Source organism: Agrobacterium sp. P15N1-A (assembly GCF_044626815.1).
Taxonomy (GTDB): domain Bacteria; phylum Pseudomonadota; class Alphaproteobacteria; order Rhizobiales; family Rhizobiaceae; genus Agrobacterium; species Agrobacterium leguminum.
In genome coordinates this window covers 114,882-169,203 of sequence record NZ_JBIUPF010000009.1, presented here as the reverse complement: position 1 = coordinate 169,203, position 54,322 = coordinate 114,882, and the positions used below count along the sequence as shown (strand labels likewise).

Here is a 54,322-nt window from a genome sequence, read left to right as displayed (position 1 = left end):
AGCTCGGCGAGCGGCCCGTCTACCAGGCTCTCTGCCATATGCGCGAGATCTGTGTTTGCAGCGAGAACGTCATCGGGAAACCGTTCATAGGTTATCGAGCGACCGGCCGCTTCGCTGAAAGCGACCTCAAGTTCATGCCCGGTCAGTCGATCGCTCGCGATCTTAAGTGTTGCACCGCCAAAGCGGTACTTGTCGGCAAGCACGGCAGCGACAAACCTGCCGATGTCTTCCACGGCGGTAAGCTGAATGGAATGGTCGGGTCGGATCAGGGACACCAGCCGGCCCTCCTCCAGACCGAAGCCAGGTCGCACCAGCATTTCCATGAAAATCATCGGCCGGATTATGGTCGTAGCCATGTCGAGCTTTCGAATATGGGCTTCGATACGGGGCTTGGCGTCGAAACGCGGAACGCCTGTCAGTTCATTCCCGACGCTGGCGCCTGAGGAATAAACAAAATGGTTGATGCCGGTTTCGGCAGCGATATCCGCAATCGATATACCATGACGGACTTCGGCTTCGGCAGCCAGGCTGGCTGGCAGTACGCTAAAGACACCGTAAGCGTCTTTCATCGCTGTGCGGATTACTTTGGTCTCTTCAAATGAACCCTGCACAAGCTCGACGCCTGAATTCCGCAATTGCAGCGATGCAGCTTTGGTGGAGTCCGGAACGAGTGCGCGAACAGGCCATCCCGCCTTCACCAAGGCTTTGGCGACAGATCCTCCCTGCCTTCCGGTAGCGCCGAAAACCAGAATGGGGTGCTTGCTATTGGTCACTTGAAACCCTCGCGTTAAACAAGGACCGTCTATATATACGAATGTAATTCTGCCGGAAGACGGCACATTTTTCAGCATCAGGCACAAGGATGATACCCTTGGAAGAACAGATCGATGCCGGCCCATCGCGCGGATCAGAAAACGACAGACGCTTCAGACCCATTCCGTCAAACGGAGTCTGCAGCCTGCTGAGTGACAAATGGACTGTGCCGGTTCTTTGGCGTCTTTCTCTCGCGGAAGATCATCGGCTCCGCTTTTCGACTTTGAGAAAAGAGGTCGGTGAGATCACCCAGCGCATGCTGACGCTTACGCTGCGTAATCTCGAGCGTGAGGGATTTGTTGTGCGTCACTATTTTCCCGAAGTGCCGCCGCGTGTCGAGTACGAACTGACAGAGATCGCCCATGGAGCGTTGCGCGCCCTTGAGGGATTTAACTTCTGGGTCCACGACAATCTGGACACTATCAGAGCGCGCAGGCGCGCTTACGACCAGGCGGAGTTGTAAATCCAAGGGACCGAAATTGGCTGAGAAGGTCAGATGTCGGTCCAGTTTAGCAGCGCTGGGCTACGCGCGCTTTCCTCAGCATCCCGCCTGCTACGAGGCCCGCCTGTTCAGCTTGGTGAGATCGATTCCGAACCAAGCAGCGCTTCCCGGGGCTCGGAACCTTCCGTGTGGCCAGCCAGTTTTTGTCGGTGAAGCTAGAGGAACTGACCATGCCCAAGAAAATTTCGGCCCCCTCCAAGACGACCGACCCTAAAGAGCAGCCTGTCCGCCCTTCCGAGGACCAGGTGGAGCCCGCCGAGCCGGACGATCGCCAACATCCGCCGCGAGATACAAGAGAGACGCCGGCTCCGAACCCAAACGACAAAGGGCTTCCGAACAGGGCGCCTGAATAAGTCGGAAACCGAAGACGGACTTAAGGCGCGCGATCGGTAAGAGCGTCGGCTCCCCTCCTGCTCGACGCCATGCCCTGAATAACGTCCCAAGTTTGGGATCACCCACAGGTTTGCCCTCAATACTTGAGCAAATCAGCGCGTGAAACCTATGTGCCTGATTTAGTACATTTCATGCGGTGGCCGCTGGTTCGTTTCCCTTCAACTACAGTGGCTGGGAAATGGTGCGTCGGCGGTGCGTATCTCTTCAAGACTTTTGACCGGCTGCAAAGCAGACGAAGCGATGGCGCCGCGCAGACGTAAATCAACCCGCTACCTTTCGGAGCGATTTCTCAATCTCTCCTCCGCAATAAGCGTTGCCGTATTCCTCAAAACTTTTATTGTTCAAAGCAGCCAGCGAAGTTGTGGCTACCACTCTTCTGGAAAGACCCCAGATTGTAGGTGACGTATCCTCAATGATGCCCTGAATGACAGGGAACCGGTCAGCGACCGTAGTCCAAAGGATTGCAGTCGCTATATCTGCTACGCCAATCTTTTCTGTTCCCAGCATAAAGCCGGAACTAGCACTCAAGCCGTTTCGTGCCCCGGTATCCGCGAAAATACGGACCCATTTTTGGAGGCGTGGGACGAATTCCTCCCATTTTTCAGGTGTCCACATTTCGCGCCCGCCGTTGAGAGTCAGCTCATCAAGGACATCATTGGCATCGTTAACGATCTTGGCGCTGAGTGCGCGGCCCCCAATAGTTGTCGGCAACATATCCAGCCGCTCACCCAGATAGATGGCGATCGCCGGCATCTGGGAGATCGCAAAATTGCGCTCACGGTCAATCAGAACCGGGGGTCCCATGAAGGCAACCGGCTGCTTTTCCACCCCACAATCCATAATATCTTCAATCGCATCGACATCGTGTTCATCCCAGGAGTACCCACAATGGGCCAGAATTCCGCGGATGAACTGACCTCGAAAAGGAACTGGCCAGTAATAAAGGGCGAAGTTTTTCATGCCGTCCTCCATTGGTCATGCAAACAACGAACGGATTTGGTTGTTACCAGTTCCCCGACGTGCACTAAGAGTAAAAATGGAACTCAAGGAATGCTCTGACGCTTTGACGGCTTCAATGGCGCAGGAAGAGTTGTTTTTGGACGTAACCCTGTTCTTTACGATTTCCTCGCTAAAAACAGAACATCCATGCGGGGTAGTCATCTAACCTCCACACGAACGCTATGCTCAATCTCTTGAGGCCGCCGTTTTTCCGCAGGCTGAGTGTTCACTCCCCCACCACCACCCCCTCGCGTCGTGGGTCGGCGCTGCCGGCCAAGCCTTGGGCGGTGATTTCGACAGCATGCAGACCGGAATTCATCTCACCCGGTTTCACCTCGTAACCCAGCGCCTTCAGCGGACCGACCAGTTCTTCCGCGCTGGTGCCGGCCTCGATGTCGTAGGTGCCGAACCGGTTGATGAGATGCGGCTGGGCGACGATCGCCTCGACGGGCATGCCCCAGTCGATATAGGCGATCAGCGCCTGGGCCACATAACCGATGATCTGGCTACCGCCGGGCGAACCAATGGCGAGCAGCGGTTTTCCATCCTTCATCACGATAGTCGGGGCCATGGAGGAGCGCGGCCGTTTGCCGGGCTCGACGCGGTTGGCGACAGGGAGGCCGCCGTCATGGGTCTTGAAGGAAAAGTCCGTCAATTCGTTATTGAGCAGGAAGCCATTCGTCATCAGACGCGAGCCGAAGCCGCTTTCGATCGTCGTCGTCATCGAGACAACGTTGCCATCCTTGTCGACAATGACGAAATGGCTTGTGGAAGGCAATTCGAGTGCGGCATCCCGACCGAAAAGTAGCGCATGGTCCCATTCCGGCTCGCCGGCCTTGACGGCATCGTTGGCCAAGGCCCTGTCGCCGTCGAGAAGCTTTGCTCTGTCGCCTAGATAGGTCTTGTCCAGCATGCCCTTGATCGGTAGCGGCACGAAATCGGTGTCAGCGACGTAACGCTCGCGGTCGGCGAACGCCAGACGCTGCGCATCGCCGATAATGCGCCAACTGTCGACATTTTTCGGGCCTAGAGATCTGAGATCGAAATTCTCCGCCATGCCGAGCATCTGGCCGATGGCGATAGCGCCTGACGATGGCGGTCCCATACCGCAAACGTCAAGTGCACGATAGATAAAGCAGACCGGTTCGCGCTCGATGACGCGATAGTTGGAAAGATCGGAAAGCGACAGCACGCCGGGATTGTCGGCTGCCTCGCGCACGGTCTTGACGACCGCCTCGGCAATTTTCCCCTTGTAAAAGGCATCGGCGCCGCCTTTGGCGATCGCTGCAAGCGTCTCGGCATAGGCCGGGTTCTTCAATGGAGCACCGGCCTGCAAGGCTGCCCCGGAGGTATCAAAGAAATAGGACCGCGCCTCTGGATATTTCTTCAGCCGGTCGCCCTCGGACGCGATGAGGGAGGCAAGACGCGGCGACACCTGAAAACCCTCGGTCGCCAGCGTTTCCGCCGGCTTCAGCAGGCTTGCCCACTCCGCCTTTCCATAGCGTTTGTGAGCTTCCTCCAGAAGTCGCACCGTTCCCGGCGTGCCAACGGAACGGCCGCCGATTACTGCGTTCATGAATTTAAGCGGCTGACCCTTGTCATCCAGGAAGAGCTTTGGCGTGGCCTCCATCGGCGCCGTCTCCCGGCCGTCCAACGTTGTCAGCTTGCCGCTTTTTGCGTGGTAATAGACGAGGAAGGCGCCGCCGCCGAGACCGGAACTCTGCGGCTCAACGAGGCCCAGCACGGTCTGCACCGCCACCATCGCATCTACGGCGTTACCGCCCGCGGCGATCACGTCGCGCCCCGCCTCGGCCGCCAGCGGATTGGCTGCGGCGACCATGAAGCTCCTTGACTCGACACGTCTGGCAGTCGCAAGCCCCGTCGCTTTCTCTGGCGCCACAGTGTCGGATGCCTGCTGGGCGCAGGCGATTGCGGTGGAAAACATTAAGGCGAGAACAGCCTCACTGAGAAATCTCATTTTCATTAGCCTTATCCTCCAGAGCGGCACAATCGGTTAATGTGAGAAGGGCATCTGAGCCAGCAGCCGGGTCAAACCCGTAGTGATTCAGGCGCGGATGATTTTCCGAATTCTTCCTTCGTTCCCGCAGAGGCCCGGCGTCACCCGTATTTCAGCCTCGTCCGCGAGTATGAGTAAAGCGTTTAGGCATTTTGCCGCTTTGTTTCAGGCGGTTTATCCGATCGCAGATCACGTTGCGCGACTTGCCCTCCCTGCAGTTGGATCGGAGCCAGATGCTTTCGCTCAGTGATTCACACTTCTGCCACCAGCTTGCAAGCTATTAGCGGTTACGGCCTCACCCCGTACCCGGATGAGGCGCTATCCCTTTATCCCGCTTGCCGCGATACTGGAAATGAACAGCCTCTGCAGGCAGAGATAAAAGATCAGCACCGGAAGGGTGATGATGGTGAGATAGGCCATGACTTCGCCCCAGGGCGTGTTGAGCTGGAAAAAGTACTGCAGCCCAACCATTACAGGTCTGTATGCCTCGGACTGGGTAACGAGAAGCGGCCACAGATACTGCTGGCTATACATGACGAGAAACTTCAGGATCGCAGCCGTTGCGATCACCGGGCCGCTGAGCGGCATAACCACCTGCGCGTAAATCCGCAGCCAGCCTGCCCCGTCGATGCGCGCCGCCTCCAGTAACTCCTTCGGCAAATCCTTGAAATATTGCGCGAAGAGGAAAATTGTCAGCCCGTCTGCAATCCATGGAATGATCTGCACATGCCAGGAGTTGAGCCATCCCCAGGTGAACCCGTTGCTGCCAATCCATGGCAGGTTGTTGACTTCCAGCAGGAGCGGCACGGCAATTGTTTCAAAGGGAATGATGAGCGTGGCGAGGATGATCGAGAAGAGAACATCCTTTCCGCGCCAGTTCAAAAAGGTGAAGGCGAAGGCGGCGAGCGAGCCAAGCAGCAGCGCGAGAAACACGGTAACGCCCGTCACCACAACCGAATTGAATATGAAGGTCGCAATCGGTGCCCGGGCGAAAGCTGCCGTATAGTTTTCAAGCGAGAGATTTCCCACCGGCAGGAAGGCTCGTATCGATGTGGCGTCACGCAGCAACTGGTCGTTCGGTTTTAGCGACGAGAACCCCATGAACAACAGGGGCAAAATGAAGATCGCCGCGAAGGCAAGCATGAGCGTATAGTTACCGATGAGAAAAGCGAGGCTTTTGCGTTGTCCGGCCTGCATCATGGCTTCTCCCTTGTGAGGTATCGCTGGGTTAGCGAGATACACAGGACGAGCAGGAACAGGACGACCGAAATTGCGGAACCGGCCGCGATGTCCTGCTGGCGGTATCCTCGCTCAACCGCCTGATAGACAATGCTCTGCGTGGAATCGCGAGGCCCGCCTTTGGTCATCACGTCGATCTGCGCAAAAAGGGCAAAAGCCTGCATGGTGATGACGATGATAATCAGCACGGCCGTGTTGCGCAGCAGCGGCCAGGTTATCATGCTGAACTTCTGCCAGCGGTTCGCGCCTTCGATATCGGCAGCCTCGTATAGATCCGGAGAGATGGTTTGCAGACCGGAGAGCCATATGACCATGTGGAACCCGACGCCCTGCCAGACTGACATGATGAGGATGGCCCACAGGGCTGTATCCGTTTTGCCCAGCCAGTCGACTGGCTGGAACAGCCCGAAGCTCATATAACTCAAAAGGCTGTTCAGAAGCCCGTTATCCGCCGCGTAGATAAACCGCCAGAGCAGCGCCACCACCACCACCGACAGCACCACAGGCATGAAGTAGATCGCGCGGAAAATCGTGACGCCGGGGACCTTCTGGTTCACCAGCAGGGCAAGAAACAACGCCAGCGCCGCCTGAACCGGTGCAACGACCGCCACGAAGGCAAGCGTATTGACGAGCGCGGTCAAAAACACGACGTCGCGCGCCAGAATGACGATCTGGTTCTCACCCCAGGTGAAGCTCTTATATTCCCGCATCCCCTCCAGATGGGGATAGTCGGGATTGTTGCGGGTGAAATTGCGAATGCGCGGATAGGAGATGGCGCCATCTGCGCCCTGTTTAAGGCTCCCATCCGCCTCCCTTTCCGGCTCGAGCGTGAGCACACCAATACCCAGCAGCCGGGTGTAATTTTCAACGCCGACAAACGCGGTTGGATTGGGAGATGTCAGCCGCTGGTTGGTGAAGGAAAAACCGAGCCCCAGCAGAAAGGGCGTGATCAGGAAAAGCCCGATCAGCACCAGCGCCGGTCCAGCCATGAACCAGCCCGTCAAGCCGTCCCGGGTCAGTTTCCCCTTTGAAGAAAAGAGCGCCATCGATCACACGCCCCTATTTGGGTTGGTAACCGGAATTGCGCTCTATGTTGTTGTTTATCTCGTCGGCCGCGTTGTCCAGCGTATCGGCAACATCCGCGCCGTTGGCAATGTCGGACACGGCCTTGGAAAAGACCGGTGAGATGAAGGCGTAAGCGGGCGTCACCGGGCGCAACGTTCCCTGACGTTTCGAGAGCTCGAAGAAAACCTCGAGCGGGCCGCCCTGTTTGTAGTTCTTCGTCATCTGGGCTGCCGAAGACGTGGCCGGGATGAGGCCGATCGCATCGGAGAACTGCGCGAGATATTTGTCCTGTATGGCGAATTCGATGAAGGCGGAGGCGCCTTCGGGATGTTTGCTGGTGGCTGAGACGCCAAACTGCCAGGAGCCTGCACCGATCTTTGGACCGTTCCCGAAATCAGGGGCAGGCAGGAACAGCAGGTCGTCTCCATATTTCTCCAGAGCCTTCACCGCAACCCAGTTGCCCATCCATTGCAGGGCGTGGCGGCCTTCCAGAAAGCCGGTTTCATGGTCGGCAGGCGATTGCGATGTTCCGGGTGCGAGTTTTTTCTGGAACAGGGACTGCCACCATTCTCCGAACTTGATGGCGTTGTCTCCGTTGAGGGCGTTCTCGGCGGTTTGATAATTTTCCTTGTCGATCAAACTGCCGCCGAAGCTTTCCAGAAACGGGCTGAAGGCATAGCTGTACCATTCGGTTTTATCGGCCATGCCGAGGTCGATCGCATATTCGAATTTGCCGCTGGCCGCGAGCTTTTCGAGCACTGCATTAAATTCCTCGCCGCCCCATGGCTGGTCCAGCGTCGGAATGCGAATGCCATTTTCATCGAGAACGGATTTGCGGGCGAAGACCGCGACAGCCGCGTCCCACAGGCCGACCGAATAGAGCTTGTCTCCCCACTTTCCCACCGCGCCGGGCAGGAAATTGGCAAGCTTTGCCTCATCGATCTGCAGTGGCTGCAGATAACCGGACCACGCCCAGTTCGGCATGTTGGGGCCGTCGACATCCAGAATGTCTGGCAGCTTGTTGGAGAGCGCGGCGGCGGTGACGGATTCGTTATAGGCGGTTTGGGGGAACTCCTGAAGCGACACCCGCCAGTCCGACTGGGACGAATTGAAGTCCTCGATGATGCCGGCCAGAATCTTGCGTTCTTCCACATTGCCCGCGCCGTGATACCACATGGTCAAGTCGGTCTGCGCCAGTGCCACGGTGGAAAAAAGCGTCGTCAGGGCAGCGGCTGCCCCCGCAAAAATGGCTTTGGTGATCATAGATGGTCCTCCTCCTGAGGAAGAGTAACTTCAGCATCCACCGATTGTTCCGCAGAAAATTTGTGTTCTGGCGGTCCGAAACAGACCATCAAAGTGAGGGGTTCTTTTCCACCGCTTCGACAGGCGTCGCCTGAATGACCTCCGGAGCGGCACCGTATTCCGATTTGTTTTGCCGCTGGAACGCGATAAATTGCCCGGCGGGGAGGGGCCTCGAAAAAAGCCAGCCCTGACCGAAGTCCACGCCATGTTCGCGCAGATAGGCTGCCTGCTCCTCCGTCTCGATACCTTCGGCGACGGAGAACAGGCCAAGTTCACGCGCCATTCCGATAATATGGAGCGTGACGGTGCTGGTGGCGGTGTTCCTGCCGATCGTGTCGACGAAGGACTTGTCGATCTTCAGGGCATCCATGGGGAGCCCCTGCAAATATTGAAGGCTGGAATAGCCGGTGCCGAAGTCGTCTATTGCGACGGAATGTCCTGCCCTGCGCGCTTTATCCAGGGTAATGCGGGCCGCGTCGATGTCGATGAAACCGCGCTCCGTCGCTTCGAGCCATATTTGCTCCTTGCGGATACCGGCAGGCGTCAGACGCTGATCGATGAAATCCAAAATTCGTCCGGTTTTGATGTCCTGGGCGCAGAGATTGACGGCGATGTGCAGCGTACGATCCTCAACGAGCATGGGCCCGATATCGGCAATAATGGCTTCGACGACCTGATCGGTAATAGGCTCTATCAATCCGGTCTCCTCAGCAAGGGGAATGAAAAAATCTGGTCTTACAAGGGTGCCATCGGGCCGCCTCCAGCGGACGAGCGCCTCCGCGCCGACGCATATATTGGTCTTCAGATCGATAATCGGCTGATAATGAACGACAAATTCGCGATTCCGAATTGCGATTTCCAATTCTGTTTGCGGGGACAACCGCTTGCGCGACATCCAGACGATGATTCCGACGATAAAGGACGCAATGAATGCTCCGATCGGCAAAAGAACCATCAGCTCGCGCAGGAGTTTCTCCCGCATAGCCGCCCTCGGTTCGAGGACGACTGCGGTCAGCCCATCGTCTTTTACGACAGAGTAAAGCGAAGCATCATTGACATCCCGGCCCGCCTGCGCCGCAAGTGCCGTTACAACGCGCGCATCCGGCTGGTTCTGCGTGCTGATGACCTGCCCATGATCGTTGAGGAGCGCGAGGGATATTCCGTCTCGCAGTATGATATCGACAAAGCGGGAAGGCGCGACGAGCGCGTTGTGATGGCCGAGGTGCAGACTCGTCATCTGATCGCCATGGCTGACACCCGGCTGAATACGCAACGTCACTTCGATGCCTTCGGACGTGACATAATCGACATGGGATTTGGCGATATTTCCTGCGGTGCGGCCCCAGGACGTACATTTGATAACGCCGTTTTCGAAATAACCAATCTCCTCGATTGACGGAACATTGATCGTCACGATCCGCATTTGCGCGATATGTTGATCCGAACACGCAGGAAGATGCGCGGCCTCGATTGCTTCCAGCGCGCCTTGCGCTTCCTTGAATGTATTGTCGGCGCGCGCGAGTGACCTTTCGGCAACGAGAGCCAGGATGTCGAGTTCCTTTTGGACCGCGACCCGCCAGGAGGTCCAGGCCATGGCGGCAATGGGAAGCGCGGCTCCGATTATGGCCAGAAGTATCCCCACTGCTATTACGCGCCAACGCCGAGCCTGCATTGTTACTCTCCAACAGTAGCCGGAGAACAAATTGTCCTGTTCTCCTTAATTTTTGCTGTGCGCAAACTGGCGAAAGTCGTGGAGCAGTTTTTGGTGCATCAGTTTCCAGAAGAGCCGCCAGCCACTGGGCGATGGTGACCGTTGCGGGCTTATTGCTTTGGCTTTCTCCTCAGATTCCCGACCCATCGAGCTCGCGGGCATCCTCGCCCTCCCATGGAGCGGGCATCGTGAGGCCATCGGTATTGGCGGAGGGCATAGGCATCCAGCACTTCAATTCCGGCTCCGCGTATTCGATGATCCGCCCCGGCGAAGAGTCCGAGGCACGCCAGCCCTCTGAACCGTACTGGTCGCCCTTCGACCAGTAGGCAAGGTCTACCTGGGACGGCCCTTGTTCGGACGAACGTATCGTGATGAGAATCCGATCTCCGTTTTTCGGCGCGCTTGCCATATGGCGCCATCGTTGTGGTTGGTCCATCATTTCCCCCCTCGTTTCGGCATTCAAGTGTCGCCTCACCATCCAGGAGGGTCAACTCAAACTTTGTATGCAAGCGGGGTGGAAGCGGAACTCCAGGCTCTTTGGAACTTCTTCGCCGACAATTTTTTTCGTATTCCATAGGTTCCAGTGTCAGCCCACCTTTCCCGTCGGTATTCGCAGGGTCGTCCCGATCATGATCATCCTGACGGGATCTTCCGCCGCGCGCGCCAGAAGCTTCGGTGCCTATGAGATCGCGTCCTCCAGCGAGCAGGGCAGGGTCAATATTGAGGCGAAAGCATCGATCCCGCAATCGAAATTGAGCCTGACACCCTTGCGGATCGTGCCTGCAAGGGCAACGACGGGAACGCCGGCCGTCTTTGCACGGCGGGCAATTTCAGTCGGAACCTTGCCGAAAGGTGTCTGCCCGTCGAGGCTTCCTTCCGCCGTGATTACGAGGTCGGCATCGTGGAGACGGGATGGCGATCCACGGAAGAGGTCGGAAACGTTGCAGCGTTCTGGCCTACGCATCTCCGTGGGTAGAACTTCGTTCGCCCGGCTCCACTCCATCTCGACGCAATGCTGTCCGTAGTCAAAGAAGATGGGAAAAACATCCGCTCCCTCAGCGACGAGCGAATAGGTAAACGTAAGGACTGCTATTCGTACCGATCGTGGCGGCGGACCCAGTCCATTCCTTCGCCTTCGTTGCGTCCCTTCGGGGCGAGATCGAGTAGCTGATAGGTACCCATCATCGCCTCGACGCCGCGCCCATAGGTGGAGTAGGTGCGGAAGACCTGGCCGGCGTCGTCCTTGTAGAAGGCGCTGATGCCCGGCCACTCCTCGCCAAGTTCCGGCCACTCTCCGAAATTGTAGTCGATCTTGCCGGAGGCGACCTCGTCGGGTGTGAAGCTGACACGGAAATCGTGATTGAAGTCATTTCCGAAGGACGACACCCATTTGAAGCGCCAGCCCATCCGTTTACGGTAGCGCTCAAGGTCGGCGAGCGGTGCACGTGATATGGCGATCATGGTAACGTCGTGATGCGAAAGATGATTGTTCATGCCATCGGTATGATCGGCCATGAAAGAGCAGCTCGGGCAACCCTCCTTCCATCCCGGCGCGAACATGAAGTGCTGCACCAGAAGCTGCGATCGGCCATCGAACAGATCGGCAAGCGTTCTGGGGCCATCGAGCGTATCGAACACATATTCCTTTTCGATCTGCACCCATGGCAGCGCCAGCCGCTTTTGGGCGACCTCGTCACGGTGTCGAGTAAGCTCTTTCTCCGCATTCAGAAAATCCCGCCGGGCGGCGAGCCAGTCTTTGGTTGAAACGATTTTGTGGTTCATTGTCAGTCTCCTCGGGTTTTAGGGGATGGACATTGCCGCCAGTAAGCGGAAGCGAGCTTCAGCCAGGGCGGCAGGTGAAAGAGGCTCATCAGCAGGTACATGAAGGCCATGTCGCTGATCGGCAGCGCGCCGGACGGGGACGCGCAGATCCTCGCCTGCATGTCGTTCGCCGAAATCCAGGCCATCGACGCGAAGGTCGGCGAAGCTGCAAGAACGAGCCAGCCTGTGACATCGCATGATCGCAGCGTGTCCGAAGAGCGTTTTCTCGTTGGTTTGGACATTGCCATTTCTGAATTCCCAATTGAGGTTCGACAATGCTTCCTGCGACGCTTAACCTGACAAGAATCTATGTCCGAATGGCGGGAGAGTGTGAGTAACAAGTGTGACGGGATTTGAATGGACTCTCTGATTACCTTCGCGGCGCGGGCGCTTGCGGCGGGTGATCCGCTTGCAGCGCTCAAGCGCATCGCCTTACGCGCCGATGCCCCGGCGCTCGCCCTGCGCGGCATTGCCATGGCGCAGCTCGGCGACCTTGCACGCGCGAAGGAACTGCTGGGAAACGCGGCGCGCGCTTTCGGCAACCGGGAGCCCATGGCCCGTGCGCGATGTGCCGTTGCGGAGGCAGAGATCGCGTTGGTCTTGCGCGACCTCGGCCGTCCCATGGAGGGGCTCGCCGCCGCCCGGACAACGCTGGAGGCATTCGGAGACTTCGCGAACGCCGCGCATGCCGGCTATCTCGAAGCAAGGCGCTTGCTGTTGATCGGCCGTCTCGACGAGGCGGAGCGGGTTCTGAACGGCCTCGATGCTGGTGCGTTGCCGATGACATCGCGGGTAGGCTACGAGTTGGTGGTCGCGGGCATCGCGATGCGCCGCATACGCGCGAAGCCGGCTCGTGATGCGCTCGATCGCGCAGAAAACGCCGCGGAGGTCGTCGGCAATGCTGCATTGAAAGCCGAAGTCAATAGAGCCGTACGGGCCTTCGAAGCGCCTGCCGCGCGGCTGGTCGCGCGTAATGGAGAACGGCTTCTTCGGCTCGATGAGGTGGAGGCGCTCATTGCATCGGGGGCGCTTGTCATCGATGTGTGCCGGAACGTCGTGCGTGTCAATAAAGCCATCGTCTTTCTCGCGAATCGTCCGGTCCTGTTCGCGCTCATGCGCGTGCTTGGTCAGGCTTGGCCGGAAGATGTCCCGCGGGAGGAGCTTCTCGTCCGCGCCTTTCGTGCACGGGAAGCAGATGAATCGCACCGCGCTCGGCTGCGGGTTGAGATCGGGCGTCTGCGCGAGGCAATCAGGCCCTTGGCGCAGATACGCGCCACCGAGCAGGGGTTCGTATTGGAGTCACATGACGGCGGCGCGGTCGCGGTGCTTGCGCCGCCCGTCGAAGAAAAGCATAGCGACGTGCTGGCGCTTCTCGCCGATGGCGAGGCCTGGTCCAGCTCCGCGCTGGCGCTCGCGCTCGACGTCAGCCCGCGCACGGTGCAGCGGGCGCTCGATACCCTTGAGAAAAATGATAAGGTGGAGTGGTTCGGCCACGCACGCGCCCGTCGCTGGATTGCGACGAGCTTTCCGGGTTTTCCGACAAGCTTGTTACTCCCCGCCATCGGCATTTCAGGCTAGGATGAGGGCATGAAACACACAGCCGCCGAAATTATCCGTGAATATGGCCCTTTTCCCGGAGTGGATCACGTCCATGGGGTCAGCTTTGACGGCCGCCGCGTCTGGATGGCGACAGGTGCAAAACTGGAGGCGTTTGATCCCGACAGCGGAGACGTGCTGACCTCGCTCAATATTGCCGCGGATGCCGGCACGGCATTCGACGGCGAGTACCTGTTCCAGATTGCTGAAGCGGTGATTCGGAAGGTCGATCCACAGACTGGCGAGGTGCTCGCCACGATTCCCGCCCCCGGCAATGGAGGCGATTCCGGCCTTGCCTGGGCTGAAGGTTCGCTCTGGGTCGGGCAACATCGCGGCCGCAAAATCCATCAAATCGATCCCGAGACGGGAAAGGTGCTACGAACGATCGAAACCGATCGCTTCGTTACCGGGGTCACGTGGGTCGACGGCGAGCTCTGGCACGGTACGTGGGAGAACGACCAAAGCGATGTCCGCCGCATCGATCCTTCAACCGGTGAAGTGCTGGAGCGGTTGGATATGCCGGCGGAAATGGCAGTTTCGGGGCTTGAATCCGACGGACGCGATCGGTTCTTCTGCGGCGCTGGCGATAGCCCCAAAGTTCGCGCAATACGCAGGCCAAAGCGATCTGAAACCGCAATGTGAAACAAGAAGCAGTTCGCCGGCTTGTGCGATCTTTGTTCGATGGCCCTCTCGGCGGTAACCGTCGGCCTGCGAGAAAGTGGTTGTCGCTTTGCAACGTCAGCCCGAACGAGGTTGCCAGCTCAGAACAATTACATGCACTGCCGTTCCGGGTCGCCGACAGTCCGCTCTCGCGGCGGCTCTGCCGTTTCGTGGTGCCGATCAAATGGCAGGTTTCAGGTGGCAGCATTGCATTGAATAGCTGACATCCCGTCGGGAGCCGTCAGAATCCTCAGTCGAAGGAGCTCTTTGACCTGTTGCAACCCTGCCTCGGATCTCCGGCAAGTCGAAGCTCGCTGAGGCGATACGTTATGTCGCCTCGCGTCGCTCCATCTTCGAGCGCTTTCTCACCGACGGCCGCATCGAGCTCGACAGCAACCTCGTTGAGCGGCTACAGCCATCACCCCTTGTTTTCGGCGCCGTCCTCCCACACTACCTCTTCGCGGGGCTGTGCCTTTAATCCAGCCACTTCGGTCTCCAGTCGATCCAGCCGTTTTTCCAATGCGGCGAGGTAGTCTCCCTGCGGATCGTCGATACCCAGGACGGCATCTTCCCACGATCGCCATTTTTCTCGAAAACGCTTCAACATTTCAAATCTCCATGGCCATCAATTTTACAAATCGGCGCTTGCAGGTCCCACAGTATGAGCGAGCATCACGCCATTCGCTCCGAAAGGTGGATCACCTCTGCCGGTTGTCTCAATCCGGTGGCGACAACGGAGACTCTCAGCCGCCCTTCAAGCGCATCATTGAATGTCGCGCCAACGACGATATTGGCGTCGTCATCGACTTCCTCGCGAACACGTGTTGCAGCTTCGTCGACATCAAAAAGGGTCATGTCCGGTCCGCCGGAGATCGAGACGAGAAGGCCTTTCGCTCCCCTGACGGACGCTTCATCGAACAGCGGATTGGCAATCGCTGCCTCGGCGGCATGTCGGGCGCGGGCGTCTCCTGTTGCCTCGCCCGTGCCCATGACCGCTCGACCCATGTCACGCATGACTGACCTTACATCGGCGAAGTCGAGATTGATCAATCCTTCCTTGACGATCAGATCGATGACGGAACTGACCCCGGCATGCAGCACATGATCTGCCATTTCGAAGGCATCCGCGAAGGTCGTCTTCGCATCGGCAACCCGGAAGAGGTTCTGATTGGGGATGACGATCACCGTGTCCGCGCATTCGCCGAGACGCTCGATTCCCTGCCGCGCTGTTCGCATTCGCTGGGTACCTTCGAATGTGAAGGGCATGGTGACGACGCCGACCGTCAGTATGCTTGCCTTGCGCGCAGCATGGGCGATAACGGGTGCGGCACCTGTTCCCGTTCCACCCCCCATGCCCGCCGTCACGAAACACATATGGGTTCCGTGGAGGTGATCCATGATCTCGTCAATCGACTCTTCGGCTGCCGCCTGTCCAATATCGGTCAATGATCCGGCGCCAAGTCCCTCCGTGACGGTCGGGCCAAGCTGGATAAGGCGTGGCGCTTTTGACATGGACAAAGCCTGGGCATCGGTGTTCGCAACGATAAACTCCGCGCCCTCGAGATCGTGCATGATCATGTTGTTGACAGCATTGCCGCCGCCACCGCCGACGCCGATGACGGCAATCCTTGGCTTGAGGAGCGTTATGCTGGGCGGCGAAACGACAGTCGTTGGTTGCATGGTGGGAGCGTCCTGGTGGAGACTATGTTCAAAGGGGACCGCGCACGAGGTTTAGTCAGCTAATGGCGTACGATTGCCTCTCCTCGGCCAGCGTCGAAACACTGCGCTGGCATTGACGCCACCGAAGCCGAAGCCATTGGATATTGCATATTCAACATCGAGGGGTCGGGCATCGTTTGCGACAAAGTCTATGCCATTGGCCTCAGGGTCCGGTGAACTGAGATTCAAGGTCGGGGGCGCGATCTGGTGCTGGAGCGCCAGGATCGTAAAAATAGCCTCAAGGCCGCCAGCGGCCCCCAGCAGGTGCCCCGTCGCCGATTTCGTCCCGCTGACCGCGATCGACTTTCTTTGGCCGAACAGGCTCTTGATCGCTCTGAGCTCTCCGAGATCTCCAACCGGGGTCGATGTCGCATGTGCGTTTAGATGGCCGATTTCGTGCGGCGCGATACCCGCCTGGGCGATGGCGATTTGCATTGCCCTGCGGGCGCCGCTTCCATCTTCCGGACCGGAGGTAATATGATGGGCGTCGGCCGTCGTTCCATATCCAACGAGTTCTGCTATCGGCGTCGCACCACGAGCAAGAGCGTGGCTTAACGCTTCAATGACGAGAATGCCTGCGCCTTCACCCATAACGAAGCCGTCGCGCGCGGTGTCGAAAGGACGTGACGCTTTGGCCGGAGTCTCGTTAAAGCCTGTCGATAGTGATCTTGCCGCTGCGAAACCACCAAGGCTGACAATGTTCATACAGGCCTCGGTGCCACCGCAAACCGCAATGTCGGCTTCATTGGACCTGATCAGTCGTGCTGCATCGCCAATCGCCTGAACGCCGGCGGCGCATGCCGTCACCGGCGCTCCCAGCGGGCCTCTAAAGCCATGCCGGATAGAGACTTGTCCGGCGGCGAGATTGACAAGAAAGGATGGAATGGTGAAGGGCGAGAGGCGGCGGACGCCGCGTTGGTCGACGGTACGCACCGCCTCCGTTATCGCGGGAAAGCCGCCGATGCCCGATGCGATGATGGTCGCCGTTCTCAGTTTTTCTTCTTCGGAAGCTGGCTTCCAGTTCGCCTGCGCCAGAGCCTCTTCCGCCGCCGCCAGCGCAAAGATGATGAAACGGTCGACCTTCCGTTGATCCTTCGAGGACAGGGTCCTGTCAGGATCAAATCCTCCTTCAGGATCTGCTGCCAGTGAAGGGACAACACCTCCGATTTTTGAAGGCAAATCCCCGACGATGTCGTCATCCAGTCGCCGGATCCCGCTTTTGCCAGCAAGGAGCCGAGACCAGGAGATATCGACATTCGCACCAAGGGGGCTGACGGCTCCCATTCCCGTGACAACGACACGACGCATTTGCATTCCACCTGTCTATGATCAAAAATTTGGCATGCCTTCGGCGTGCGACCGAATGACCGGTCGTGAACTTGGGACATGCGGTTTGCACTATACTCGCCTGATACGCGTGCGGATTCGGCTGAGCCGTGACAGCTATCGGCGACGAATATCCAAAAACTGTCTGTTAGTCGCTGCGATCGCGGCCAGCAATGCGCCGGACCTCGCTCGCTGCCGCGTCGAGGACGCTCGTCGACAGCAGTTCATCCTCGATGATCCGGGATAGCGTCACTGCGCCGACCATCATGGACAATATTGCCATGGCCTTTCCGCTTCGAGCTCTATCGTCACCCTGTCCGATGAGTTCTTCGAGCACCTCGAAATGCGCCCGGATACCATCTTCAAACGGGCGCCGAACTTCGACGGTTTGACGCGCCGCGTCGGAGCCGAGAGCAACAAGCGGGCATCCTTCTGCCTTCTCGCCGCTATGATCTTTGGAGAGGTAGAAGCTGATGATCGATTCCAGGGGATCTGACGTGTCTGCTGCGGCATCAGACCACCTTCTCGTGGCGCTCTCGAGAGCACGCCGTGATGCGAGCGCCGCAAGATCGTCTTTCGATGCGAACTGTTTGTAGAATCCACCCTGGGTGAGGCCTGCACCCTTCATCAGGTCTTTCAGGCCGATCCCGTCGAAACCATGCTCTCGAAACAACCGGCTGGCGACGTTTATCACCCTCTCCCGGTTTTCCTCTGCCTGTACGCGGCTCACTCTCATGTGGACCTCCAATTAGATTTCATTTGACATCTATATGCATTTTAGAGTTAGAGTGCAATCTAATATTTTTGAACGGGCCGTCAAGAAGGGACGATGAAATGAAACGGAAACTTGTTGTCACTGCAGCAGCAGTGCTGGCGCTGGCCGCAGGCGGAGCCGCAGCACTGCTGCTTCCGGCGCAGGCACCAGAGGCAAAGGCTGCCGATCCCCGGACCTTGGCGCCACTGGTCAACCTCGCGACGGCCAGGCTCCCTGGTAATTCGAGCAGCAGCTTTACCGGAACCGTTGGTGCCCGGGTCCAGAGCAATCTCGGCTTTCGCGTTCCCGGCAAGATCGTCGAACGTTTTGTCGACGTCGGGGAGCAGGTAAGCGCTGGACAGCCACTGATGAGGCTTGACGAAACTGATCTTCGCCTTGCTCTGACCGCCAAGCGAAACGCTGTCATTGCGGCACAGGCGACATTTGTCCAAGCGAAAGCCGATGAAAAACGTTTTGCCGTTCTGGTGAAGACCTCTGCTGCCTCGACGCAGCAATATGAACGATCGAAAGCCCTGCTGGATACGGCGACGGCACAGTTGGCCGCCGCTCAGGCTGAGGCGAATGTTGCCGAAAACGAGGCCCAATATACGGTTCTTGTTGCCGATGCAGATGGAACCATTGTCGAGACGCTCGGTGAACCGGGCCAGGTGGTAACCGCCGGGCAGCCGGTTGTCCGGCTCGCGAAGTCAGGTCCGCGCGAAGCCATTGTCTGGCTTCCCGAAACCATGCGCCCTGAAATCGGGGTTCAGGCTTCTGCATCGGTGTACGGCAGAAACAATGTGGAGAAGGCCAAGCTGCGCCAGATCTCCGATTCTGCTGATCAGCAGACCCGCACTTATGAAACGCGCTGGGTACTTGAAGGGGGGGCTGCAAATGCGCCCCTGGGAGCGACCGTCACCATCGAAATCGAGAACAGGGATGTGGAGAATCATGCCGAACTGCCGATAGGCGCTCTGTTGGATGACGGGACGCGGACAGGCGTCTGGGTGATCGATCAGCAATCGTCCGTCGTGAAGTTTCGTGATGTGAACGTGGAGCGGGTGAGCGAAGAGAATGTGGTCGTCACTAATGTCAAGCCGGGAGAGGAGGTCGTTGCGCTTGGCGCACATCTTCTGAAGGATGGAGCGCAAGTTCGCACCAGTGTTGGTACAAAAGAGGCGGCAAACTGATGAACCTCAATCTGTCCGCCCTTGCGGTTCGCGAACGCGCCGTCACGCTATTCTTTATCGTCCTTCTGTCGCTTGCCGGCGTCTATGCCTTCGTCAAGCTGGGACGCGCTGAAGACCCCTCCTTTACCATCAAGACATTGACTGTCACGACTGTCTGGCCGGGCGCAACCGCGCGCGAGATGCAGGATCTCGTTGCCGAGCCGCTGGAGAAGCGCATTCAGGAATTGGCCTGGTACGACCGGGTCGAGACAACGACGCGCCCCGGCTTTGCCTATCTTACCGTCACGCTCAAGGACAATACGCCGCCACACGCCGTCGCCGAAGAATTTTATCAGGCGCGCAAGAAGCTCGGCGATGAAGCCAGAAACCTGCCGCAGGGTGTTCTGGGACCGTTCGTGAACGACGAATATTCCGACGTCAGCTTCGGCCTTTACGCTCTCAAGGCGCAGGGCATGCCGATGCGCGATCTCGTCCGGGAGGCCGAAAAGATCAGACAGGACATGCTTCATGTTCCCGGCGTCAAGAAAATCAATATTCTCGGCGAACAGCCGGAGCAGATATTCGTAGAGTTCTCCTATGAGAAGCTCGCCACCCTCGGCATATCTTCTCAGGACATTGCCGCAGCCCTTCAACGGCGCAATACCGTTACGCCCGCTGGCTCAATAGATACGCAGGGTCCGCAGGTGTTCATTCGTCTCGACGGCGCCTATGACAGTGTTCAGTCTATCGCTGATACGCCCATCGTCGCTTCCGGCCGCTCGTTGAAGCTTTCCGACATTGCTGAGGTACGCCGGGGTTATCAGGAGCCGGCAAGCTATGTCATCCGTCGTGACGGCGAGCCGGCCATCATGCTCGGTGTTGTCATGCAACAGGGCTGGAATGGTCTGGAGCTTGGCAAGGCTCTCGAGGAGCGCTCCAGCCGGATCGCACAGTCGTTACCCCTTGGCATAACGCTGACGAAGGTCAGCGATCAGGCCGTCAACATTGATGCGGCGGTGGGTGAATTCATGGTGAAGTTCGCCATGGCCCTCGGCGTCGTGCTCTTCGTCAGCCTCATTGCGCTCGGCTGGCGGGTGGGCATCGTCGTGGCTCTGGCCGTTCCGCTGACGCTCGCTGTTGTCTTCATCATCATGCTCGAGACGGGGCGCTTCTTCGACCGCATCACGCTCGGTGCATTGATCCTGGCACTTGGCCTGCTTGTCGACGATGCAATCATCGCCATCGAGGTGATGGTCGTGAAGATGGAGGAGGGCATGGATCGCATCAAGGCGGCTGCCTATGCCTGGAGCCACACTGCGGCACCGATGCTGTCGGGGACGCTTGTGACCATTATCGGCCTGATGCCGGTCGGTTTTGCCGCCTCTGCAGCCGGTGAATATGCGGGCAATATCTTCTGGATCGTCGGTTTCGCGCTGATCGTTTCGTGGTTCGTGGCGGTGATCTTTACGCCCTATCTCGGCGTAAAGCTGTTGCCCGATATCAAGCCGGTAGCAGGTGGCCATCATGCGATTTACGATACGCCGAACTACAGACGCCTGCGCGGCGCGATCGAATTCACCGTCAAGCACAAGTTCCTGACCTGCGCCATTGTCGGCGTCGTCATGGCGCTCTCAGTCGTCGGGATGGGTGCGGTGAAGCAGCAGTTCTTCCCCACATCGGACCGCCCTGAGGTTCTTGTCGAAGTCCGCTTGCCTGAAGGCACGAGCATCGAAACGACGACCGCCACGGTCAATAAGCTCGAGGCCTGGTTGAAGCAGCAGCCCGAAACCAAGATCGCGACCAGTTACATCGGCCAGGGTGCGCCCCGCTTCTTCTTCGCCATGGCGCCCGAACTGCCCGATCCTGCCTTTGCAAAGATCGTTGTGCTGACATCCGACGCCCATGAGCGTGAGGTGCTGAAACTTCGTCTGCGGGAAGCCGTTGCGCAAGGGCTGGCGCCCGAGGCATTCGTCCGTGTGACGCAACTCGTCTTTGGCCCCTACACGCCATTCCCCGTCGAGTTTCGGATCAAAGGACCGGACGCCGAAGAGCTGTACAAAATCTCCGAACAGGCACTTGCTCTCATGAGCTCTGTACCTGACGTCAGAAATGCCAATCGTGATTGGGGTAACCGCACACCTGTTGTCCGGTTCGTTCCTGATCAGGATCGCCTGAACCTCATCGGCATGTCGTCCGCCGAGGCTGCCCAGCAGATACAGCTCCTGCTAAGTGGTGTTCCCGTCACACAAGTCCGTGAGAACATCCGAAACGTTCCTGTTGTGGCCAGAAGTGCCGGTGAAATCCGCCTCGATCCTGCAAGGCTAGCCGACTTCTCGCTCGTGACGAGAGACGGTCGTGCGATCCCGCTCGATCAGATCGGCCACACGGAGGTGCGCTTCGAGGAGCCGATCCTAAAGCGTCGTGACAGAACGCCGGTGGTGACGGTCCGGTCCGATATTAACGAGGCGACACAACCGCCGGAGGTTTCGCAACAGGTGATGACCGCTCTTCAGCCACTCGTTGCATCTCTGCCTGCTGGCTACACAATCGAGATGGGCGGCAATATAGAGGAATCACTCAAGGCGAATACTGCCCTGGTGAAGGTGTTCCCACTGATGATCGCGGCGACCCTGATCGTCATCATCCTGCAGGTACGCAGCCTGTCGACGATGACGATGGTGATGCTGACGGCACCGCTTGGTCTTGCAGGCGTCGTGCCGACCCTGATCCTGTTCAACCAGCCTTTCGGGTTTAACGCGATCCTGGGTCTTATCGGCCTGGCGGGCATCCTCATGCGCAACACGTTGATCCTGACCGAGCAGATCAAGGAGAACAAGGCTGCGGGTCTGGACGACTACCATGCCGTTATCGAAGCCACGGTGCAGCGAACAAGGCCCGTCATCCTGACGGCGCTTGCCGCGGTCCTTGCCTTCATTCCCCTGACCCATTCGGTTTTCTGGGGTTCGATGGCCTACACGCTTATCGGCGGAACGGCGGTGGGCACGCTCATCATCCTGCTCTTCCTGCCGGCACTCTATGCTGCATGGTTCCGCATCAAGCCACCCAAGGCAGACATGGATTCGACGGAGCACGCGAATACGGAAACAGCTCAGCATTCGCTTGCTGCGGAATAGCCACCCGTCCCTCCGCAGCATCATCTGCTGCGGAGGGATCATACTGCTTGGTGAGATGTGGCCGTGTGTTTTGCGTGCCCAGGGCCCTTTCGGAAGCCATGTCTTCGTCCCGCCGAGAACCGCCGCATTAACTCGATCGATGTTTCGCGCGTCGAGGCGACTCATCCCAAGTGTCGTGTGGGTTGACCACCCGTCTCCTCAATTTATGCAAACGCGTTTTATTACACTTGCAATCTAACGGAATTATAGATTACATATGAAATCTATATTGATTTCTAATCCAATGCTAATTTTGGAGAGCGTAGATGTCGACAGACAAGATTGTTGTGGTGACCGGAGCATCTTCCGGCATAGGGCAGGCGACCGTGAGGTTGCTGTCACAGAATGGGTTCAAGGTGTTTGCAGGATCGCGCAATCCGGACAAAAGTGGACCGGTTCCCGGTGTCGAGTACGGACGTCTCGATGTGGACAATGACGAGTCGGTGAGGCAATTCGTCGATTGGGTTCTGTCCCGTTCAGGCCGGATTGATGTCGTGGTGAACAATGCAGGCGTCTCTCTTGTCGGGCCGGTCGAAAGCACGTCGGACGATGAGGCGAAGGCCCTTTTTGAAACCAATCTCTTTGGCCCACTGCGCATGATGCGAGCGGTATTGCCCGCGATGCGGCAGCAGAATTCCGGCCTGATCGTCAATGTCAGCTCGGTCCTCGGCTTCCTCCCCGCACCGTACATGGGCCTCTATGCCAGTAGCAAGCATGCCCTGGAGGGACTGTCTGAAACGCTTGACCACGAAGTTCGGCAATTCAACATTCGCTCTGTCCTGGTCGAGCCGACGTTCACGAGGACAAGTCTCGATGTCAATGCGAAGCAGACGGAGGCGCGTATTGACGACTACGCTCCCCAATTTGCCAAATCCAATGAGGCCGTTCTTTCAGCCATTAAGACAGCAAGCAGCCCTCAGATTGTCGCTGCCGAAATCATGGCAGCAATCACAGGTCCTCACAAAATGCGCAGGCCGGTTGGAAAACAGGCTACGCTTCTGAGCCGCGTGAAACGGTTTGTTCCAGCCAAGGCATTGGATAGCGGCATCAGGAAGACGTTTGGGCTCTCCCGATCGTAAGCATTCGCGGAACTTGCGCCCTAAAACCCGCAAAGTTAGGCATGCGGCATTCGGAAACTTCATGTCATCTATCGTCATGACTGACCGGGTGCCATAGTCGCGCCGACCGCCACATTCACTGCAGCGGTCGGTCGCACTGGCGAGAATATGTTTGCGCGCGCTCGGACCGACATGGGTCTAAAGCAGCGTTCACAACTGGCAGCCGCCAGTCGATGTCGAACGAGCGCAGCGTACGACGAAACGCTCTGCCGCCAGCGCCGACAGCAGTGCTGCCAGATACAAGTGGCGGAGGGAAGCGCGCACCCGCGCTAGCCGGTTCCATAGTCATCTCATCTTCCAATCTGTGCTTAAACCAACATCGACTGCTGGGCAAAGATACCCGCCATCGCGCCTTGCCATGTTGCGGTGGTGACAGATGGGATTCCGGGGTTAGCGAGGTCGCCGGCGGCATAGATGCCGGGCATGCTGGTTTCGCGACGCTCGTCGGTCTTGAGGGCGATGCCGGTTGGCGTATTGACCGTGGCGAGGTCCAGTGCTTCATGAAGGCTCGCGGACGGCTTGTTGCGCGGATGCGCGAACAGGATGTCGACTGCGACATCGGGGCCGATATCGAGCTTGATAGTGGCATTGTGGTCCCCATGACGGACGATCTCGGTGATCCGGCCATCAACGAGAGGTACCTTTCGGCCCGACAGATCGGCCCGGATGTCGGGTGCGATGTCGTGACCATCGGCAAAGACCGTCAAACTATCGGTCCAATCGTGAAAAAGCCTCACCTGATTCATCGACTGCGGACCCGACCACACGAGGCCCCAATGCTGGCCGGCGACTTCAAAGCCGTCGCAATAGGGGCATGGGATGACGGATATACCCCAGCTTTCGGCAAAGCCTGGAACAACAGGCATCTGGTCGACAACGCCATAACTCAGGATCAGGCGGCGCGCGCTGAGGCTTTCGCCATCGCCAGTGAGGACGGAGAAATTGTCGATGGTACCGGAGATGCTGTCGGCCCGAGCGTTGACCAAATTGATCGCGGGATAACGCGCCAGTTGCTGCCGCGCCTCGGTCAGGATGTCCGATGGTGGCTTGTGATCGTGGCCGAGCACTCCGTGGGAACGGCCTGCGAAGCGATTGCGCGGCAGGCCGGTATCAAGAACGGTGACCTTGCGGCGGGCACGGCCGAGCTGCAGGGCAGCGGAGAGGCCGGCAAAGCTGCCGCCGATGATGATGACATCATTCATGGTGATGGGTTCCTTGTTGTGGATGGAGGGGGGCAGGCTGGGGCTGGCGGTGGCCTGAGCACGAGGAACGCTGATGGTGGAAAGCGCTGCCAGCTTCAGCAGTGTTCGTCGTTGCATGGCAACCTCGTGTTTTTCGACTGATTCTTTGGCTTGCTTATTTATGAAACTACATGGTATCCTAATTCACGAATAACGATACTGTCAAGGACTGTAATTATCGTGACTAAAAATAGTCAGAGCCGGCGCGGCCGGCCTGCCAACGAAACACTTGGCCAAACAATCGTCGACACCGCAGGGGAACTCTTTGCCGAACTGGGTTTTCAAGCGACGACCTTGGACAAGGTCGCTCAGCGGGCGAAGATATCTAAACTCAGCATCTATCGTCACTTCGAGAACAAGGAGGCGCTGTTTGGTGCAGCATTTGCGGCCCGCTGCCATCAGTTAATGCCGCAGGTCCTTTTTGAAGGCGTCGACGGTTCGGCCGAAGATCAGCTCATGGCGGTGGGATCATCTCTGCTTTGCACGCTGTTGCGCCCGGACGTTCGCAGTGTCGAAGCCATGGTCACGGCCGATGTCACAAGTCAAAAGTCGTTGAGCAAGATCCATTACGAAGCCGGTCCCGCCCATATGATCGCCCAAATCGAGGCCCTGCTGCGTCAATTGCATGCGAAGGCGCTTCTAAATGTGCCTGATCCTGTCCAGTCTGCCCGCCTGTTTGCCGCGCTTTTCAAAGGCTCTGATCTCCTGATTATCGCACGCTTCGATGAGGCGAGAGCAGAGGACGACAACGAAATCGAATCCTATTGCCGGTCGGCCGTCGCCATGTTCATGGCCGCGCACGGTGGCAACGACCACGTGGGCGCATAGCCTGGTTGAGAACGGATCGGAAAAGGAAGGATGTGGACATGGCAGAACAAAATGCCGATCAGATTGCCGACTGGAAAGGACAAAGCGGGGAGCGCTGGGGCGCCTACCAGGCCCGGCTCGATACCATGATGGCGCCATTCGGCCAGGCTGCGATCAAAGCCGCCGCGCCCGCTAAGGGTGAACGCGTGCTGGACGTCGGCTGCGGCGCGGGGGCGTCCAGCCGAGATCTGGCCGCTCGCGTCGGCGCGGAGGGCCATGTGCTGGGCGTGGACATATCCGAACCGCTGATCGATAGAGCGCGCCTGCTGGCGCAGGATACACCGGTCCTGTTCCAAGTGGCTGACGCCAGCAGCACCGAATTTCCCAAGGGTGCCTTCGACATCCTGTTCTCGCGGTTTGGAGTGATGTTCTTTGACGATCCTACAGCGGCGTTTACCCATATGCGCCACGCGCTCGCGCCGGGAGCGCGAGTTGCTTTTGTCTGTTGGCGCGACATCGCCGAGAACGATTGGGTACGTTTGCCGATGGGCGCGATTAAGGGCATCCTCCCGTCGATGACGCCGCCCGGTCCGGAAGCCCCTGGCCCGTTCTCGTTTGGCGACCCGGAGCGTGTGGAGCGTATTCTAACGGCGGCCAGTTTCACGGATGTTGCTATCGCGCCATTCAATGCCTCCATCCCGTTCGGCAAGGGGGAGACGCGAGACGCAGCGCTCGATGACGCGGTGAAGATGACACTCGAGGTCGGCCCGCTGGCGCGCGCGCTCGCTGATCAGTCCGACGATATCCGCGCCCGCGCCTCGGCTGCGGTTCGTGCCGTCTTCGCGGGGTGCCCTGGTGAGCGGTCAGTGATTATCGACGGCGCAGCGTGGATCGTCACCGCGCACAACCCGACAAGGTGACGGGATTAACAGTCGGCGGGTCTGAGAGCCCGACAAGAAGGCTGCCATGTTCGGACTCAACGTATTCCAGTAGGCATGGCCGATATGATTATGCCGTTTCCGTGCACAGCAGGTGCCCTATTCGGCGGCCAAGGCCCTGGTGAATCGCGACTCATCGACAATCGTTTCGCGGTAGCTCTCTTGCTTTGGAGGCTTGAGCCGGAACCACACGGCGTACAGCGCCGGAAGGCTTGTCGAGTTCACGTGTCGTTACGACCAGAATTGTCTGTTGTAGAGCGCCGTGCGCCGGCTTTACGACTTTCAAGGTCGCTTGGCTTAGCCTCGCACAGGAGCCCAGGAGAAAAAGGGCAGAAACACTAAGCAAGAGGCATAATGCCTGAACGGCGGATACTTAAAATATCTTGGTTTCCCTACCACGAAGACTAAAACACAGCTAGGTTGTCATGGTAAATAGGAACACGCTGAACGTTTCGTTGAAGCCAACATGGATTGGTGAATGGACGGCTTGTCATCCCAAGATTGTTGTTACAGCCTAGGGATCGATGTTTGCCAATTTACAAGTCTCCGCGCACTCAAGCCCCCGCAGCCAGATTACTACAAGACTGTCAAGACTTCGGCCTCCCAACGGGAGGCCGAAGTCTTTGACGGCTCGCACAGTTCGCCACCGCTCCACAGCACACTGTGCTATCCAAAACTACTATCCAGTTCGGGAACTCCGGTCGATGGTTCGCATCCCAAGGCGGCCACAAGTAAATTCACCTAAATCGTGATCCTAACAAATTCTCCATACCCGACTGTTGCGAGGGAACGACAAGCGTCAAGCGAATTAGTCCTGCTTTGTCCGAATGCGCAGGCAACGTTGGAGGCTACTCTCTTCCCTCGCCCCTAACCTCGGAACCATCTGCTTTTTCCTTTGTTAGTGCCATCCAAACGCAGCGCACGTTACCGAACCGCCGCTCTTGGGCGATAGGACAGGTGCGTTTTGCCTCAGCATCGGTGTCAGCCGTCAGGTGCAGTACGCTATGAACAGGTTCTTCACACTTTTTGCCAGCCGTACCGCGTCATTTTCCGGCTCACCAACTGCGTTTGTCGTCGCGCTCGGCACGATCATCGTGTGGGGAGTAAGCGGGCCTCTGTTTGGTTTTTCGGAGGTCTGGCAACTGGTCATCAATACGGGCACGACCATTGTCACCTTCCTCATGATTTTCCTCGTGCAGAACTCGCAGAACCGGGATTCCGCAGCGATGGAAGCAAAGCTGGACGAGCTTTTGAGGGCTGTTGAGCAGGCACGCGCGGATTTTATCGGGATCGAGCATCTCACGGAAGAAGAAATCGAGGAGATTCGTGCCCGGCTGGAAAAGGAAAACGGACCTGAAGGCGAAAAGCCGCCTCCGCATCACGCCATGGCGCGGTTGCTTTCCCGGCGTTAGGTCAGACGGTTTGGCGGCGGCCGTCTCCCTCTCGGCGGGATATGGCCACCAAAACCAACATGCGGCAAAGGCCGCTGACAGAAGGAGCTATCATGTCTCTCAAGGTCCTCGCATTGAATGCGACACTCAAGTCTTCCGCATCGACGGAGCCGTCTTCGACTGAAAGACTGCTGGCGTTGATCCTTCGGGAGCTCGGCGATCATGATGTGCAAATCGAGACGGTCAGGCTTGCCGATCATGACATCAAGGCCGGCGTAACGTCCGATGAAGGCGAGGGGGACGCCTGGCCGGCCATCCGTCAAAAAATCGTTGCTGCCGACATTCTTCTGTTTGGAACGCCGATATGGCTCGGACAGCCTTCGAGCGTGTGCAAAAGAGCGCTGGAGCGCATGGACGCATTTCTGGACGAAACCGACGAACAGGGACGTATGGTGTCCTATGGCAAGGTCGCCGCGGCGGCGGTCGTGGGGAATGAGGACGGCGCCCACCATGTTTCGGCGGAACTTTTCCAGGCCCTGAATGATGTCGGCTTCACTATTCCTGCAAATGCGGTTGCCTACTGGGTAGGGGAGGCAATGGGTTCGAAGAATTTCGTTGATCTCGATGAAACCCCTGATGCCGTTGAAACCATGGTGAGCATGCTTGTGCGCAACACGGTGCATCTGGCTCTGCTCCTGAAGAACAGCCAATATCCGGGCGATGGGGCCTGAGATCATCAGTGCCGGCCTGCCGGATTTTCCTCACTCCTGGCCGTGAAGGGCGTCGTATAAAAACGACTGCTGCCAGTTTTGGGCCATGCCCGTCCGGCGACGCGGGCAAGGCGATCATCGTGTGAGGCGGCATTCTCCCCTGCCGATAATTATTTTCGGAACTCTCTGCATGTCGGTTTGTTCGAGAGGCGTTCATGCCGGCCCGAGATGGGTTTCCCGTCTCTCGGAGGAAAACTCCCGAAAGGGAGGCTCGCAATCCATGATCCTAGCGGAGGAAAAATCCAAATGAAGAAAACTGTTTTCGTTGCGTTGCTCTTAAGCGGCGGTGCGCTGTCGGCTTTCGCCCAGCAGACGCCAACCGCCAATCCCGGTGGCGATACGCCGGCTGTCGCGACACCGGGCGCCAATAATCCTACGGCTCCGGTGGAGGGAGCCAACAGCTTCACCGAAGCGCAAGCCAAACAGAGGATGGAAGATGCCGGTTACACGCAGGTCAAGAACCTGACGAAAGACGACAAGGGTGTGTGGATGGCATCGGGCATGAAGGGCGGCAAGACCGTGGCCATAGCGCTCGATTATCAGGGCAACGTCGTCGCCAAGTGAGGCGCGCAGGATTTTGGGAGAAGTGACATGAGAACCGTAACCGGACTTTTCGACGACTATGATGATGCAAGCGCCGCCGTCTCGGAACTGGAAAGAGCGGGAGTGCCGTCAAGCGATATCAGCATCGTGGGCAGCAATGCCGACAGGCGGCATGGAGAGGATTCAGATTCCAACGCAGCGGAGGGCGCCGGCACCGGCGCTGGCATCGGCGCGCTTGTGGGTGGCGCCGGCGGTCTGCTGACGGGGCTTGGATTGATGGCGATCCCGGGCGTTGGGCCGGTGGTTGCAGCGGGCTGGCTTGCCGCAACGGCAGTCGGGGCAGCGGGCGGCGCTGTCGCCGGTGGCGCTGCCGGCGGGCTTATCGGAGCCATGACCCGCTCGGGTGTTTCCGAAGAGGATGCCAATCTTTACGCCGAAGGGGTGCGCAGGGGCGGTACGCTGGTAACCGCCCGCGTGGAAGATAACCTGGTGCCGGAGGCGGAGGCCGTGCTCAAGCGGCAAGGCTGGGTAGACCCTGCGGAACGCCGCGCAGCCTATCGCGAGCAAGGCTGGACGGGCTTCGACGAGGCGTCGAGACCCTATGCGCCGGAAGACGTTGAACAGGAGCGGAACCGGTACCGCCGCTCGGCGATTTGACGAGGTCACCGTCAATCCGGGGGCATGGTTCTGTCATGCCCCTGGTCAACGCCTTGCAGGAGCTAACATGGCCAGAAAACCAGATTCCACTTCATCCGCCACTGCCACCGTTCACGACCAGAAGCTTGTTCGGGGGGCGGGCGGCGAACTGCACCAGACTGCCGCCGGGGACGAGCCCGTGCTGACGACCGCCCAGGGTGGGCCGGTGGCGGACGACCAGAATTCCCTTCGGGTTGGTCCTCGCGGGCCGCTTGTCGTGGATGATTTCCATTTTCGCGAGAAGATTTTCCATTTCGATCACGAAAGAATCCCCGAGCGCGTGGTTCACGCCCGCGGTTATGGTGCGCATGGCTACTTCGAGACCTATGAATCCCTTGCCGCCCACACCAGCGCCGATCTGTTTCAGCGGGCGGGTGAAAAGACCCCGGCCTTCGTACGGTTCTCGACCGTCGCCGGCAACAAGGGGTCGGCCGACCTCGCGCGGGATGTGCGCGGTTTCGCCGTGAAGCTCTATACCAAGGAGGGTAACTGGGATCTCGTCGGTAACAATATCCCGGTATTCTTCATTCAGGACGCGATCAAGTTTCCGGATCTCATCCATGCCGCCAAGCAGGAGCCTGATCGCGCCTTTCCGCAGGCACAAACCGCGCATGACACCTTCTGGGATTTCATTAGCCTTACGCCTGAAAGCATGAACATGGTGATGTGGATCATGTCCGACAGGACCATTCCGCGCTCCTTCCGGTTCATGGAAGGTTTTGGGGTGCACACCTTCCGCTTCATCAACGCGAAGGGGCAATCGACCTTCGTGAAGTTTTACTGGAAACCGAAGCTCGGATTGCAGTCGGTGGCGTGGAACGAAGCGGTCAAGATCAACGGCGCCGATCCCGATTTTCACCGGCGCGATCTCTGGACTGCGATCCAGTCTGGCAATTTTCCGGAATGGGAGCTGCAGGTTCAGCTTTTCGATCAGGATTTCGCCGACAGCTTCGATTTCGATGTTCTCGACCCCACCAAGATCATCCCCGAGGAGATATTGGCGCCCAAACCGGTCGGCCGGCTTGTCCTCGACCGTATGCCGGACAATTTCTTTGCCGAGACCGAACAGGTGGCGTTCATGACGCAGAACGTTCCGCCTGGCATCGATTTCAGCAATGATCCGCTGTTGCAGGGCAGGAATTTTTCCTATCTCGATACGCAGTTGAAGCGTCTTGGCGGGCCGAACTTCACGCATCTGCCCATCAATGCGCCCAAGTGTCCTTTCGCGCATTTCCAGCAGGACGGCCATATGGCGATGCGCAATCCGACCGGACGGGCGAATTATCAGCCCAATTCCTTCGGGGAAGGGCCAAGGGAATCACCGACGCGTGGTTTCCAGCATTTCCCGGCCGAGGAGCAGGGCGCCAAGGCAAGGTTGCGGCCGGAAAGTTTCGCCGATCACTACAGCCAGGCACGCCAGTTCTACGTCAGCCAGACGCCACCCGAGCAGCGCCATATCGCATCGGCGCTCACCTTCGAACTCAGCAAGGTGGAAACTCCCGTCATTCGTGAGAGGATGGTTTCGCATCTTCTCAATATCGATGAAACGCTTGCAGCAACGGTGGCGCAGAAGCTCGGCTTTCAGACGATGCCGAAACCGGCAGACGCCGCCATGCCGACCCGTCAGGATCTGGAGCCGTCGCCGGCACTCAGCATCGTTCAACGGGGTCCCAAACGGTTCGAGGGTCGCAAGCTCGGCATTCTCATTACCGACGGCGTGGACGCCAAGCTGCTGAAGGGGCTGACCAAAGCGGTCGAGGCAGAAAAAGCTGTCTTCGAGTTTATCGCACCCAAGGTCGGCGGGGTAACGGCGTCGGACGGCACCTTCGTCGAGGCACATCACATGATTGATGGCGGGCCTTCGGTGCTGTTCGATGCCGTGGCGCTGCTGACATCGGCGGCGGCGATCGATGAGTTGATCAAGGAAGCAACTGCCCGGGATTTCGTCGCCGACGCATTCCAGCATTGCAAGTTCATTGGCTACGACCAGTCGGCGCTGCCGTTGCTGGAAAAAGCGGGAATTGCCGATGTCATGGATGAAGGCATGCTGCCATTGCCGGGTGAAGGGGGGCTGGCTGCCTTCGTGTCAGAGCTCGGCAAACTTCGAGTCTGGGCGCGCGAACCGTCGCTCAAGCTCGGCAAGGCCTCCGTCCCCGTCGATAAGCAATGAAACATCCACTCCCACTCACCAACCAAAGCAACAGGAGACTAAAAATGGCTGAGAAGACATTGGAAGACCTTTTTCTCGATACGGTGAAGGATATTTATTTCGCGGAACGGCAGATTCTGAAGGCGCTTCCCAAAATGGCGCGGGCTGCGCAGTCAGCGGATTTGAAGGCGGCATTCGAAAAGCACAGGGACGAGACCGAGGTCCATGTGGAGCGATTGCAGAATGTCTTTGAGCTGCTCGGCAAGCCGGCACGCGGCAAGACCTGCGAGGCGATTCAGGGCATTATCTCGGAAGGCGAGGAAATCATGGAGGAGTTCAAGGGCTCACCCGCGCTTGATGCCGGGCTGATTTCTTCGGCGCAGGCCGTGGAGCACTACGAGATCACCCGTTATGGCACCTTGAAGACATGGGCGGTCGAACTCGGCATGAAGGAGGCGGCCAAATTGTTCGAGCAGACGCTTGGCGAAGAAAGCGCGACGGATACGGCTCTCTCTTCGCTTGCCCAGGCACGCGCCAACGTGAAGGCCAAATCCAGGGCGGCGTGAGCCGTCACGCAGACGTGCCGCTGATACCGGCGGCACGTTCAATTTTGCTGTTGTCTCTTTCCTGCGGAGCTGAACCATGAGGCTGTTTCGCGACAATGGATTGACGATTGTCCTTGTCCTGACTTCCCTGTTGACGATCGGTGGCATGCTCGCGACTGGCTGGGCTGTTTACAACGAGGAGCTTGCGCAGCATCAGGCGACGCCCCTTACGCTTTTTTCCTACGCAAAGAGCGGCCATTTTCTTTCCGCCCTGTTCGAAAACTGGGAGAGCGAATTTCTCCAGATGTCGGCGTATGTCATGCTGACCGCGTTTCTTTTTCAAAGAGGCTCGGCGGAATCCAAGGACCCCGATAAAGCGACGTCGCAGGACGAAGATCCCGCGCAAAGAGCATATGATCCCGAGGCGCCCTGGCCGGTGAAGGCAGGTGGATTTATCCGCACCCTCTATTCCTATTCTCTGGGATTGGCGCTGTTCTTCCTTTTCATCGTCAGTTTTGTTCTCCATCTGAAATACAGCGCTGATGCGGGGGCATTGGAAGCCGCCATGCATGGTGAGCCAGAGACATCGCTGTTTGCGCATCTGGGAAGTGTGGAGTTCTGGTTCGAATCCTTTCAGAACTGGCAATCGGAGTTTCTTTCGACCGCGGTTCTCGTCGTTCTCTCCATCTTTCTGCGCTTCCGCGGATCGCCGGAATCGAAGCCCGTTGCCGCTCCTCACAGTGAGACCGGCGGATAGGGGAGGAGGAAATTGGTCGCGTTTTCTGCCGAGGGAGACTGGCGGCACCTGTGCGTCGACATGCAGCGTGTCTTCGCCGAGGATACGCCGTGGCATGTCGAATGGATGGACCGTATCGGCGAAGAGGTGGAGGCTGTGGTTCAAGGCGATCCCGCCCGATGCATCTTCACCTGTTTTGTACCGCCGAAGACCGTTGGGGAAGCCCCGGGTGCATGGCGGGCTTATTATGAAAAATGGCCGATGATGACGCGGCAGGCGCTGGCGCCTGAACTCATCGACGTCATCCCCTCACTATCGCGCTACATTCCGCCCGCGCGTGTCTTTCGTAAAAGCGTGTATTCCCCGTGGCAGCATGGAGGCCTCGGCGAAATTCTGCGGCAGGAACAGGTTTCAACCCTGGTGATTACCGGCGGAGAAACCGATGTCTGCGTCCTTGCCACCGTTCTGGGTGCGATCGACCAGGGATTTTACGTCATTCTGGTCGAAGACGCGCTTTGCAGTGGAAGGGATGCGACACACGATGCGGCATTGAAGCTGCTGTCCGGCCGTTTTTCGACGCAGTTGCAGGTGTGCGATACGGCGACCCTCCTTGCGGCGCTTCCCATGCAATCCGCTCCGCGCTTCCTGAGACCCTGACATCAGAATCGTCTCGGACGATCAGCGGAACCAGCCAGCGGTGTGCCACAAAGGTTCCGCGCCGTTTTGGTGATCGTAGGTCGTCACCGAAGAAAAGGAACAAGCCTGCCCGTGCGAAGTTAGGCCGCCTATCTTCACATGAACCGGAGGTTCCGCCGTGGCCCAGACCATCGATCACGAAACCAGCAACAGCCTGAATATCGAGGCGGCGACCCCCAAGGTGATTAAGATCATAGTGGGGGAGCGGACGGTGCTCGAGGGCGTGCTGAACACCGGCAGCGTCTTGAGGGTGCAGACAAAAGAAGGCGCCGAGCCACAATCCATCGAACTTGTGATCGAGGACCTGGCTCGGTGAAGGTTGTCGTGTGCGACCGGATTAACCCTGGAAATTGCCGTCGCTGGTGTCTCGTTCGTCGTAGTTCAAATCCCAGTCCTTCTCGGGTTTCTTGACGCCGGGCGGCAGCTTGTTGACCGTTGCGTCGTCCGAACCGGTGATAACCCTTGGCTTCGCGCTCGCCACGCCGTTGTTTTTCGAGGTTTTCTTGCCGCGCGCAAATTGCGGTTCACTGTCCTTGTGAATCTGCTTCAGCTTGTCGTTCTTGTTCATGACATCCTCCTTGATCCCTCCCAAACCGTTTTCCCGCGCCACTGTTCCCTTAGTGCCTCAGCAAGATCGGAACCTCTTCATGGAGCTGCGGTTAGAAAGACCGGCCGGATAGCGGATCCGTCATTCCTGTAACCATAAGCGGAGATGAAGCGATGAACCGACCCGACGAGGATACCCAGCCGGAGCCCGGTACGGACGACGCCCGTTCCGGTGATAGTGAAGAAAGCCGCCGCGACAGGGAACAGACGAGAAAGAACGCTGAACGCATGATCGAACAGAGGCGGCGGAGGCAACCGGCCGGGCACGAGGACGAGGCCTGAAACCACCCTGTCCTGCCTCAACTATTACGCACGCCTGCGGTTTCCGATCAATTCAGCCGCAATCTTCATTGATTGCGCCATTGTACGTTGGCGTACAGCAACCAAGCGTCTGCCGGGACATTTCCCCATAGTGAAAGGATGGGAAAATGGCCAAGCACGCTGTGAGTGGAGTTTCCGGAAACACATTGAGTGAAGCGCAGCTGGAGGTGTTGCGCATCGGTATTGCGGATCTGGCGCCGGCCCTGACGGCTTTTGCGCGCCGCTTCGTCAGAAATGAGGAGGATGTTGACGATCTCGTCCAGGAGACGATGTTGCGGGGGCTTCGGGCTCTGCACGGTTTTACCCCCGGCACGGCGTTGAAATCATGGCTCTTCACCATTTTGCGCAACACGTTCTGCACCCGCTACAAGGTGTCGAGGCGTGAATGCGTCGGCTTGCCTGTCGGTATCGAGCAATCCATGTCCACCCCTGCCAGCCAGGAATGGCGTGTGCAGCATCAGGAGGTCATGCGAGCTATCCGCCATCTCGACAAGGACCAGAAAAAAGCTCTGCTGCTCGTGGCGGCAGGGACGAGTTATTCCGATGCCGCCGCCATCTGCGGCTGCCGGGTGGGCACCATCAAAAGCCGCGTCAACAGGGCGAGGGAGTCGCTACGTCGAAATCTGGACTGAGTGCTGGCGACAGCCAGCCACCTGCCGCGGACAGGCGGGCCGCTACCTGTCCTGCTGGTGACCTTGATGTGTCGTGTTTATCTTTATGTTTGCCTGCCTGCCGGTCTGCGTTGAAACCTTCTGTTCCTTGACGGCGGAGGTTTCTTCTGTGTTCAGACGGTCGTTGTCGCCGGGCCCTTGCTGGCTTCTGTTCTCTTGGGGAATGGGGAGTGTTTTCCTGGTCATGTTATACCTCGTCCGGCATGAGTTCAGTGGAGCCACCCGAACCATGCTTGCGCAGGTTTGTTCCCCTGTCCCTTGGCATGACGAGGTACGCGATTATCCGAAACCGTAGAGGAACGTCCTTTCAGACGTCACCGAACCTGAGACCAAGGCGAACGACAGCGAGGTAAGGCCGGAAAATCAGCCGACAAGCAATTTGGTTCGAAAATAGAGAGTTGCGAGCCGCTGAAGTTTCAGGGGATCGACAACGCCGCGATCATACATTTTCAGGACATAGCGGGCGACATCTGCCCGGCACAAAGCCGGGTCGCGTTCTGCGGACAGAACATTCTCGTAGGCTGCCTTAACGATGTTGATGTCTTCGTTCAGAAAAATTCCGGAACTCTGGTACTCGTGACTGGCGTGCATTTCACCTCCTTGAAACGCGTCCTGCATTTCACAGCGTGAGGGAAGATGAATCCATACTATAGGGAAACGGCCAAACGTAAATGTTCGGAAGCGTACCAACGACGATTGAGAAGGCCGTCCGGGCTACCGAACCCCGCTGCTTTCGACAATGGTTAGGTCGCCAAGCGGGATTTCAGGCCGGAAGTCGGGCAGAAAGCGGGCGAACATACGATTGCTTTCCTCCTCGGGCATGCCGTAGAGATCGCGCGCATAGGTCTCGAGCATCTCGCGGTTCCTGATCGTAATTCTGCCCCTTTCGGAACGAATGAACCCATGGCTTTCGAGAACATGGAGGGCGTCCGTTACACTCGCGCGCCTGACGGCGAGCATGGTTGACAAAAAGTCGTGCGTCAGTGGCAGGTGATTGCCTTCTACGCGGTCGTGGCACATCAGCAGCCACCGGGCGAGCCGCTCCGTTACGGACTGGGTGGCATTGGAAGACGCCGTGTATTCCACCTGGGTTCTTGAGATGTGCAGGGCACAGACAAGGATATCGGAAAAGACGCGATATTTTGCAAGAAGCGCTTCAAACGACCGCATGTCCATGAAAAGCGCTTCGCCGGGAGCCTGTACCACGATTTCGGTCAGGTTCGTTTCCGCGCCAGCGACCGCCCCTGTCGGCACAAATCCCTCTCTCCCGACAAGTCCCGCTTCGGTTTTGCGTTCCGATTTGGTGACTACCACGACGGAGGCAATGCCGGATGACAGGAAGAAAACATGCTCGATGGGCGCGCCGGCGGATATCAGCACATCGCCCAATGCGAGCTTGATGGGTTTGCAGACGCCCGTTACTTCACGCCGGACGTCATCGGGCAGGAGAGAAAGCAGAAAATTCGCTTCGCCATGGCCATCGGGTTGTTCCAGCATGACACGTGCCTCGCTTCAATGTCTGATGCCCCCTCCTTGCGCCATCAAAGCGGAAACAATGTTTTCGATGTCTTCCGAACGTCCGGAGAGGACAAAAGGTCCCGGCTCGCTGTCGATAACCGTCTCCGGCACGAAAAAAAGATAAGGAATTGCCTCTTCGTCCAGTTGCTCGGTGAGACGCAGCATGACGTCCGCCTCGTAACGAACGTCAATAATCGCTGCGGCAAATTTGAGAGCGTCTTCACTTTCTATGAAGCTGGCGGAGTAGGGCCCTTCCAGGCCGATCTGGGCATGAAACCAGGCCATTCTGATTTCCGATGTAACAGTATCTGTCATGCCGATGATCGCTATGGTGAGGCGTTTAACAGTCTGCATGCTTTACTCCTCGCCTGCCATCGGCATGCGTGTGCCTGTTCCCCACCATAACGCCGGAGCAAGATGATTTCAGCCGCCCGGTGACTGAATTTATCAAATAAGCGCGAGGGGAATATTGCGGTGTCAGAAATCGATCCCGAAAAACGGCGGCCCATGCTCGAGTTCGAGAAGCAATGACCTGATGTTGCAAGCGTCCTGCTGCGGAACAATTGCGGATGGATGGGGTTAGGCGCGGTGGCACATGAGGGAATATCCGATGCACGCCAAAAATGAGGACATGGCCGATGCGCCGCGGGAAAGCATCAGGCCCGAGCAAGACATGAACAGACCATTGAGCGAAAGGCTCGATTCGAAATTCTCGCCCGTCGGCATAGATGACGGCGATTTTCGCGGGCGCAAACGGACGTGGAAAACCATGATGGTCTACACGCTGGTCATATTCGCGCTCGCTGTCGCGATTGCGCTCTATTTTCTGACAGGAACGCATCCCGGCCGCCCGGCTTGAGATGAAGCCGGCCCCGCCATCCGGTCTATATTTTGCCGGCTGCCAGATTGCGGCCGCCGATCAATGGACAGCTGACTTCTTCGCTTCTTCGCCGCAAGGGAATATCCACCTGATAGGGCACAGCCACCATCACCTGCAGGGAGGTGCGCAACCGGTTCGGCGCCGTGGTGTCGGTCAGGGTCAGATAGGTGGTGGCGGCAAGGCGTTCCGCCTCTTGCGTCGGGACCACATCGCTCTCCAGCAGCTTTGCAGCCGCCAAAGCCAGATGGCGGCTGGGGTAAACAGCCCTCACGACGTCAGAAACGACAACGGCCCACCCATTTTCATGCGCGATGATCTGGTATTCGATGTTCTTGTCCATGGTGTTCAAGCCTCCCGGTTCGGTCGCCCCTAACCACGATGGGAAAAGCTTGTTCCTGACATTGCGGACGAATGCGGCAGGTCGGTTTCGCTAGGTCATCTCGCCAAGGATTTCGCCTATTTTGTGCAGGTCGGAAACAAAGGCGCGCTGCTGTCGCTCCGCCTCCTGCCGGTCGCGAAGGCGCAGCAGATAAGAGGGATGGATGGTGACGAGAAGGCGTGTGCCGCCCGGCGTCAAAAGAATATGCCCGCGTTCCTTCGTCACACCGCTCGTGCGTCCCGTCAGCGCATAAAAGGCCGTGGCGCCCATGGCCACGATAAGATCCGGATCGATAAGGCGCAGTTCTGCACCCAGCCACCAGGCGCAGCGCTGCACTTCCCCGCTGTTCGGGCGGGCATGCAGCCGTCGTTTCCCACGCTGCTCGAATTTAAAATGTTTTACGGCGTTGGTCACATAACATTGCGAACGATCTATCTCGGCTTGCCTGAGGCATTCGTCGAGCAGACGGCCTGCCGGGCCGACGAAAGGCCGGCCCTTCAGGTCTTCTTCATTGCCGGGCTGTTCGCCAACGAGGACCACGCGCGCCCGGCTGTCGCCGTCACCAAAAACCAGTTGGGTGGCGTGCCTGTAGAGGTCACATCTTTCGCAGCTTTCCGCCTCCTCATGTAAGACGCGGAGCGAGGGCGCGCCGGCGCTGTCGGGCTGGAAGGCGGGTGGTGGACGGTTTCTGCGCGTGCTTCTAGCCAAGGCGGTGGCTCCCGCTGTTACGGTCGCCCCGATTTCTGTGACGGTGCGGGGGCGACATACCCAATGACCGGGTTTCGATGTATGATGCTGCCTGAAAAATGGGCCAAAATTTGGAGTTGCGGCCATTCTGCGGCGCAGGAACGATCCGTTCTACAAAATGGTACGGAAACGTACTCACTGTTTTCATGTGATTTTCCGCTGCTAATATGACTGCTGCAGGTTGATGTTTTCGAGCAGAGGGGCGAACCGGCGAACCGCTATGCTTGGATCAGATTTTCTTGTTTATAACCGATTGTTGAAGACCCTCGGCGCAGAACGGCTGTCGCAGCTTGCGTCCCGGCTGGAGCCCGTGGATCTGCCGGCCGGGCATCAGCTCGTTGCCGCTGGCAAGCCCATTTCTCATCTCTGTTTTATCGAAACCGGCCTTGCATCGACCGTTGTTCATGATGACGGCGGCAAAAGCATTGAAACCGTGCTTGTCGGGCGGGAGGGCATCACCGGCTGGCCCGTTCTGCTGGGCGCGGAAACCACGCCGGATGAAACCACCATGGGCGTGGGCGGTCGCGGTTTCCTGATTCCGGCTGTTGAAATACGGCGGGAAATGGAGGAGGACGCGCGCCTGCGAGAGCTTTTGCTGGGCTATATCAATGTCTGCGTGCTTCAGGTTGGCCAGCTTGTGCTTGCAAATGGGCAATATAGTCTGCGGGAAAGGCTCGCACGCTGGCTGCTGATGTGTCATGACCGGCTCGATACGGATGATTTGCCCATTACCCATGAGTTTCTCTCCACGGTTCTGGGGGTGCGGCGGCCGGGCATCACCAACGAGCTGCATGTTCTCGAAGGCATTCATGCAATCCGCGCCAGCCGCGGAAACGTCCGGATCGTCAACCGCGGGATATTGGAAGATGTCGCCGACATGACCTATGGCGTTCCGGAAAGAGAATACGAAACACTGATGGCCCGTATGCAGTCGGATATTGCCGCGCCGTCAGTCTTTTCTGTCTAGAGCCTCGGAGAAGCGGACGACTTTCAGCACCTCGTGCTGCTTGTCCTGGATGATGATGGAACCTTCGGAAATGTCGCGCCCTTGCAGGATCGCCTCGCTCATCAAGGCGCGCGCGTCCTTGAGCGCCTCTTCAATCGCCCGGTCCAGTGAGGGTAGGTCGCTCCCCTCCTGGTCATCAAGGACGCTTTTGCCGCTGATCACAGTGAAGAAAAATCTTGGCATGGCGATATTCCCAAGAAATGACTTGTTCGCCGCTGGCGCTTGCAACGGCTGTTCCTCAGCCGAACTGCCGCAGATATTGGGCCTGTTTCTCAAGCCGTGTGGCAAGTTCGGAAATGCTCATATTTGTCGCGCATAAATGGATCGCGCATTCCAGAAATTGCAGCGACGAGCGCCTGAGAAAGTCCTGCTGCTGCTCATACGCAATTCTGGAGATGCGATCAGATTTGCCGGGTTTGTCCGTCATCGTCTGTCCCTCGGAATGGAGTGTCTGGCTCGCCTAACCGGGGGGGAGCGCAATTGTTTCGAAAAAAATCCCCTTTTGCCTCCCGGTCTTTGCGGAACATTGCCCCAGCAAAGTGGTTGGGGACCGTTGAAACCCAACCGGAGGCAATCATGACCAATAATTCTCCACGAGACGGCGCTCCCGGCACCACAGACCAATCACCGCGCTGGGAGGGGCCGAAGGAAAGCCGACCCAGAGGCTATATGAAACCCACCGACGACCCCGAGCATGATCGGGACGCTGTGGGTGAAAACCTCAAGGACCCACGGAAGAAGCGTGTTTCCGATGCGATGAAAACCCGCGACGACCAATAGGCCAGCGGTTTATCCGCTGCCACCCAACGACAGGAGGAATAAATGTCCACCTCGACAAAAACACCGGCAAGCATCCGGCAGGGCGGGCCGGGCTCTTCGCATGAAAACGCAAAGGCCCCGTTGGAGATCAAGAAACCTGCGGCAGACAATGACAAACGTTCGAAGAGCAGGGTTTCCGGCGGAGGGGGTGAGCGTGACAGCCACCACACCCATGACCCCGAACGGAAATAATGATCGGCCGGGAGAAGAACGATGAAAAAGGCAAAAAAGAAAAAGAAGTGGTCACAGAAGGTGACGAGGGAAAGCGATGCGCTCGATCTTGAGAAGGAGGTGTTCACCAAGGACGATCCCTCGCAGATCGCACGGTCGCTGAAAGCCTCGGCGGAACAATCCTCCAGGCGCAAGACTAGCCCTTTCCGGTCTGCAATGTCGATGCTGGTGTTTTACATCAACCGTGCTGGCCGGACGTTGCCCGGAAAACGCAGGGAAGTGCTGGAAGATGCGAAGGATGAGCTTCGCAAGGAATTCGGAAAATCGCGATAGACGCATGTACGCCTGCCCTTCGCCCCTATTGCTCGAAGCCAGGCCGGGCTCGGGGCTGTTCCGTAAAAAATCGCTCCTCACGAAATATTAAATCTCGGAACTCCTGTGGCGCGGCATGGTTGGTCTAGGGCGGGCCACAAGGCACGCAAGTGAAAAATCACCATATGAGGAGTGACATATCATGCCAAATCAAGGTGGTACGCACGAACAGCACGTGAAGGCCGGCCAGCAGAGCCACAAGAACAGCGACAAGCGTTCGCAGTCCGCATCGGCCTCCAATAATGGCGACAATGGCAAGACCCGCGGTGGCACACATGAGCAACATGTGAAGGCGGGTCAGCAGAGCCACAAAAACTCCTAACGCCGACAGACTGGAAATCCCCGCGCGCGTCGTGGGGATTTCCTTGTTTTATTCCCTGACGAGACAGGCAGTTTCATGACCGCTTTCGATGGCCGGTCTGGAACGACCGCCGAGAGTTGAGGAACTGATCATGACGACCGCAGCAGACGTTCTGGTGGAGACATTGATCGACTGGAAGGTCGACACGATATTCGGCCTTCCAGGAGATGGCATCAATGGCGTCATGGAGGCGCTTCGCAAACGTCAGGATGCGATAAGGTTTGTCCAGGTCCGACACGAGCAATCCGCTGCCTTCATGGCGACGGCCTATGCCAAATGGACCGGCAGGCTCGGCGTCTGTCTTGCCACTTCGGGTCCCGGTGGCACCAATCTCCTGACCGGTCTTTATGACGCCAAGCTGGACCAGGTTCCTGTCCTCGCGATCACCGGCATGCAATATCACGACCTGATCGAAACTTTCACGCAGCAGGACGTCAACCTGACCCGGGTTTTTGAGGATGTCAGCGTTTATAATACCGTCGTCAGCGATGCTGCGCATATGGAAAATGTCGCCAGCCTCGCCTGCCGCACGGCTATCGCGCGGCGTGGCGTCGCGCATCTCTCGATAGCAAACGACACGCAGGAAAAGCCAGCCGAGGAAGGACGGTCTCGCCGCAACCTGCCCAGGCATGTTCCGAATGACTGGTTCTCGTATCGTCCGAAACCCGCTGACGAACTCATCCACGAGGCAGCGTCCTTGCTCAATGGTGGCAGTAGGGTTGCGATACTTGCCGGACGCGGCGCCCTTGGCGCTGAGGAAGAATTGAAGCGAACCGCCGAACTGCTCGGCGCGCCGGTGGCGAAAGCGCTTCTGGGCAAGGCGGTGATGGATGATGACGACCCCTTTACCACCGGCGGAATTGGCATTCTGGGAACCGCCGCCTCCCAGGACATCATGAAAAATTGCGATACCCTGCTTATCGTGGGGTCGACATTTCCTTACATCGAATTTTATCCGGATCCAAACACCGTCAAGGCGGTTCAAATCGATCTTGACCCGCAGCGTATCGGACTTCGGCATCCCGTGCAGTGTGGCCTGGTGGGTGACGCAGGTGACATACTGAACCGGTTGAATTCGCTGCTGGAGAAAAAGAGCGACCGGAGTTTTCTGGAAGCCGCGCGGAAAGGAATGCGCACCTGGCGTGAACAGATGGCCGTCCTGACATCGGAGCAATCAACAAGGTTGAAACCGCAGCCAGTGGTGCATGCCTTCGGCAGGCGTATCGATGCAGACGGAATGCTTGTGACCGACTCCGGTCAGAACACGGAACTGGCTGCGCATCACATCGATCTGAAAACCAGCAACGCCTTTGCCGTTTCGGGTGCGCTCGCTTCGATGGCCTCCGGCTTGCCCTACGCCATTGCCGCCGGATTGGCCTATTCCGGCCGTAACGTATATGCGGTTGTGGGCGATGGCGGACTTGCCATGCAACTCGGCGAATTCTCCACCGCCGTCCGGCATTGGTTGCCTCTGAAGATTCTGGCTATCTGCAATGGGATGCTGAATCAGATTGCATGGGAGCAGATGATGTTCCTTGGCCATCCGCAATTCGCCTGCGAACTCGCACCCATAGACTTTGCCAGTGCGGCCGATGCAATGGGCGGAAAGGGTTTTACGATTTCCGGGTTTGACGAGATAGAACCGGTCCTTGACGCGGCGTTCGCCGAGGATGGCCCTGTTATCATCCAGTCGATTGTCGATAAATACGAGCCGATGATGCCGCCGAAAATGCCGGACGACTATGCGGCGAATTTCAAGAAGGCGCTGCCCGATACGCCGGGGCATCGGCAGATAGAAGAGAATATGGCGCGCGAGCCGCTGCGGACGATGATGCGTGGAAAAGGTCTGCCAAAAGCTGACCCTTGATAACTGGCGGCCATATCAGCTGTCCGACGCCGACAGAGACATGGCGGAGCAATCATCTCTGCGCGCCGCCAACCCTTGCGCTGAGGCGTTCGTCGATTGCGTTCATTCGCTCGATTTCGATCCGCTGGCCGCGGGAAATTTCCGAACAGAGCGCCATCAGTTCCAGGTCAGTGATTACCGCTTTCCGGCACATGAGAATGGCGCCGGAATGATGGGGAACCATCGAAGCAATGAATTGCCGGTCGCCGATCAGGGTCTGGCTACGCGTCCCGGTGAAGGCCGCCACGAAGAGGAGGGCGAGACCGGCATGGAGAAAAATGTTCAACCGCTTGTTCGGATACATCCCACCCATCGTCGCGAGCATGAGGATGCCCATCGGCGCAACCATGGTCAGCGCCATGTAAACCATGTTGAGATTGTGCCGGAAGTCGCCCCAGCCATCGATCATGGAGAACATGACGAGATACATGACCACAAGGCTGAGGACCATGTTAAGGGCGAAAGCCGCATAGGAATGGCTGGCGGTGTGGGCTTTCCTTTGACGAGGGGTGCCGTGATTGTCGTCCATCTGGTACTCCCGTTGCCGCGCAGCGACTTGCCCGGGGAGGATTACAGCCCTCGCCGGTGAAGATCTAATCGGCCGGGACTGTCAAAACAGCCCCCGGGGCCATCGGTTTAATGCGGCTGCACGCCGGACTGGCTGTGGGTGCCGCCGGGACGGGAGATCGCTGCCAATGCCTCACCCACGCCGTTGCCGTCGGTTTCCACGGCGACATCGCCGAGGGACAGGATTCCCACCAGTTGCTTGTTGCGGTCGAGGACGGGAATACGGCGGATCTGCTGATCGCCGAGATTGCCGCAGACATCTTCCACATCCTCGTCATCGAAGCAATATTTCACTTCTCTGGACATGATGTCGCTCGCTTTTGTGTCCGGACCTTTGCCTTCGGCAACCGCGCGAATTGCGATATCGCGGTCGGTCAGCATTCCTACCAGTTTGCCTTCCTTGCCGACCGGCAGCACACCGGCATCGATTTCCGCCATGATGCGGGCTGCTTCCTGAATGGTTTCTTCCGCATTCACGACACGCACATCATGCGTCATGACTTCCTGGACTTTCATCGCGGTAACTCCTTCTGACGGTAAATCCTTGCTGCGCACCCTTAGTGCTGGGCGTGCTGCTCATTGCGCTTGCGGGTGGCGGCGGCCTTTTTGGCGGAAGCGGATCGCTCTGCCTTCGGTCTTGCAGCAGCGGCCTCGCCGCCTTTGCGGCCACCCTTTTCGGAAGAGTCGTGGTTCTCGGCATGACCGCGACCGGAGCCGGATTTCTTGCCGCCGCCGCTTTCCTTGTTCACGGTGGCCCAAGCACGCCGCTCGGCCTCTTTCTCGCCAACGCCGCGATCCTCATATCCTTCTTCGATATGCTCGGCCTTGCGCTTCTGTTTGTCCGTATAGGAAGACTTGTCGCCACGGGGCATCGTGCTTCTCCTCTTGGTTGAAGCGCCCCTAACTACAGTGGTCAAACGATGTTCCCGAAGATGTGAGATCGGTTTTTCGTGTTCTGTGTCACTTCCGTTTGTAAATGGAAGGCTGCGATGCGCGCCCGTATTTTCGTTTTTAACGGCTCTAGCCAACCTGAATATGCTTGCTGGATCTGGCTCCGGGCAGCCCGAGCGCCTGCTGGAAATAGCTGCGAAATGCGAGCATCGCAGGTGTCAAGGTCGACCCCGTCCGCCAGGCAAGGCCGATGTCCATCGCCGGTATTTGCTCTTGAATGTTGATGGTCTCGATACGCCGGCCCTCGAGCGACCAGGGCCGATGAACCATGTCCGATAAAATGGCGATACCCTGGTTGTTGGCAACCATGGATCGCACGGTTTCGACCGAAGACGTGCGGAGAATCACGTTCGGGTGATAGGGTGTCCCGCTCCAATATCTCAAGGCGGACTTCTCCGCTTCATCGACCGTGAGCATGATATAGGGTTCTCTGGATACGTCCTGTAAGCTCACGATTGTATGCTGTAGCAGGTGATGCTGCGCCGACACCCACAATCGTCTGGCCGAACTCATCAGCGTTTCTGTCGTCAGCAGGGGATTTACGATGTTTGATGTCAGCAAAACCGACATGTCATAGCGGTTCGTCAGCAAACCTTCCTCGATGGCATCACGGTTCATTTCATAAAGCTGCACGCGAATCTTCGGGAACAGCCTGCGCATGCGTTCGATGTGCAGCGGCAGAAAATAGCCGATGACCGTGTAGGTGGCCGCGACGACCAGTTCGCCTTCAATGTCGCTGTTGATGAAATTGAGATGCATTGCCTCGTCAATCTTGGACAATATCTCATAGGCGTGAGAAAGGAATTCGCGTCCGGGCGGCATCAATTCCATCCCCTGGCTCGTGCGATTGAACAACGGCACGCCGACGATCTGCTCAAGATCCTTGACAGCGGCCGTGATCGCCGATTGCGAAATGTTCTGGTTTATCGCGGCCTATGAAACCTGACCGAATTCCGCTCTGGCAACGAAATATCGAAGTTGCCGGATGCTGAGTGTCATAGGCGCAAATTTCTCTTATTTTCCAAATGTTGCATTGCAAAACCAAATAATGCCGCGCAATAAAGCGCCATATCTGAGTACAATTTTTGTGCAAATTTCGTAAATATTTGTTTATTATTGATGATTTTTGTTCGTGTTCGAGGCCGTAATATCTAAAATACAGATAATAGAGCGTAAAAGAATCTATTTTCAAGAGCTGAAATGGCGCTTACGCTGACGCTAACAATCAGGGACTGGCGAGCGCAAATAAGATGCATGCGCCCCGCGCAAGGGAGAACACGTTGAAAGCGACTGTCGATATCATCTGCGATATGGGGGAGGCTTTTGCGGAAGCTCTTGAATATGGCATGGTCGGCGTCAATACCGGCCTCATCTCGACCGAGACCGCGCCGTTCGGAGGCATCAAGCAATCGGGTCTTGGACGTGAGGGAGTCCAGGCACGGCGTCGAGGACTATCTCGAAATGAAATATATCTGCATGGGCGGTCTTTAACGGAGGACCTATGCCACTCGTGGCAAAACCTTTCCACAGGACGGGGGTATATAGAGGCTTGCGTTGGCACTCTCATAGTGCGCGAGCCTCGATGAAATTTCTGAGGTGGGTAGACGGAGCCGGCCTTCTGTCATCCTGAGAGGAGATATTGTGAAACCGATCGTCGGAATAGTCCTGCTGGCGGCCGGTATGGCGCGGCGCATGAGATCGGACAGAAACCACAAGCTATTGGCGGAGTTCGATGGAGTGCCGCTCGTTCGCCGCTCGGCTTTCACTGCGGTGGATAGCGATGCCGCTTCGGTAACGGTTGTCGTCGGTCACCGCCAAAACGATATTCGCAGAGCGCTGGCCGGTCTGCCTGTGGCCATCGTTGCCAATCCCGACTATGCGACCGGGATTGCAAGCTCATTGAGGGTTGGAATTGCGGCTTTAGAGGAGAATGATGTCGACGGCGCCCTGGTCATGCTTGCCGATATGCCTGGGGTGACTGCGGCAGTTCTCAACCGGCTGATCGCAGCCTTTCGAAATGCTGATGGCCTGTCCGTCATCCGCGCAGTCGCACGCGGCAAGAATGGAAACCCCGTCATCCTGCCCCGTTCTCTATACGCGGCCATCTATCAGCTGGAGGGAGATGTCGGCGCCCGCCACCTTATCCAGAGTTCAGGACTCTCGGTGATTGATGTGGAGATCGGCGACGCAGCCGAGATGGACATAGATACACCCGAAGCAGTCAGAGCCGCCGGAGGCATTCCAGAGGATGATCTGGGATGATTTGACCTGACGGCTTCCTTGAACTTTTCCGACGAACCGAGCGCGCGGCCACCCGAACTTCAGGCTTCGACAGCTCCGCTGACATCATCCAGAAGAAAGTGCACGTTCACATAGCGCGTCGTGTATTTCTGACCGCTATCGGAGACGCTTTCGATGCTGCCGCCGTCGGAGGGGTGCCATTTCTGGTAATGGGGGTTGTTGGTGATCAGCGTAATCGCTTTGTCAGAGAACCTGCCGTTCAGCCGGTAGCGGGCCTCTGCGAGATGCCAGATTTTTTCAAAATCCTGCTGGCTGATCCGGGCTTTCAAGGCCTTTCTGGATATTGTTTTTCCGGGCGAACCATCGTCATGCGCCGCCGATGGAATATGTAGGTCAACCTCTTCTGCACCGTCCAGCAGAAACGCAAATTCGTCTGGCCACATCCGTCTCACGTATCGCTCCTCCCAAAGCTTACCGTCCTACAGCGTCGTCATGATAGCGCCTCCGCCGCGAGAGGCAATGGCGGATATGCACCTGTGTTTCCCTCGCGCGCCCTCAATCGATGCCGCGAGTTCGAATAGCTGGAACTTGAAATTGGCCGGGAGATCGTGCTTGTTCACGGTCAACAGGGCACGTGCGCGTTCCCGCCGGTCGACGAACTGCATCGAGGAGCAAGGCATGAAGAAACTCATCAACGATCCAGCTACCGTTGTGCGGGACATGCTCGAAGGCGTGGTGGCCCTCAGCCCTGCAACCGTCCTGCTTGCGGATGAGAATGTCGTTATCCGGTCTGGCCTTCTGGACCCGGAAAAGCGCAGGGTGGCGGTCCTGTCGGGCGGGGGCAGCGGCCATGAGCCGGCCCATGCGGGTTATGTCGGCGCGGGCATGCTCACCGTTGCGGTGGCAGGCGATGTCTTCACCTCGCCGAGCACCGATGCGGTTCTTGCGGGCATCAGGGCTGCGGCCGGACCTGCCGGCGCTCTGGTTATCGTCAAGAACTACACGGGCGATCGGCTGAATTTCGGATTGGCGGCCGAACTGGCGCGGGCTGAGGGCATTCCGGTCGAGATCGTGGTCGTCGCCGATGACGTTGCGTTGAAGGACACAGTTCCCGACGATCGCCGCCGGGGTATTGCGGGCACAGTGCTTGTGCATAAGCTCGCCGGCGCGGCCGCGGAGCAGGGACTTCCCCTTCAAGAGGTGGCCCGCATCGCCCGGGAAGCTGCCGGAAAATTGGCCTCCATGGGAATATCGCTGGGGTCCTGCACGCTCCCTGCCGTCGGCAGGCCGGGCTTCGTTCTTGGCGACGCTGAAATCGAAGTCGGGCTCGGCATCCATGGCGAGCAGGGTGTCCGGAGGATGTCCATCGCATCGGCGGACGAGCTCGTGAAGCTGGTCCTCGAGACGATCGAAGCCGATGGCAGGCTGAAGAGCGGGGACCGGGTTGCGCTTCTGGTCAACGGACTGGGATCGACGCCGCCAATGGAACTTGCGGTCGTGGCGCGATCCGCCGTCGCGCGCCTGGAAGCAAAGGGCGTCATGGTCGAACGGGCATGGGCCGGTACCTTCCTCTCCGCCCTCGACATGCCCGGCTTTTCCCTGTCGGTCATGCATGTGGACGACGCAATGGTCAACCTCATCGATGCGCCAACCGATGCCGGCGCATGGCCGCGCGGCGGTGCGGTGAACCGCAACCGCGTCTTGCCTTCGGCAGGTGTTAAGAAGAGCGTGACTGCGGAAATCAGGATAACAGCCGCCGGTGAACGACTGCGTTCCGCGGCGGAGCGGATCGCCCGAGCCCTGATCGCCGCAGAGCCCATACTGACGCAGCTGGACAGTGTCACGGGCGACGGTGACCTTGGAACAAGCATGGTGCGAGGCGCCGAAGCAATATTGGCGCTGCCCGGGGAGAGCTTCGCAGATGTGTCCGGTGGTTTGATGGCGATGGCAAATGCGATGCGGAAGGCAATCGGCGGAAGCTCGGGCCCCTTTTACGCCACGGGCCTGATGCGCGCTTCGCGCCATCTTGCCGGGATCGAAAAGCCGACGGCCCAACAGATGGCGGAAGCGTTCGTGGCTGCCGTTCTCGCCGTCTCGGAACTCGGCGGCGCGAAACCGGGGGACCGTACGATGATAGATGCGCTTCATCCGGCCGCGGAAACGTTCCGGGACAAGCTCGCAGCCGGAGCTTCGGCCGACGTGGCCTGGCGATCCGCCGCGGCGGCAGGCATCGCAGGCGCCGAGGCGACGACGTCGATGAAGCCGCGGCTCGGGCGCGCAAGCTATCTTGGCGAGCGGGCTATAGGACATCCCGATGCGGGAGCGGTCGCCGTCAGCATCTGGCTTGAAGCAATCGGGAACGATTAGCGCCGATGGGCGGCGGGCCGGAACATGCATGCGCCGCCCAGGCACCTCTAGAACCCTGCAATGCCGAGCGTTGCGGGAGCCGGATGAGAAAGCGGATTGCCGCCGTGGCCGTGACGCTCAGATGCGCCGCGCCTTGATCGTGTTCATGACGAAGCTGGTCTCGATGGTCTCGACGCATTTCAGCTTTGCGATCTTGTCCTTGATGAAACGCTCGTAATCCTCCAGCCCACCGCACATGACCTTGAGCATATAGTCCCTCGGCCCCGTGACCAGATGACATTCGAGAACCTCGTCCCAGTCAAGCACGGCCGCCTCGAACATCCGGATTTCGTCATCGTGCTGGCGGCTGAGGCGGACGGACGCAAGGGCGGTCATGGTCCATCCCTCGATTGCCGGATTGATGATCGCGGAGTACCCTTTGATGGCGCCCATCTCCTCCAGGCGTCGAAGCCGCCGCAGGCACGCCGATGCCGACAGTCCGACCCGCTCGGCAAGTTCGTTGTTCGTGATCCGCGCGTCGGCAGACAATTCCTTGAGTATCCGCCTGTCGATCGGGTCCGCAATTTTTTGCGACATAAATGACCGTTCTCCGCAATATATTGCTTCATGAGACAACTTGACGCTTCAGAATGCAAGGTATTTTGGTTTCACTGCGTGTAACCTGCAGGTAGTTCAACGCCAGCTGAGGGATCATCGGAAATGACCGCGCCGCATCCGTCCAAAACCCATATCGGCAACCACGCTCTCCATCCTGAAACCCAGATGCTCAATTACGGTTATGATCCGGAATTGTCGGAGGGCGCCGTAAAGCCTCCCGTGTTCCTGACATCGACCTTCGTTTTCAAATCGGCGGAAGACGGGCGCGACTTCTTCGACTATGTCTCCGGCCGCAAGGAGCCGCCCGAGGGCAGGGGCGCGGGCCTCGTCTATTCGCGCTTCAACCATCCGAACAGCGAAATCGTCGAGGATCGTCTTGCCGTTTATGAGCGCACCGAGAGCTGTGCGCTGTTCTCCTCGGGCATGTCCGCCATTTCGACGACACTTTTCGCCTTCGTCCGGCCCGGCGACACCGTGCTCCATTCCCAGCCGCTGTATGGCGGCACGGAGACGCTGCTGGCCAAGACCTTCCATAATTTTGGCGTCTCGGCAGTGGGGTTCGCCGATGGTGTCAGCGAGACCTCGGTGATGGCTGCCGCAGAGGAGGCAATGGCGAAAGGCAGGGTCTCCGTCATCCTCATCGAGACCCCCGCCAATCCGACAAACAGCATTGTCGATATCGCGATGATGAGCCGGGTCGCCAACGTGATCGGCGAAAGGCAGGGGCACAGGCCGATCATCGCCTGCGATAATACGCTTCTCGACCCGGTGTTCCAGCGGCCCATCGAATACGGTGCGGACATCTCGCTCTATTCGCTGACGAAATATGTTGGCGGGCATTCCGACCTCATTGCCGGGGCAGCGCTCGGTCGGAAGGATGTCATGAAACAGGTGAAGGCGTTGCGTGGAGCAATCGGCACGCAGCTCGATCCGCATTCGTGCTGGATGCTCGGACGTTCCCTTGAGACGCTGCAGATTCGGATGGAGCGGGCGGACAGCAACGCCAGGGTCGTGGCGGAATTCCTGAATGCGCATCCCAAGGTCGAGAAAATCCATTACCTGCCGTTCAGCGATCCGGCGTCCGCGGTTGGCAGGGTATTCGCTGCTCAATGCTCCGGCGCGGGATCGACCTTCTCGTTTGATATCGTCGGCGGGCAGGCAGCCTCTTTTAAATTTCTCAATGCGCTCAACATATTCAAACTCGCGGTAAGCCTCGGCGGCACGGAGTCTCTTGCCTCTCACCCCGCAACGATGACGCATTCGGGAGTTCCTGCCGATGTCCGCCAGCGCATCGGTGTGCTGGATTCCACGATCCGGCTGTCAATCGGCATCGAACATCCCGACGATCTTGTCGCCGACCTGACCCTTGCCCTGGATCACGCCTGACGAAAACGGGGACGCCGCTTACCCCACGCGCCACAGAAATGATTGAAAGCCGCCCTCAGGTTACAAGCCTGGATAGGGTCACTCACAGTCGCATCGCGCGGCTCGCTTTCCAACGTCGCCGATTTGCGGCATTAAGTGTTGTGAAGTGAAGTGTGCAAGATGAATGTGTCGGGGGGGGGGGCGCATGAAACTCAGGAGCCAGATTCTCGCATTGGCCATCGGGCCTCTCGTTCTTGCGATTATCGTCATTACAGCGCTGATCACGTGGCAGTCCATGACGCTGGCGCGCACGAGCATCGATGCGTTCGAACGCAACATGCTCGCTGCAAAGGAGGCTGAACTCCTCAACCTCACCAATCTTGCCCTTTCGGCGATCCGCTCGGTCTATGACAGGGCAGGGCCTGATGACGAGGCCGCGAAGGAAGAGGTCAAGCGCATCCTGACCGGTCTCGACTACGGCACTGACGGCTATTTCTTCGTCTATGACTATGACGGGCTGAACGTGGTCCATCCGCGACAGAATTTCCGGCCGGGGAACAACTGGCTGGATCTCCACGATCCCGATGGCAACCGGGTGATTTACGATCTGATCGTTGAGGCGAAAAAGGGGGGAGGGCTGGTCCAGTACAAGTGGGAAAAACCTTCCACAAAAAAAATGGCCGACAAGCTTTCCTTTGCGGCCGGCCTCGACAAATGGCGCTGGATGATCGGTACCGGCGTTTACCTCGACGACGTTTTTGCGACGACGGCGGCGGCGAAGGAGGAGTTGCGGCATTCAATCACCTGGAACTTCCTGATCGTCGCCCTGTTTGCGGTTCCCGCCGTATTGCTGGTGTTTGCCACCTGCATGCTGCTCAATCTGCGCCAGCAGCGGCTGGCGGATGGTCGGCTCAAGGAGTTGATGCAAAGGATCATCGATACCCAGGAGGAGGAGCGTCTGCGCATTGCCCGGGAGTTGCATGACGGCATTTCCCAAAATCTCGTCGGCGTGCGTTTTGCGATCGATCTCGCGCGGCGCAAGGTCACGCCGGATAATGTCGGCGCTGTCGAGGCAATCGGCAAAGGCGCCATTGCGCTGAACGAAGCGATCAAGGAAGTCCGCCGCATCTCGCATGATCTTCGCCCGCGCGTCCTCGACGATCTGGGGCTGACGGCGGCTCTGGAATCCCTCATCTCGAGTTTTTCCGAACGCACGGGAATTGCGGCGACGCTTGAATCCGTGGCCTTCAAGCATATGCTTGTCCCGGAGGCACGCGTTGCGCTTTACCGTGTCGCACAGGAAGCGCTGACCAATATCGAGCGCCATGCCGGCGCGACGCAGGTCGCCATCCGGTTCTCCAGTCGCGATGAACGGGTCCAGATGGATGTCAGCGACAATGGCCGCGGCTTTCCGGCCGTTCGGACAGAGAACGGGATGCCGGCAAGCAAGGGGCTCGGTTTGAGAAACATGCAGGAACGCATGACGCATTTCGGGGGCAGGCTGGATGTCGAAAGCTCCGCCAGGGGAACCGTTCTGCGGGCGGTGTTGCCCATCACCGCCATGAAGGATCGCAATAGCGGCTTACAGGAGGCCGCCGAGTGACCGTTCATCCGATCCGTGTGTTGTTGATCGACAACCATCCTCTGGTTCTGGATGGGTTGAGGGCCGTCCTCGAGACTTACGAGCATCTCGCAGTCGTTGGAACCGCGGTGTCCGCCATGGCCGGTATCGACGCGGCTGTCGCCACGCGGCCCGATGTGGTGCTGATGGATATCAACATGCCGCAGATCAATGGCATCGATGCCCTGGAGCTGTTCAAGGAAAAGCAGCTTTCCGCCCGGGTGTTGATGCTGTCGATGCATGACAGCCGGGAATATATATCGACCTCGGTCATGTATGGCGCGGCGGGTTACATTCTGAAGGATGTGGCGACCGAAGAAATAGTCGCCGCAATCGAAACCGTGGCTGCCGGCGGCACCTATTTTTCCTCTGGCGTTCGCGATGTGCTGATGGAGGGGTCTTCCGGCAGGCTGAAGGCGCTGACGACACGCGAGCAGGAGGTTCTGCTGCTGATCGCGCGCGGAAAGAGCAATCGCGATGCTGCCCTGGCGCTCGACATCGCCGAGCGCACGATGGAAACCCACCGCAAGAATATCAAGAGGAAACTGGATATAGCGACGACCGCCGGTCTCATCCGCTATGCGATCGATAACGGGCTTATCAAAGAATAGCCGCTAAGGGCTTGAGGCCCCGGAATGTCGCCATCCAGGGGCCTCGGTAAAGTCTATGTCGGCTTATTTGCCGGCCGTCTGCATGGCATAGCCGTAGCTGTCATAGGTATATTCGGCGACGCGGAACCATTCGAAGCTCTCGTCGCGGAACTTCTTCCAGCCCGGATAGATCTTGGCCCATGCGGGATGCTTCTGCGTGTACTCGTCATAAAGCTCGAAGGTCGCCTTGTAGGCGGCGTCGAGCACATCGCGGGGCAGCGGGCGAAGCTGCGTGCCCTTGGAAACCAGCGAGCGGATCGCATCCTTGTTCTTGACGTCGTACAGCGCCTGCATGTTGATGTTGGCGGCCTTGCAGG

At 58.2% G+C, this 54,322-nt stretch carries 61 protein-coding genes and 4 pseudogenes (2 of these 65 only partly in view); 34 read left to right on the top strand and 31 right to left on the bottom strand.

Annotation, left to right across the window (positions count from 1 at the left end; genetic code table 11):
• Positions 1-773: the 5' portion of an NmrA/HSCARG family protein gene (locus ACIK7D_RS25280; protein WP_400157800.1), read on the bottom strand. The gene continues 112 nt to the left of window position 1, outside the view; only the first 773 of its 885 coding nucleotides appear in the window; it begins with the start codon at positions 771-773; the stop codon falls past the left edge of the window.
• Between the two features lie 89 nt (positions 774-862).
• On the opposite strand from ACIK7D_RS25280, the gene ACIK7D_RS25275 reads away from it, so the two are divergent.
• Complete coding sequence (locus ACIK7D_RS25275) at positions 863-1,276, top strand: helix-turn-helix domain-containing protein (RefSeq protein ID WP_135398125.1); 414 nt, start codon at positions 863-865, stop codon at positions 1,274-1,276.
• Positions 1,277-1,969: 693 nt separating this feature from the next.
• Here the strand turns inward: ACIK7D_RS25275 and gst are convergent.
• The 9 genes from gst to ACIK7D_RS25230 form a co-directional block, all read right to left on the bottom strand.
• Positions 1,970-2,668, bottom strand: a complete 699-nt coding sequence (gst, locus tag ACIK7D_RS25270) for a glutathione S-transferase (protein WP_400157799.1) — start codon at positions 2,666-2,668, stop codon at positions 1,970-1,972.
• A 265-nt stretch (positions 2,669-2,933) separates the two neighbouring features.
• Positions 2,934-4,691, bottom strand: coding sequence for a gamma-glutamyltransferase (gene ggt, locus ACIK7D_RS25265; protein WP_400157798.1), 1,758 nt, complete (start codon positions 4,689-4,691; stop codon positions 2,934-2,936).
• Between the two features lie 351 nt (positions 4,692-5,042).
• Entirely contained in the window at positions 5,043-5,924 is an 882-nt protein-coding gene (locus ACIK7D_RS25260) for a carbohydrate ABC transporter permease (RefSeq protein WP_080820146.1), read from the bottom strand.
• The gene (locus ACIK7D_RS25255; RefSeq protein ID WP_400157797.1) at positions 5,921-7,009 is read right to left on the bottom strand and encodes a carbohydrate ABC transporter permease; all 1,089 of its coding nucleotides are present in this window, start codon (positions 7,007-7,009) and stop codon (positions 5,921-5,923) included. The genes ACIK7D_RS25260 and ACIK7D_RS25255 overlap by 4 nt, the downstream gene beginning before the upstream one ends.
• A 13-nt stretch (positions 7,010-7,022) precedes the next feature.
• Positions 7,023-8,291 (bottom strand): extracellular solute-binding protein, encoded by a 1,269-nt coding sequence (locus ACIK7D_RS25250; RefSeq protein WP_137454451.1) that lies wholly within the window; start codon positions 8,289-8,291, stop codon positions 7,023-7,025.
• A gap of 88 nt (positions 8,292-8,379) precedes the next feature.
• A complete protein-coding gene (locus ACIK7D_RS25245) occupies positions 8,380-10,002 on the bottom strand; it encodes an EAL domain-containing protein (RefSeq protein ID WP_400157818.1) in 1,623 nt (540 codons plus the stop codon).
• A gap of 169 nt (positions 10,003-10,171) precedes the next feature.
• Positions 10,172-10,477 (bottom strand): hypothetical protein, encoded by a 306-nt coding sequence (locus ACIK7D_RS25240; protein ID WP_400157796.1) that lies wholly within the window; start codon positions 10,475-10,477, stop codon positions 10,172-10,174.
• Between the two features lie 243 nt (positions 10,478-10,720).
• Positions 10,721-11,005, bottom strand: a complete 285-nt coding sequence (locus ACIK7D_RS25235) for a glycerate kinase (protein WP_400157795.1) — start codon at positions 11,003-11,005, stop codon at positions 10,721-10,723.
• Between the two features lie 125 nt (positions 11,006-11,130).
• A complete protein-coding gene (locus ACIK7D_RS25230; protein ID WP_400157794.1) occupies positions 11,131-11,823 on the bottom strand; it encodes a DUF899 domain-containing protein in 693 nt (230 codons plus the stop codon).
• A gap of 108 nt (positions 11,824-11,931) precedes the next feature.
• Here ACIK7D_RS25230 and ACIK7D_RS25225 point away from each other — a divergent pair, with 108 nt between their 5' ends.
• From ACIK7D_RS25225 to ACIK7D_RS25210, 4 genes and pseudogenes are all read left to right on the top strand, one after another.
• Positions 11,932-12,162 (top strand): hypothetical protein, encoded by a 231-nt coding sequence (locus ACIK7D_RS25225; protein ID WP_400157793.1) that lies wholly within the window; start codon positions 11,932-11,934, stop codon positions 12,160-12,162.
• Positions 12,163-12,219: 57 nt separating this feature from the next.
• Positions 12,220-13,440 (top strand): HTH domain-containing protein, encoded by a 1,221-nt coding sequence (locus ACIK7D_RS25220; RefSeq protein ID WP_080820157.1) that lies wholly within the window; start codon positions 12,220-12,222, stop codon positions 13,438-13,440.
• Between the two features lie 9 nt (positions 13,441-13,449).
• The gene (locus ACIK7D_RS25215; protein WP_080820159.1) at positions 13,450-14,100 is read left to right on the top strand and encodes a glutaminyl-peptide cyclotransferase; all 651 of its coding nucleotides are present in this window, start codon (positions 13,450-13,452) and stop codon (positions 14,098-14,100) included.
• Between the two features lie 298 nt (positions 14,101-14,398).
• Positions 14,399-14,596, top strand: a pseudogene (locus ACIK7D_RS25210) (transposase); the annotation flags it as partial.
• On the opposite strand, the gene ACIK7D_RS25205 reads toward ACIK7D_RS25210, so the two are convergent.
• From ACIK7D_RS25205 to ACIK7D_RS25190, 4 genes are all read right to left on the bottom strand, one after another.
• Entirely contained in the window at positions 14,537-14,725 is a 189-nt protein-coding gene (locus ACIK7D_RS25205; RefSeq protein ID WP_080820160.1) for a hypothetical protein, read from the bottom strand. The pseudogene ACIK7D_RS25210 and the gene ACIK7D_RS25205 overlap by 60 nt on opposite strands.
• A 65-nt stretch (positions 14,726-14,790) precedes the next feature.
• On the bottom strand, positions 14,791-15,798 hold the full coding sequence (gene ftsZ, locus ACIK7D_RS25200) for a cell division protein FtsZ (protein ID WP_080820162.1): 1,008 nt from the start codon (positions 15,796-15,798) through the stop codon (positions 14,791-14,793).
• Between the two features lie 51 nt (positions 15,799-15,849).
• Positions 15,850-17,145, bottom strand: coding sequence for a beta-ketoacyl-ACP synthase II (gene fabF / locus ACIK7D_RS25195; RefSeq protein WP_400157817.1), 1,296 nt, complete (start codon positions 17,143-17,145; stop codon positions 15,850-15,852).
• A gap of 166 nt (positions 17,146-17,311) precedes the next feature.
• Positions 17,312-17,899 carry a TetR/AcrR family transcriptional regulator gene (locus ACIK7D_RS25190; protein ID WP_400157792.1) on the bottom strand — a complete coding sequence of 196 codons (588 nt, stop codon included), beginning with the start codon at positions 17,897-17,899 and terminating at the stop codon, positions 17,312-17,314.
• Between the two features lie 98 nt (positions 17,900-17,997).
• On the opposite strand from ACIK7D_RS25190, the gene ACIK7D_RS25185 reads away from it, so the two are divergent.
• From ACIK7D_RS25185 to ACIK7D_RS25175, 3 genes are all read left to right on the top strand, one after another.
• A complete protein-coding gene (locus ACIK7D_RS25185) occupies positions 17,998-19,107 on the top strand; it encodes an efflux RND transporter periplasmic adaptor subunit (RefSeq protein ID WP_400157791.1) in 1,110 nt (369 codons plus the stop codon).
• Positions 19,107-22,220, top strand: a complete 3,114-nt coding sequence (locus ACIK7D_RS25180; RefSeq protein ID WP_400157790.1) for an efflux RND transporter permease subunit — start codon at positions 19,107-19,109, stop codon at positions 22,218-22,220. The genes ACIK7D_RS25185 and ACIK7D_RS25180 overlap by 1 nt, the downstream gene beginning before the upstream one ends.
• Before the next feature lie 305 nt (positions 22,221-22,525).
• Complete coding sequence (locus tag ACIK7D_RS25175; protein ID WP_400157789.1) at positions 22,526-23,338, top strand: oxidoreductase; 813 nt, start codon at positions 22,526-22,528, stop codon at positions 23,336-23,338.
• Positions 23,339-23,516: 178 nt separating this feature from the next.
• On the opposite strand, the pseudogene ACIK7D_RS25170 reads toward ACIK7D_RS25175, so the two are convergent.
• Together ACIK7D_RS25170 and ACIK7D_RS25165 are read right to left on the bottom strand one after the other, a co-directional pair.
• Positions 23,517-23,666: pseudogene (locus ACIK7D_RS25170) on the bottom strand (isoprenylcysteine carboxylmethyltransferase family protein); the annotation flags it as partial.
• 19 nt (positions 23,667-23,685) lie between these two features.
• Positions 23,686-24,579, bottom strand: a complete 894-nt coding sequence (locus tag ACIK7D_RS25165) for an NAD(P)/FAD-dependent oxidoreductase (RefSeq protein WP_400157816.1) — start codon at positions 24,577-24,579, stop codon at positions 23,686-23,688.
• 219 nt (positions 24,580-24,798) lie between these two features.
• On the opposite strand from ACIK7D_RS25165, the gene ACIK7D_RS25160 reads away from it, so the two are divergent.
• The 11 genes from ACIK7D_RS25160 to ACIK7D_RS25110 all read left to right on the top strand — a co-directional run bounded on the left by ACIK7D_RS25160 (position 24,799) and on the right by ACIK7D_RS25110 (position 34,205).
• The gene (locus tag ACIK7D_RS25160) at positions 24,799-25,446 is read left to right on the top strand and encodes a TetR/AcrR family transcriptional regulator (protein ID WP_170985990.1); all 648 of its coding nucleotides are present in this window, start codon (positions 24,799-24,801) and stop codon (positions 25,444-25,446) included.
• Between the two features lie 38 nt (positions 25,447-25,484).
• Entirely contained in the window at positions 25,485-26,345 is an 861-nt protein-coding gene (locus ACIK7D_RS25155; RefSeq protein ID WP_400157788.1) for a class I SAM-dependent methyltransferase, read from the top strand.
• Between the two features lie 1,022 nt (positions 26,346-27,367).
• Positions 27,368-27,775, top strand: coding sequence for a low affinity iron permease family protein (locus ACIK7D_RS25150; protein ID WP_135398157.1), 408 nt, complete (start codon positions 27,368-27,370; stop codon positions 27,773-27,775).
• Positions 27,776-27,867: 92 nt separating this feature from the next.
• Positions 27,868-28,485, top strand: coding sequence for a flavodoxin family protein (locus tag ACIK7D_RS25145; RefSeq protein ID WP_400157787.1), 618 nt, complete (start codon positions 27,868-27,870; stop codon positions 28,483-28,485).
• Between the two features lie 285 nt (positions 28,486-28,770).
• Positions 28,771-29,088: a PepSY domain-containing protein gene (locus ACIK7D_RS25140; protein WP_137005366.1), complete on the top strand. Its 318-nt coding sequence runs from the start codon at positions 28,771-28,773 to the stop codon at positions 29,086-29,088.
• Between the two features lie 27 nt (positions 29,089-29,115).
• Complete coding sequence (locus ACIK7D_RS25135; RefSeq protein WP_080820180.1) at positions 29,116-29,724, top strand: general stress protein; 609 nt, start codon at positions 29,116-29,118, stop codon at positions 29,722-29,724.
• Positions 29,725-29,791: 67 nt separating this feature from the next.
• Complete coding sequence (gene catE, locus ACIK7D_RS25130; RefSeq protein ID WP_400157786.1) at positions 29,792-31,933, top strand: catalase C; 2,142 nt, start codon at positions 29,792-29,794, stop codon at positions 31,931-31,933.
• A 44-nt stretch (positions 31,934-31,977) separates the two neighbouring features.
• On the top strand, positions 31,978-32,478 hold the full coding sequence (locus ACIK7D_RS25125; protein ID WP_080820182.1) for a ferritin-like domain-containing protein: 501 nt from the start codon (positions 31,978-31,980) through the stop codon (positions 32,476-32,478).
• A 76-nt stretch (positions 32,479-32,554) separates the two neighbouring features.
• Positions 32,555-33,214 (top strand): DUF6766 family protein, encoded by a 660-nt coding sequence (locus ACIK7D_RS25120; protein ID WP_400157785.1) that lies wholly within the window; start codon positions 32,555-32,557, stop codon positions 33,212-33,214.
• Between the two features lie 12 nt (positions 33,215-33,226).
• Positions 33,227-33,850: a cysteine hydrolase family protein gene (locus ACIK7D_RS25115; protein ID WP_400157784.1), complete on the top strand. Its 624-nt coding sequence runs from the start codon at positions 33,227-33,229 to the stop codon at positions 33,848-33,850.
• A gap of 157 nt (positions 33,851-34,007) precedes the next feature.
• Positions 34,008-34,205, top strand: coding sequence for a hypothetical protein (locus ACIK7D_RS25110; protein WP_135398167.1), 198 nt, complete (start codon positions 34,008-34,010; stop codon positions 34,203-34,205).
• A 21-nt stretch (positions 34,206-34,226) separates the two neighbouring features.
• Here the strand turns inward: ACIK7D_RS25110 and ACIK7D_RS25105 are convergent, their stop codons facing one another.
• Positions 34,227-34,457 (bottom strand): hypothetical protein, encoded by a 231-nt coding sequence (locus tag ACIK7D_RS25105; RefSeq protein ID WP_003520650.1) that lies wholly within the window; start codon positions 34,455-34,457, stop codon positions 34,227-34,229.
• A gap of 152 nt (positions 34,458-34,609) precedes the next feature.
• Here ACIK7D_RS25105 and ACIK7D_RS25100 point away from each other — a divergent pair, with 152 nt between their 5' ends.
• Both ACIK7D_RS25100 and ACIK7D_RS25095 read left to right on the top strand, forming a co-directional pair.
• On the top strand, positions 34,610-34,777 hold the full coding sequence (locus ACIK7D_RS25100) for a hypothetical protein (RefSeq protein ID WP_400157783.1): 168 nt from the start codon (positions 34,610-34,612) through the stop codon (positions 34,775-34,777).
• 146 nt (positions 34,778-34,923) lie between these two features.
• Complete coding sequence (locus ACIK7D_RS25095) at positions 34,924-35,448, top strand: sigma-70 family RNA polymerase sigma factor (RefSeq protein WP_080820186.1); 525 nt, start codon at positions 34,924-34,926, stop codon at positions 35,446-35,448.
• Positions 35,449-35,850: 402 nt separating this feature from the next.
• Here ACIK7D_RS25095 and ACIK7D_RS25090 read toward each other — a convergent pair whose 3' ends face one another.
• From ACIK7D_RS25090 to ACIK7D_RS25080, 3 genes are all read right to left on the bottom strand, one after another.
• Complete coding sequence (locus ACIK7D_RS25090; protein WP_080820189.1) at positions 35,851-36,078, bottom strand: hypothetical protein; 228 nt, start codon at positions 36,076-36,078, stop codon at positions 35,851-35,853.
• A gap of 123 nt (positions 36,079-36,201) precedes the next feature.
• Positions 36,202-36,984 (bottom strand): Crp/Fnr family transcriptional regulator, encoded by a 783-nt coding sequence (locus ACIK7D_RS25085; protein WP_080820190.1) that lies wholly within the window; start codon positions 36,982-36,984, stop codon positions 36,202-36,204.
• Between the two features lie 15 nt (positions 36,985-36,999).
• Positions 37,000-37,359: a hypothetical protein gene (locus ACIK7D_RS25080; RefSeq protein WP_003520657.1), complete on the bottom strand. Its 360-nt coding sequence runs from the start codon at positions 37,357-37,359 to the stop codon at positions 37,000-37,002.
• A 319-nt stretch (positions 37,360-37,678) separates the two neighbouring features.
• On the opposite strand from ACIK7D_RS25080, the gene ACIK7D_RS25075 reads away from it, so the two are divergent.
• Entirely contained in the window at positions 37,679-37,864 is a 186-nt protein-coding gene (locus ACIK7D_RS25075; RefSeq protein WP_400157782.1) for a hypothetical protein, read from the top strand.
• Between the two features lie 25 nt (positions 37,865-37,889).
• Here the strand turns inward: ACIK7D_RS25075 and ACIK7D_RS25070 are convergent, their stop codons facing one another.
• Together ACIK7D_RS25070 and ACIK7D_RS25065 are read right to left on the bottom strand one after the other, a co-directional pair.
• Entirely contained in the window at positions 37,890-38,225 is a 336-nt protein-coding gene (locus tag ACIK7D_RS25070; RefSeq protein ID WP_080820192.1) for a hypothetical protein, read from the bottom strand.
• A 90-nt stretch (positions 38,226-38,315) separates the two neighbouring features.
• Positions 38,316-38,972: a UdgX family uracil-DNA binding protein gene (locus tag ACIK7D_RS25065; protein ID WP_400157781.1), complete on the bottom strand. Its 657-nt coding sequence runs from the start codon at positions 38,970-38,972 to the stop codon at positions 38,316-38,318.
• Between the two features lie 259 nt (positions 38,973-39,231).
• Between ACIK7D_RS25065 and ACIK7D_RS25060 the strand changes: the two genes are divergently transcribed.
• A complete protein-coding gene (locus ACIK7D_RS25060; RefSeq protein ID WP_080820195.1) occupies positions 39,232-39,978 on the top strand; it encodes a Crp/Fnr family transcriptional regulator in 747 nt (248 codons plus the stop codon).
• On the opposite strand, the gene ACIK7D_RS25055 is transcribed toward ACIK7D_RS25060, so the two are convergent.
• Together ACIK7D_RS25055 and ACIK7D_RS25050 are read right to left on the bottom strand one after the other, a co-directional pair.
• A complete protein-coding gene (locus ACIK7D_RS25055) occupies positions 39,961-40,200 on the bottom strand; it encodes a DUF6894 family protein (RefSeq protein WP_080821049.1) in 240 nt (79 codons plus the stop codon). The genes ACIK7D_RS25060 and ACIK7D_RS25055 overlap by 18 nt on opposite strands.
• 55 nt (positions 40,201-40,255) lie before the next feature.
• The gene (locus ACIK7D_RS25050) at positions 40,256-40,444 is read right to left on the bottom strand and encodes a hypothetical protein (RefSeq protein WP_080820199.1); all 189 of its coding nucleotides are present in this window, start codon (positions 40,442-40,444) and stop codon (positions 40,256-40,258) included.
• Between the two features lie 149 nt (positions 40,445-40,593).
• Between ACIK7D_RS25050 and ACIK7D_RS25045 the strand changes: the two genes are divergently transcribed.
• From ACIK7D_RS25045 to ACIK7D_RS25025, 5 genes are all read left to right on the top strand, one after another.
• On the top strand, positions 40,594-40,797 hold the full coding sequence (locus tag ACIK7D_RS25045) for a hypothetical protein (RefSeq protein ID WP_035237037.1): 204 nt from the start codon (positions 40,594-40,596) through the stop codon (positions 40,795-40,797).
• A gap of 42 nt (positions 40,798-40,839) precedes the next feature.
• A complete protein-coding gene (locus ACIK7D_RS25040) occupies positions 40,840-41,028 on the top strand; it encodes a hypothetical protein (protein WP_078051594.1) in 189 nt (62 codons plus the stop codon).
• Between the two features lie 21 nt (positions 41,029-41,049).
• Positions 41,050-41,340, top strand: a complete 291-nt coding sequence (locus ACIK7D_RS25035; protein WP_080820200.1) for a DUF3175 domain-containing protein — start codon at positions 41,050-41,052, stop codon at positions 41,338-41,340.
• A 181-nt stretch (positions 41,341-41,521) separates the two neighbouring features.
• Positions 41,522-41,701: a hypothetical protein gene (locus ACIK7D_RS25030; RefSeq protein WP_080820202.1), complete on the top strand. Its 180-nt coding sequence runs from the start codon at positions 41,522-41,524 to the stop codon at positions 41,699-41,701.
• 130 nt (positions 41,702-41,831) lie between these two features.
• Entirely contained in the window at positions 41,832-43,607 is a 1,776-nt protein-coding gene (locus ACIK7D_RS25025) for a thiamine pyrophosphate-binding protein (protein ID WP_400157780.1), read from the top strand.
• A 52-nt stretch (positions 43,608-43,659) separates the two neighbouring features.
• Here the strand turns inward: ACIK7D_RS25025 and ACIK7D_RS25020 are convergent, their stop codons facing one another.
• From ACIK7D_RS25020 to ACIK7D_RS25005, 4 genes and pseudogenes are all read right to left on the bottom strand, one after another.
• Complete coding sequence (locus ACIK7D_RS25020) at positions 43,660-44,175, bottom strand: DUF305 domain-containing protein (RefSeq protein ID WP_400157779.1); 516 nt, start codon at positions 44,173-44,175, stop codon at positions 43,660-43,662.
• Positions 44,176-44,282: 107 nt separating this feature from the next.
• Complete coding sequence (locus tag ACIK7D_RS25015) at positions 44,283-44,729, bottom strand: CBS domain-containing protein (RefSeq protein ID WP_078051597.1); 447 nt, start codon at positions 44,727-44,729, stop codon at positions 44,283-44,285.
• A gap of 41 nt (positions 44,730-44,770) precedes the next feature.
• Positions 44,771-45,085 carry a plasmid stabilization protein gene (locus ACIK7D_RS25010; RefSeq protein ID WP_080820207.1) on the bottom strand — a complete coding sequence of 105 codons (315 nt, stop codon included), beginning with the start codon at positions 45,083-45,085 and terminating at the stop codon, positions 44,771-44,773.
• Positions 45,086-45,233: 148 nt separating this feature from the next.
• Positions 45,234-46,163 (bottom strand): annotated as a pseudogene (locus tag ACIK7D_RS25005) (LysR family transcriptional regulator).
• A 326-nt stretch (positions 46,164-46,489) separates the two neighbouring features.
• Between ACIK7D_RS25005 and ACIK7D_RS25000 the strand changes: the two are divergent.
• Positions 46,490-46,655 (top strand): annotated as a pseudogene (locus tag ACIK7D_RS25000) (aldehyde dehydrogenase family protein); the annotation flags it as partial.
• A gap of 150 nt (positions 46,656-46,805) precedes the next feature.
• Positions 46,806-47,426, top strand: coding sequence for an NTP transferase domain-containing protein (locus tag ACIK7D_RS24995; protein ID WP_400157778.1), 621 nt, complete (start codon positions 46,806-46,808; stop codon positions 47,424-47,426).
• A 59-nt stretch (positions 47,427-47,485) separates the two neighbouring features.
• Here ACIK7D_RS24995 and ACIK7D_RS24990 read toward each other — a convergent pair whose 3' ends face one another.
• Positions 47,486-47,848 carry a hypothetical protein gene (locus tag ACIK7D_RS24990; protein ID WP_400157815.1) on the bottom strand — a complete coding sequence of 121 codons (363 nt, stop codon included), beginning with the start codon at positions 47,846-47,848 and terminating at the stop codon, positions 47,486-47,488.
• A 235-nt stretch (positions 47,849-48,083) separates the two neighbouring features.
• Here ACIK7D_RS24990 and ACIK7D_RS24985 point away from each other — a divergent pair, with 235 nt between their 5' ends.
• On the top strand, positions 48,084-49,772 hold the full coding sequence (locus ACIK7D_RS24985) for a dihydroxyacetone kinase family protein (RefSeq protein ID WP_400157777.1): 1,689 nt from the start codon (positions 48,084-48,086) through the stop codon (positions 49,770-49,772).
• A gap of 117 nt (positions 49,773-49,889) precedes the next feature.
• On the opposite strand, the gene ACIK7D_RS24980 is transcribed toward ACIK7D_RS24985, so the two are convergent.
• Positions 49,890-50,348 (bottom strand): Lrp/AsnC family transcriptional regulator, encoded by a 459-nt coding sequence (locus ACIK7D_RS24980; RefSeq protein ID WP_003521846.1) that lies wholly within the window; start codon positions 50,346-50,348, stop codon positions 49,890-49,892.
• 123 nt (positions 50,349-50,471) lie between these two features.
• On the opposite strand from ACIK7D_RS24980, the gene ACIK7D_RS24975 reads away from it, so the two are divergent.
• The 3 genes from ACIK7D_RS24975 (at position 50,472) to ACIK7D_RS24965 (ending at position 53,966) form a co-directional block, all read left to right on the top strand.
• Positions 50,472-51,755 (top strand): cystathionine gamma-synthase family protein, encoded by a 1,284-nt coding sequence (locus ACIK7D_RS24975; protein ID WP_400157776.1) that lies wholly within the window; start codon positions 50,472-50,474, stop codon positions 51,753-51,755.
• A gap of 184 nt (positions 51,756-51,939) precedes the next feature.
• Positions 51,940-53,337, top strand: coding sequence for a cache domain-containing protein (locus ACIK7D_RS24970; RefSeq protein ID WP_020809086.1), 1,398 nt, complete (start codon positions 51,940-51,942; stop codon positions 53,335-53,337).
• Positions 53,334-53,966, top strand: coding sequence for a response regulator transcription factor (locus tag ACIK7D_RS24965; RefSeq protein WP_059761235.1), 633 nt, complete (start codon positions 53,334-53,336; stop codon positions 53,964-53,966). Before ACIK7D_RS24970 ends, ACIK7D_RS24965 begins: the two co-directional genes overlap by 4 nt.
• 63 nt (positions 53,967-54,029) lie before the next feature.
• Here ACIK7D_RS24965 and ACIK7D_RS24960 read toward each other — a convergent pair whose 3' ends face one another.
• Positions 54,030-54,322 carry the 3' portion of a TRAP transporter substrate-binding protein gene (locus ACIK7D_RS24960; RefSeq protein WP_400157775.1) on the bottom strand. 820 nt of this gene lie beyond the right edge of the window, so 293 of the gene's 1,113 nt are visible here — the last part of the coding sequence; its start codon lies off the right edge, out of view; its stop codon occupies positions 54,030-54,032.

Excerpts from the sequence above, each read along its gene's own strand:
- ACIK7D_RS25125 (WP_080820182.1), top strand. The coding sequence starts at position 31,978 with ATGGCTGAGAAGACATTGGAAGACCTTTTTCTCGATACGGTGAAGGAT.
- ACIK7D_RS25040 (WP_078051594.1), top strand. The coding sequence starts at position 40,840 with ATGTCCACCTCGACAAAAACACCGGCAAGCATCCGGCAGGGCGGGCCG.
- ACIK7D_RS25150 (WP_135398157.1), top strand. The coding sequence starts at position 27,368 with ATGAACAGGTTCTTCACACTTTTTGCCAGCCGTACCGCGTCATTTTCC.
- ACIK7D_RS25095 (WP_080820186.1), top strand. The coding sequence starts at position 34,924 with ATGGCCAAGCACGCTGTGAGTGGAGTTTCCGGAAACACATTGAGTGAA.
- ACIK7D_RS25105 (WP_003520650.1), bottom strand. The coding sequence starts at position 34,457 with ATGAACAAGAACGACAAGCTGAAGCAGATTCACAAGGACAGTGAACCG.
- ACIK7D_RS25155 (WP_400157788.1), top strand. The coding sequence starts at position 25,485 with ATGGCAGAACAAAATGCCGATCAGATTGCCGACTGGAAAGGACAAAGC.
- ACIK7D_RS25240 (WP_400157796.1), bottom strand. The coding sequence starts at position 10,477 with ATGGACCAACCACAACGATGGCGCCATATGGCAAGCGCGCCGAAAAAC.
- ACIK7D_RS25260 (WP_080820146.1), bottom strand. The coding sequence starts at position 5,924 with ATGATGCAGGCCGGACAACGCAAAAGCCTCGCTTTTCTCATCGGTAAC.
- ggt (WP_400157798.1), bottom strand. The coding sequence starts at position 4,691 with ATGAAAATGAGATTTCTCAGTGAGGCTGTTCTCGCCTTAATGTTTTCC.
- ACIK7D_RS25225 (WP_400157793.1), top strand. The coding sequence starts at position 11,932 with ATGTCGCTGATCGGCAGCGCGCCGGACGGGGACGCGCAGATCCTCGCC.
- ACIK7D_RS25085 (WP_080820190.1), bottom strand. The coding sequence starts at position 36,984 with ATGCTGGAACAACCCGATGGCCATGGCGAAGCGAATTTTCTGCTTTCT.
- ACIK7D_RS24975 (WP_400157776.1), top strand. The coding sequence starts at position 50,472 with ATGACCGCGCCGCATCCGTCCAAAACCCATATCGGCAACCACGCTCTC.
- ACIK7D_RS25100 (WP_400157783.1), top strand. The coding sequence starts at position 34,610 with ATGAACCGACCCGACGAGGATACCCAGCCGGAGCCCGGTACGGACGAC.
- ACIK7D_RS25140 (WP_137005366.1), top strand. The coding sequence starts at position 28,771 with ATGAAGAAAACTGTTTTCGTTGCGTTGCTCTTAAGCGGCGGTGCGCTG.
- ACIK7D_RS25180 (WP_400157790.1), top strand. The coding sequence starts at position 19,107 with ATGAACCTCAATCTGTCCGCCCTTGCGGTTCGCGAACGCGCCGTCACG.
- ACIK7D_RS25035 (WP_080820200.1), top strand. The coding sequence starts at position 41,050 with ATGAAAAAGGCAAAAAAGAAAAAGAAGTGGTCACAGAAGGTGACGAGG.
- ACIK7D_RS25055 (WP_080821049.1), bottom strand. The coding sequence starts at position 40,200 with ATGCCAAGATTTTTCTTCACTGTGATCAGCGGCAAAAGCGTCCTTGAT.
- ACIK7D_RS25215 (WP_080820159.1), top strand. The coding sequence starts at position 13,450 with ATGAAACACACAGCCGCCGAAATTATCCGTGAATATGGCCCTTTTCCC.
- gst (WP_400157799.1), bottom strand. The coding sequence starts at position 2,668 with ATGAAAAACTTCGCCCTTTATTACTGGCCAGTTCCTTTTCGAGGTCAG.
- ACIK7D_RS25190 (WP_400157792.1), bottom strand. The coding sequence starts at position 17,899 with ATGAGAGTGAGCCGCGTACAGGCAGAGGAAAACCGGGAGAGGGTGATA.
- ACIK7D_RS25250 (WP_137454451.1), bottom strand. The coding sequence starts at position 8,291 with ATGATCACCAAAGCCATTTTTGCGGGGGCAGCCGCTGCCCTGACGACG.
- ACIK7D_RS25135 (WP_080820180.1), top strand. The coding sequence starts at position 29,116 with ATGAGAACCGTAACCGGACTTTTCGACGACTATGATGATGCAAGCGCC.
- ACIK7D_RS25120 (WP_400157785.1), top strand. The coding sequence starts at position 32,555 with ATGAGGCTGTTTCGCGACAATGGATTGACGATTGTCCTTGTCCTGACT.
- ACIK7D_RS25015 (WP_078051597.1), bottom strand. The coding sequence starts at position 44,729 with ATGAAAGTCCAGGAAGTCATGACGCATGATGTGCGTGTCGTGAATGCG.
- ftsZ (WP_080820162.1), bottom strand. The coding sequence starts at position 15,798 with ATGCAACCAACGACTGTCGTTTCGCCGCCCAGCATAACGCTCCTCAAG.
- ACIK7D_RS25045 (WP_035237037.1), top strand. The coding sequence starts at position 40,594 with ATGACCAATAATTCTCCACGAGACGGCGCTCCCGGCACCACAGACCAA.
- ACIK7D_RS25010 (WP_080820207.1), bottom strand. The coding sequence starts at position 45,085 with ATGCCCCGTGGCGACAAGTCTTCCTATACGGACAAACAGAAGCGCAAG.
- ACIK7D_RS25080 (WP_003520657.1), bottom strand. The coding sequence starts at position 37,359 with ATGCAGACTGTTAAACGCCTCACCATAGCGATCATCGGCATGACAGAT.
- ACIK7D_RS25230 (WP_400157794.1), bottom strand. The coding sequence starts at position 11,823 with ATGAACCACAAAATCGTTTCAACCAAAGACTGGCTCGCCGCCCGGCGG.
- ACIK7D_RS25090 (WP_080820189.1), bottom strand. The coding sequence starts at position 36,078 with ATGCACGCCAGTCACGAGTACCAGAGTTCCGGAATTTTTCTGAACGAA.
- ACIK7D_RS25165 (WP_400157816.1), bottom strand. The coding sequence starts at position 24,579 with ATGAATGATGTCATCATCATCGGCGGCAGCTTTGCCGGCCTCTCCGCT.
- ACIK7D_RS25235 (WP_400157795.1), bottom strand. The coding sequence starts at position 11,005 with ATGCGTAGGCCAGAACGCTGCAACGTTTCCGACCTCTTCCGTGGATCG.
- ACIK7D_RS25255 (WP_400157797.1), bottom strand. The coding sequence starts at position 7,009 with ATGGCGCTCTTTTCTTCAAAGGGGAAACTGACCCGGGACGGCTTGACG.
- ACIK7D_RS25275 (WP_135398125.1), top strand. The coding sequence starts at position 863 with ATGATACCCTTGGAAGAACAGATCGATGCCGGCCCATCGCGCGGATCA.
- ACIK7D_RS25070 (WP_080820192.1), bottom strand. The coding sequence starts at position 38,225 with ATGGACAAGAACATCGAATACCAGATCATCGCGCATGAAAATGGGTGG.
- ACIK7D_RS25185 (WP_400157791.1), top strand. The coding sequence starts at position 17,998 with ATGAAACGGAAACTTGTTGTCACTGCAGCAGCAGTGCTGGCGCTGGCC.
- catE (WP_400157786.1), top strand. The coding sequence starts at position 29,792 with ATGGCCAGAAAACCAGATTCCACTTCATCCGCCACTGCCACCGTTCAC.
- ACIK7D_RS25220 (WP_080820157.1), top strand. The coding sequence starts at position 12,220 with ATGGACTCTCTGATTACCTTCGCGGCGCGGGCGCTTGCGGCGGGTGAT.
- ACIK7D_RS25050 (WP_080820199.1), bottom strand. The coding sequence starts at position 40,444 with ATGACGGACAAACCCGGCAAATCTGATCGCATCTCCAGAATTGCGTAT.
- ACIK7D_RS25145 (WP_400157787.1), top strand. The coding sequence starts at position 27,868 with ATGTCTCTCAAGGTCCTCGCATTGAATGCGACACTCAAGTCTTCCGCA.
- ACIK7D_RS24970 (WP_020809086.1), top strand. The coding sequence starts at position 51,940 with ATGAAACTCAGGAGCCAGATTCTCGCATTGGCCATCGGGCCTCTCGTT.
- ACIK7D_RS25020 (WP_400157779.1), bottom strand. The coding sequence starts at position 44,175 with ATGGACGACAATCACGGCACCCCTCGTCAAAGGAAAGCCCACACCGCC.
- ACIK7D_RS25025 (WP_400157780.1), top strand. The coding sequence starts at position 41,832 with ATGACGACCGCAGCAGACGTTCTGGTGGAGACATTGATCGACTGGAAG.
- ACIK7D_RS25245 (WP_400157818.1), bottom strand. The coding sequence starts at position 10,002 with ATGCAGGCTCGGCGTTGGCGCGTAATAGCAGTGGGGATACTTCTGGCC.
- ACIK7D_RS25060 (WP_080820195.1), top strand. The coding sequence starts at position 39,232 with ATGCTTGGATCAGATTTTCTTGTTTATAACCGATTGTTGAAGACCCTC.
- ACIK7D_RS24985 (WP_400157777.1), top strand. The coding sequence starts at position 48,084 with ATGAAGAAACTCATCAACGATCCAGCTACCGTTGTGCGGGACATGCTC.
- ACIK7D_RS25075 (WP_400157782.1), top strand. The coding sequence starts at position 37,679 with ATGAACAGACCATTGAGCGAAAGGCTCGATTCGAAATTCTCGCCCGTC.
- ACIK7D_RS25030 (WP_080820202.1), top strand. The coding sequence starts at position 41,522 with ATGCCAAATCAAGGTGGTACGCACGAACAGCACGTGAAGGCCGGCCAG.
- ACIK7D_RS24990 (WP_400157815.1), bottom strand. The coding sequence starts at position 47,848 with ATGTGGCCAGACGAATTTGCGTTTCTGCTGGACGGTGCAGAAGAGGTT.
- ACIK7D_RS25205 (WP_080820160.1), bottom strand. The coding sequence starts at position 14,725 with ATGTTGAAGCGTTTTCGAGAAAAATGGCGATCGTGGGAAGATGCCGTC.
- fabF (WP_400157817.1), bottom strand. The coding sequence starts at position 17,145 with ATGCGTCGTGTCGTTGTCACGGGAATGGGAGCCGTCAGCCCCCTTGGT.
- ACIK7D_RS25175 (WP_400157789.1), top strand. The coding sequence starts at position 22,526 with ATGTCGACAGACAAGATTGTTGTGGTGACCGGAGCATCTTCCGGCATA.
- ACIK7D_RS24980 (WP_003521846.1), bottom strand. The coding sequence starts at position 50,348 with ATGTCGCAAAAAATTGCGGACCCGATCGACAGGCGGATACTCAAGGAA.